Source organism: Serratia sp. SCBI (assembly GCF_000747565.1).
GTDB classification, from domain to species: domain Bacteria; phylum Pseudomonadota; class Gammaproteobacteria; order Enterobacterales; family Enterobacteriaceae; genus Serratia; species Serratia ureilytica.
Window position 1 is genome coordinate 1,019,990 of sequence record NZ_CP003424.1, and the last position, 56,772, is coordinate 1,076,761.

At 59.7% G+C, this 56,772-nt stretch carries 52 protein-coding genes and 2 pseudogenes (2 of these 54 only partly in view); 29 read left to right on the forward strand and 25 right to left on the reverse strand.

Going from position 1 to position 56,772, the window contains the following annotated elements:
• Positions 1-1,206: the 3' portion of a proline-specific permease ProY gene (proY, locus tag SERRSCBI_RS04700; RefSeq protein ID WP_033651183.1), read on the forward strand. It extends 201 nt beyond the left edge of the window; 1,206 of the gene's 1,407 nt are visible here — the last part of the coding sequence; its start codon lies off the left edge, out of view; its stop codon occupies positions 1,204-1,206.
• 46 nt (positions 1,207-1,252) lie between these two features.
• Here the strand turns inward: proY and SERRSCBI_RS04705 are convergent, their stop codons facing one another.
• From SERRSCBI_RS04705 to SERRSCBI_RS04720, 4 genes are all read right to left on the reverse strand, one after another.
• On the reverse strand, positions 1,253-1,540 hold the full coding sequence (locus SERRSCBI_RS04705) for a HigA family addiction module antitoxin (protein ID WP_025160069.1): 288 nt from the start codon (positions 1,538-1,540) through the stop codon (positions 1,253-1,255).
• Complete coding sequence (locus tag SERRSCBI_RS04710; RefSeq protein WP_033651073.1) at positions 1,540-1,818, reverse strand: type II toxin-antitoxin system RelE/ParE family toxin; 279 nt, start codon at positions 1,816-1,818, stop codon at positions 1,540-1,542. Before SERRSCBI_RS04710 ends, SERRSCBI_RS04705 begins: the two co-directional genes overlap by 1 nt.
• Positions 1,819-1,903: 85 nt before the next feature.
• On the reverse strand, positions 1,904-2,173 hold the full coding sequence (locus tag SERRSCBI_RS04715) for a hypothetical protein (RefSeq protein WP_042783779.1): 270 nt from the start codon (positions 2,171-2,173) through the stop codon (positions 1,904-1,906).
• Positions 2,174-2,305: 132 nt separating this feature from the next.
• Entirely contained in the window at positions 2,306-3,562 is a 1,257-nt protein-coding gene (locus tag SERRSCBI_RS04720) for a mechanosensitive ion channel family protein (RefSeq protein ID WP_033651075.1), read from the reverse strand.
• A 246-nt stretch (positions 3,563-3,808) separates the two neighbouring features.
• On the opposite strand from SERRSCBI_RS04720, the gene malZ reads away from it, so the two are divergent.
• Positions 3,809-5,632 carry a maltodextrin glucosidase gene (gene malZ / locus SERRSCBI_RS04725; protein WP_042783780.1) on the forward strand — a complete coding sequence of 608 codons (1,824 nt, stop codon included), beginning with the start codon at positions 3,809-3,811 and terminating at the stop codon, positions 5,630-5,632.
• 51 nt (positions 5,633-5,683) lie between these two features.
• Here the strand turns inward: malZ and ggt are convergent, their stop codons facing one another.
• The 3 genes from ggt to SERRSCBI_RS04740 form a co-directional block, all read right to left on the reverse strand.
• Positions 5,684-7,447, reverse strand: a complete 1,764-nt coding sequence (gene ggt / locus SERRSCBI_RS04730) for a gamma-glutamyltransferase (protein ID WP_042783781.1) — start codon at positions 7,445-7,447, stop codon at positions 5,684-5,686.
• Between the two features lie 235 nt (positions 7,448-7,682).
• Positions 7,683-8,285: a peroxiredoxin C gene (locus SERRSCBI_RS04735; protein ID WP_004940403.1), complete on the reverse strand. Its 603-nt coding sequence runs from the start codon at positions 8,283-8,285 to the stop codon at positions 7,683-7,685.
• Positions 8,286-8,514: 229 nt separating this feature from the next.
• Positions 8,515-9,096, reverse strand: a complete 582-nt coding sequence (locus SERRSCBI_RS04740; protein ID WP_033651078.1) for an ACP phosphodiesterase — start codon at positions 9,094-9,096, stop codon at positions 8,515-8,517.
• Positions 9,097-9,216: 120 nt separating this feature from the next.
• Here SERRSCBI_RS04740 and queA point away from each other — a divergent pair, with 120 nt between their 5' ends.
• The 5 genes from queA to secF all read left to right on the forward strand — a co-directional run bounded on the left by queA (position 9,217) and on the right by secF (position 14,701).
• Positions 9,217-10,287, forward strand: coding sequence for a tRNA preQ1(34) S-adenosylmethionine ribosyltransferase-isomerase QueA (gene queA, locus SERRSCBI_RS04745; RefSeq protein ID WP_033651079.1), 1,071 nt, complete (start codon positions 9,217-9,219; stop codon positions 10,285-10,287).
• A 72-nt stretch (positions 10,288-10,359) separates the two neighbouring features.
• A complete protein-coding gene (gene tgt, locus SERRSCBI_RS04750; protein WP_016928877.1) occupies positions 10,360-11,484 on the forward strand; it encodes a tRNA guanosine(34) transglycosylase Tgt in 1,125 nt (374 codons plus the stop codon).
• A 33-nt stretch (positions 11,485-11,517) separates the two neighbouring features.
• The gene (yajC, locus tag SERRSCBI_RS04755) at positions 11,518-11,850 is read left to right on the forward strand and encodes a preprotein translocase subunit YajC (protein ID WP_004940391.1); all 333 of its coding nucleotides are present in this window, start codon (positions 11,518-11,520) and stop codon (positions 11,848-11,850) included.
• 24 nt (positions 11,851-11,874) lie between these two features.
• Complete coding sequence (gene secD, locus SERRSCBI_RS04760) at positions 11,875-13,722, forward strand: protein translocase subunit SecD (RefSeq protein WP_071845087.1); 1,848 nt, start codon at positions 11,875-11,877, stop codon at positions 13,720-13,722.
• Positions 13,723-13,732: 10 nt separating this feature from the next.
• Positions 13,733-14,701 (forward strand): protein translocase subunit SecF, encoded by a 969-nt coding sequence (gene secF, locus SERRSCBI_RS04765; protein WP_019454209.1) that lies wholly within the window; start codon positions 13,733-13,735, stop codon positions 14,699-14,701.
• Between the two features lie 65 nt (positions 14,702-14,766).
• On the opposite strand, the gene SERRSCBI_RS04770 is transcribed toward secF, so the two are convergent.
• The gene (locus SERRSCBI_RS04770) at positions 14,767-15,327 is read right to left on the reverse strand and encodes a DUF3251 domain-containing protein (RefSeq protein WP_042783782.1); all 561 of its coding nucleotides are present in this window, start codon (positions 15,325-15,327) and stop codon (positions 14,767-14,769) included.
• Positions 15,328-15,503: 176 nt separating this feature from the next.
• Here SERRSCBI_RS04770 and nrdR point away from each other — a divergent pair, with 176 nt between their 5' ends.
• From nrdR to pgpA, 6 genes are all read left to right on the forward strand, one after another.
• Positions 15,504-15,953, forward strand: a complete 450-nt coding sequence (gene nrdR, locus SERRSCBI_RS04775; RefSeq protein ID WP_004940387.1) for a transcriptional regulator NrdR — start codon at positions 15,504-15,506, stop codon at positions 15,951-15,953.
• Between the two features lie 10 nt (positions 15,954-15,963).
• Positions 15,964-17,073 carry a bifunctional diaminohydroxyphosphoribosylaminopyrimidine deaminase/5-amino-6-(5-phosphoribosylamino)uracil reductase RibD gene (gene ribD, locus SERRSCBI_RS04780; protein WP_033642057.1) on the forward strand — a complete coding sequence of 370 codons (1,110 nt, stop codon included), beginning with the start codon at positions 15,964-15,966 and terminating at the stop codon, positions 17,071-17,073.
• 107 nt (positions 17,074-17,180) lie between these two features.
• Positions 17,181-17,651 (forward strand): 6,7-dimethyl-8-ribityllumazine synthase, encoded by a 471-nt coding sequence (gene ribE, locus SERRSCBI_RS04785; RefSeq protein WP_004940385.1) that lies wholly within the window; start codon positions 17,181-17,183, stop codon positions 17,649-17,651.
• A 20-nt stretch (positions 17,652-17,671) separates the two neighbouring features.
• Entirely contained in the window at positions 17,672-18,088 is a 417-nt protein-coding gene (gene nusB / locus SERRSCBI_RS04790) for a transcription antitermination factor NusB (protein WP_004940384.1), read from the forward strand.
• A gap of 53 nt (positions 18,089-18,141) precedes the next feature.
• Positions 18,142-19,134: a thiamine-phosphate kinase gene (thiL, locus tag SERRSCBI_RS04795; protein ID WP_042783783.1), complete on the forward strand. Its 993-nt coding sequence runs from the start codon at positions 18,142-18,144 to the stop codon at positions 19,132-19,134.
• Positions 19,127-19,621, forward strand: coding sequence for a phosphatidylglycerophosphatase A (gene pgpA, locus SERRSCBI_RS04800; protein WP_042783784.1), 495 nt, complete (start codon positions 19,127-19,129; stop codon positions 19,619-19,621). The genes thiL and pgpA overlap by 8 nt, the downstream gene beginning before the upstream one ends.
• Before the next feature lie 32 nt (positions 19,622-19,653).
• Here pgpA and SERRSCBI_RS04805 read toward each other — a convergent pair whose 3' ends face one another.
• The 4 genes from SERRSCBI_RS04805 to xseB form a co-directional block, all read right to left on the reverse strand.
• Positions 19,654-20,628, reverse strand: a complete 975-nt coding sequence (locus tag SERRSCBI_RS04805; protein ID WP_033642059.1) for an aldo/keto reductase — start codon at positions 20,626-20,628, stop codon at positions 19,654-19,656.
• A 108-nt stretch (positions 20,629-20,736) separates the two neighbouring features.
• Positions 20,737-22,602 carry a 1-deoxy-D-xylulose-5-phosphate synthase gene (gene dxs, locus SERRSCBI_RS04810; protein WP_033642060.1) on the reverse strand — a complete coding sequence of 622 codons (1,866 nt, stop codon included), beginning with the start codon at positions 22,600-22,602 and terminating at the stop codon, positions 20,737-20,739.
• 34 nt (positions 22,603-22,636) lie between these two features.
• Positions 22,637-23,557: a (2E,6E)-farnesyl diphosphate synthase gene (gene ispA, locus SERRSCBI_RS04815; protein ID WP_033651083.1), complete on the reverse strand. Its 921-nt coding sequence runs from the start codon at positions 23,555-23,557 to the stop codon at positions 22,637-22,639.
• Between the two features lie 5 nt (positions 23,558-23,562).
• On the reverse strand, positions 23,563-23,826 hold the full coding sequence (gene xseB, locus SERRSCBI_RS04820) for an exodeoxyribonuclease VII small subunit (protein ID WP_033642062.1): 264 nt from the start codon (positions 23,824-23,826) through the stop codon (positions 23,563-23,565).
• A gap of 160 nt (positions 23,827-23,986) precedes the next feature.
• Here xseB and thiI point away from each other — a divergent pair, with 160 nt between their 5' ends.
• Positions 23,987-25,435 carry a tRNA uracil 4-sulfurtransferase ThiI gene (gene thiI / locus SERRSCBI_RS04825; RefSeq protein WP_033642063.1) on the forward strand — a complete coding sequence of 483 codons (1,449 nt, stop codon included), beginning with the start codon at positions 23,987-23,989 and terminating at the stop codon, positions 25,433-25,435.
• 66 nt (positions 25,436-25,501) lie between these two features.
• Here thiI and yajL read toward each other — a convergent pair whose 3' ends face one another.
• Together yajL and panE are read right to left on the reverse strand one after the other, a co-directional pair.
• Entirely contained in the window at positions 25,502-26,092 is a 591-nt protein-coding gene (gene yajL, locus SERRSCBI_RS04830) for a protein deglycase YajL (protein ID WP_033642064.1), read from the reverse strand.
• Positions 26,055-26,966 (reverse strand): 2-dehydropantoate 2-reductase, encoded by a 912-nt coding sequence (gene panE / locus SERRSCBI_RS04835; RefSeq protein ID WP_033642065.1) that lies wholly within the window; start codon positions 26,964-26,966, stop codon positions 26,055-26,057. The genes yajL and panE overlap by 38 nt, the downstream gene beginning before the upstream one ends.
• Before the next feature lie 182 nt (positions 26,967-27,148).
• On the opposite strand from panE, the gene SERRSCBI_RS04840 reads away from it, so the two are divergent.
• Positions 27,149-27,640 carry a YajQ family cyclic di-GMP-binding protein gene (locus SERRSCBI_RS04840; protein WP_004940373.1) on the forward strand — a complete coding sequence of 164 codons (492 nt, stop codon included), beginning with the start codon at positions 27,149-27,151 and terminating at the stop codon, positions 27,638-27,640.
• A gap of 34 nt (positions 27,641-27,674) precedes the next feature.
• Here SERRSCBI_RS04840 and SERRSCBI_RS04845 read toward each other — a convergent pair whose 3' ends face one another.
• The 8 genes from SERRSCBI_RS04845 to SERRSCBI_RS04880 all read right to left on the reverse strand — a co-directional run bounded on the left by SERRSCBI_RS04845 (position 27,675) and on the right by SERRSCBI_RS04880 (position 36,580).
• Complete coding sequence (locus tag SERRSCBI_RS04845) at positions 27,675-29,039, reverse strand: MFS transporter (protein ID WP_042783785.1); 1,365 nt, start codon at positions 29,037-29,039, stop codon at positions 27,675-27,677.
• Between the two features lie 198 nt (positions 29,040-29,237).
• Positions 29,238-30,128 (reverse strand): heme o synthase, encoded by an 891-nt coding sequence (gene cyoE / locus SERRSCBI_RS04850; protein WP_025301761.1) that lies wholly within the window; start codon positions 30,126-30,128, stop codon positions 29,238-29,240.
• A 17-nt stretch (positions 30,129-30,145) separates the two neighbouring features.
• Positions 30,146-30,484 (reverse strand): cytochrome o ubiquinol oxidase subunit IV, encoded by a 339-nt coding sequence (locus tag SERRSCBI_RS04855; RefSeq protein WP_004940369.1) that lies wholly within the window; start codon positions 30,482-30,484, stop codon positions 30,146-30,148.
• The gene (locus SERRSCBI_RS04860; protein WP_004940367.1) at positions 30,484-31,098 is read right to left on the reverse strand and encodes a cytochrome o ubiquinol oxidase subunit III; all 615 of its coding nucleotides are present in this window, start codon (positions 31,096-31,098) and stop codon (positions 30,484-30,486) included. The genes SERRSCBI_RS04855 and SERRSCBI_RS04860 overlap by 1 nt, the downstream gene beginning before the upstream one ends.
• Positions 31,088-33,079, reverse strand: a complete 1,992-nt coding sequence (cyoB, locus tag SERRSCBI_RS04865; RefSeq protein ID WP_033642067.1) for a cytochrome o ubiquinol oxidase subunit I — start codon at positions 33,077-33,079, stop codon at positions 31,088-31,090. Before cyoB ends, SERRSCBI_RS04860 begins: the two co-directional genes overlap by 11 nt.
• 3 nt (positions 33,080-33,082) lie before the next feature.
• On the reverse strand, positions 33,083-34,033 hold the full coding sequence (gene cyoA / locus SERRSCBI_RS04870) for a cytochrome o ubiquinol oxidase subunit II (protein ID WP_033642069.1): 951 nt from the start codon (positions 34,031-34,033) through the stop codon (positions 33,083-33,085).
• A gap of 438 nt (positions 34,034-34,471) precedes the next feature.
• Positions 34,472-35,950: a muropeptide MFS transporter AmpG gene (ampG, locus tag SERRSCBI_RS04875; protein WP_042783786.1), complete on the reverse strand. Its 1,479-nt coding sequence runs from the start codon at positions 35,948-35,950 to the stop codon at positions 34,472-34,474.
• Between the two features lie 51 nt (positions 35,951-36,001).
• Positions 36,002-36,580, reverse strand: a complete 579-nt coding sequence (locus tag SERRSCBI_RS04880) for a lipoprotein (protein WP_042783787.1) — start codon at positions 36,578-36,580, stop codon at positions 36,002-36,004.
• Between the two features lie 314 nt (positions 36,581-36,894).
• Here SERRSCBI_RS04880 and bolA point away from each other — a divergent pair, with 314 nt between their 5' ends.
• The 9 genes and pseudogenes from bolA (at position 36,895) to SERRSCBI_RS04925 (ending at position 47,534) form a co-directional block, all read left to right on the forward strand.
• The gene (gene bolA / locus SERRSCBI_RS04885; RefSeq protein ID WP_004940361.1) at positions 36,895-37,209 is read left to right on the forward strand and encodes a transcriptional regulator BolA; all 315 of its coding nucleotides are present in this window, start codon (positions 36,895-36,897) and stop codon (positions 37,207-37,209) included.
• 367 nt (positions 37,210-37,576) lie between these two features.
• Complete coding sequence (gene tig, locus SERRSCBI_RS04890) at positions 37,577-38,881, forward strand: trigger factor (protein ID WP_031300019.1); 1,305 nt, start codon at positions 37,577-37,579, stop codon at positions 38,879-38,881.
• A 437-nt stretch (positions 38,882-39,318) separates the two neighbouring features.
• Positions 39,319-39,942: an ATP-dependent Clp endopeptidase proteolytic subunit ClpP gene (clpP, locus tag SERRSCBI_RS04895; protein ID WP_016928858.1), complete on the forward strand. Its 624-nt coding sequence runs from the start codon at positions 39,319-39,321 to the stop codon at positions 39,940-39,942.
• A gap of 143 nt (positions 39,943-40,085) precedes the next feature.
• Positions 40,086-41,357: an ATP-dependent protease ATP-binding subunit ClpX gene (gene clpX / locus SERRSCBI_RS04900; RefSeq protein WP_004940354.1), complete on the forward strand. Its 1,272-nt coding sequence runs from the start codon at positions 40,086-40,088 to the stop codon at positions 41,355-41,357.
• A 194-nt stretch (positions 41,358-41,551) separates the two neighbouring features.
• Positions 41,552-43,906, forward strand: coding sequence for an endopeptidase La (gene lon, locus SERRSCBI_RS04905; protein ID WP_019454189.1), 2,355 nt, complete (start codon positions 41,552-41,554; stop codon positions 43,904-43,906).
• A gap of 216 nt (positions 43,907-44,122) precedes the next feature.
• Positions 44,123-44,395: a nucleoid-associated protein HU-beta gene (gene hupB, locus SERRSCBI_RS04910; RefSeq protein WP_004940351.1), complete on the forward strand. Its 273-nt coding sequence runs from the start codon at positions 44,123-44,125 to the stop codon at positions 44,393-44,395.
• A 179-nt stretch (positions 44,396-44,574) separates the two neighbouring features.
• Positions 44,575-46,458, forward strand: a complete 1,884-nt coding sequence (gene ppiD, locus SERRSCBI_RS04915; protein WP_033642073.1) for a peptidylprolyl isomerase — start codon at positions 44,575-44,577, stop codon at positions 46,456-46,458.
• 138 nt (positions 46,459-46,596) lie between these two features.
• Positions 46,597-46,977, forward strand: coding sequence for a helix-hairpin-helix domain-containing protein (locus tag SERRSCBI_RS04920; RefSeq protein ID WP_033642074.1), 381 nt, complete (start codon positions 46,597-46,599; stop codon positions 46,975-46,977).
• Positions 46,978-47,131: 154 nt separating this feature from the next.
• Positions 47,132-47,534, forward strand: a pseudogene (locus SERRSCBI_RS04925) (acyl-CoA thioesterase).
• A gap of 47 nt (positions 47,535-47,581) precedes the next feature.
• Here the strand turns inward: SERRSCBI_RS04925 and queC are convergent.
• Together queC and SERRSCBI_RS04935 are read right to left on the reverse strand one after the other, a co-directional pair.
• The gene (gene queC / locus SERRSCBI_RS04930; protein ID WP_033644204.1) at positions 47,582-48,280 is read right to left on the reverse strand and encodes a 7-cyano-7-deazaguanine synthase QueC; all 699 of its coding nucleotides are present in this window, start codon (positions 48,278-48,280) and stop codon (positions 47,582-47,584) included.
• A 94-nt stretch (positions 48,281-48,374) separates the two neighbouring features.
• Positions 48,375-50,112: pseudogene (locus SERRSCBI_RS04935) on the reverse strand (SgrR family transcriptional regulator).
• 104 nt (positions 50,113-50,216) lie between these two features.
• Here SERRSCBI_RS04935 and cof point away from each other — a divergent pair.
• Positions 50,217-51,038, forward strand: coding sequence for an HMP-PP phosphatase (cof, locus tag SERRSCBI_RS04940; protein ID WP_033642079.1), 822 nt, complete (start codon positions 50,217-50,219; stop codon positions 51,036-51,038).
• 63 nt (positions 51,039-51,101) lie between these two features.
• On the opposite strand, the gene SERRSCBI_RS04945 is transcribed toward cof, so the two are convergent.
• Positions 51,102-52,142, reverse strand: coding sequence for a PLP-dependent cysteine synthase family protein (locus tag SERRSCBI_RS04945; protein WP_033642080.1), 1,041 nt, complete (start codon positions 52,140-52,142; stop codon positions 51,102-51,104).
• A gap of 122 nt (positions 52,143-52,264) precedes the next feature.
• Here SERRSCBI_RS04945 and SERRSCBI_RS04950 point away from each other — a divergent pair, with 122 nt between their 5' ends.
• The 4 genes from SERRSCBI_RS04950 to glnK all read left to right on the forward strand — a co-directional run.
• Positions 52,265-52,726, forward strand: coding sequence for an Lrp/AsnC family transcriptional regulator (locus SERRSCBI_RS04950; protein ID WP_004940330.1), 462 nt, complete (start codon positions 52,265-52,267; stop codon positions 52,724-52,726).
• Positions 52,727-52,818: 92 nt separating this feature from the next.
• A complete protein-coding gene (gene smdA / locus SERRSCBI_RS04955; protein WP_033642081.1) occupies positions 52,819-54,594 on the forward strand; it encodes a multidrug efflux ABC transporter permease/ATP-binding subunit SmdA in 1,776 nt (591 codons plus the stop codon).
• A complete protein-coding gene (smdB, locus tag SERRSCBI_RS04960; protein ID WP_033651091.1) occupies positions 54,587-56,365 on the forward strand; it encodes a multidrug efflux ABC transporter permease/ATP-binding subunit SmdB in 1,779 nt (592 codons plus the stop codon). The genes smdA and smdB overlap by 8 nt, the downstream gene beginning before the upstream one ends.
• 279 nt (positions 56,366-56,644) lie before the next feature.
• A protein-coding gene (gene glnK / locus SERRSCBI_RS04965; protein ID WP_004940327.1) for a P-II family nitrogen regulator crosses the window boundary here: on the forward strand, positions 56,645-56,772 show its 5' end (the start). The gene runs 211 nt beyond the window's last position; the window shows 128 of its 339 coding nt (coding positions 1-128); the start codon lies at positions 56,645-56,647; its stop codon lies beyond the right edge, outside the window.

The window sequence follows — 56,772 nt, forward strand, 5'->3', positions numbered from 1 at the left end:
GCACTGGGGGAGATGTCGGTCAACAACCCGCAGGCCAGCTCGTTTTCCCGCTACGCGCAGGACTACCTCGGCCCGATGGCGGGTTACATCACCGGCTGGACCTACTGCTTTGAGATCCTGATCGTCGCCATCGCCGACGTGACCGCCTTCGGCATTTATATGGGGGTCTGGTTCCCGGAAGTGCCGCATTGGATCTGGGTGCTGAGCGTGGTGCTGATCATCGGCGCCATCAACCTGATGAGCGTCAAGGTGTTCGGCGAGCTCGAGTTCTGGTTCTCGTTCTTCAAGGTCGCCACCATCATCATCATGATCGCGGCCGGCATCGGCATCATCATCTGGGGCATCGGCAACGGCGGGCAACCGACCGGCATTCATAACCTGTGGTCGAACGGCGGCTTCTTCAGCAACGGCTTTATCGGCATGATCCTGTCGCTGCAGCTGGTGATGTTCGCTTACGGCGGCATTGAAATCATCGGCATCACCGCCGGCGAAGCCAAGGATCCGAAAAAATCGATTCCGAAAGCCATCAACTCGGTACCGTGGCGCATTCTGGTGTTCTACGTCGGCACGCTGTTCGTCATCATGTCTATCTACCCGTGGAACCAGGTGGGCACCAACGGCAGCCCGTTCGTGCTGACTTTCCAGCATATGGGCATCACCGTGGCGGCGGGCATCCTCAACTTCGTGGTGATTACCGCTTCGCTGTCGGCGATCAACAGCGACGTGTTCGGCGTCGGCCGCATGCTGCACGGCATGGCCGAGCAGGGCCATGCGCCGAAGATGTTCAGCAAGGTGTCGAAACGCGGCATTCCCTGGGTGACGGTGGTGGTGATGATGCTGGCGCTGCTGCTGGCGGTATACCTCAACTACATCATGCCGGAGAGCGTGTTCCTGGTGATCGCCTCCCTGGCGACTTTCGCCACCGTGTGGGTGTGGATCATGATCCTGTTCTCGCAAATCGCCTTCCGCCGCAGCCTGAGCAAAGAGCAGGTGAAGCAGCTGGCGTTCCCGCTGCGCGGCGGGGTGTTCACCTCGGTGGTGGCGATCGTGTTCCTGGTGTTCATCATCGGTCTTATCGGCTACTTCCCGACCACGCGCGTCTCGCTGTACGCCGGCCTGGTCTGGGTGGTGTTGCTGCTGGCGGGGTACTGGTTCAAGGTCAACCGCCAGAAAAAACGCGCGCTGCTGGCGACGCAGCAAGACTAAATGGAAAAACACCGGCTGAGGCCGGTGTTTTTTTTAGGGGCAGGCGTCAAGCAAAGTCCAGCTTGCGCAGTTTGGAAACGTCGATGGACTGCCTGGCCTGCCACAGATCGTAAGCATCTTGCATTCCCATCCAGACCTGTTCGGAACTGCCTATTACGATGGACAGGCGGATGGCCATTTCCGGCGAGATATCGGATTTACCGCTGATCAGGCGTTGAACCGTAGACGGCGCGACGTCCAATGCTTTGGCCAGCGCGCGCGCGCTGAGATTCAGCGTTTCCATGGTTTCTTTGATCAACTCGCCAGGATGAGGAGGATTATGCATGCGGTTCATTAGTGATAGTCCTCATAATTCACGATATAAACATCACCCTCGACCAGTTCAAACGTGATGCGCCAGTTACCGGTCACGGTGACGGACCATTGCCCATTGCGAGCGCCCGTTAGCGGATGCAAGAAGAAGCCGGGTAAATCCACGTCATCAATCACTTTCGCTAAATCCAGCACGCTCAGCCGCAGCGCGATTTTTTTCGCCTGTTTGGCGTCGATACCTGCTGTTGAACCGGTTTCGAAAAACTTTTTGAGTCCCTTATGCTTGAAGCTTCTTATCATCCTGATGGCTCCATGAGTGTTGCGCTATACGCATCATAGTAGGGCGTTGCGTATCACGCAACAAATTGGGGCGTTTTTTAATCCACTATGTCTGGCGTTTGTCTTCCGCTTCATCATCCCCGGCGGCGCGGGCTTCGATGCGTATGCCGCCGTCGTTCAGGCGTTCCTCCTCTTCCTCGCCGGCGCAGCGCGCCAGCACTTCGCGAATGTCCTGCAGGTTGCTGCTGAGGGCGCTCAGCGAAGGTTGCAGATTGCGGGGCATGCGGCTTTCATCCAGCAAAGCGTTGTGCAGGCAGCCGATAAACAGCAGGGTGGCCATCAGGGTAAACAGCCGATGACGTATCCGTTTCAGCAAGGGCTTTCCCTCTCGGTGGTGAAGGTGAGGGCGCATTAACGCCGTTTTCGCCGGGGAAAAGAAGGGGATGGAGATATCTGCTGGCAATTGAAAGCGAATAATTACCAGCAGACACAGTTACGTCAGCCGACGTCAGGAAGCGTTCGCGCTTTGTCGCAGCATGCCGCGCATGTCGTTGCCGGTCGGCGTCTGATGCACGCGCAGACCGAACTCGTCGATCACCGCCAGGATATGGTCGAAAATATCCGCCTGAATGCTTTCGTACTCCGCCCAGACCGTGGTGTTGGTGAAGGCGTAGATTTCCAGCGGCAGGCCTTCCGGCGTCGGTGCCAGCTGGCGCACCATCAGGGTCATGTTCTGGTGAATGCGCGGGTGAGCGCGCAGGTAGGCTTCCAGATAGGCGCGCAGCGTGCCGAGGTTGGTCAGGCGGCGGCCGTTGAGCGGCGAGGCCAGATCGACGGCGATCTCCTGGTTGTGCTGGCTCAGCTCCTGGGTCTTAACGTTCAGGTAGCTGTGCAGCAGCGGGTTGCGCTGCAGGCGGCGCTGTTCCTCTTCCGACAGGAAGTGCACGCTGCCGGTGTCGATATTCAAACTGCGCTTGATGCGGCGCCCGCCGGATTCCGACATCGAACGCCAGTTTTTGAACGAGTCGGAGATCAGCGCGTAGGTCGGTATGGTGGTGACGGTGTTGTCCCAGTTACGCACTTTGACCGTGGTCAGGCCGATGTCAGTGACCGCGCCGTCGGCGCCGTATTTCGGCATTTCCAGCCAGTCGCCGATCTTCAGCATGTCGTTGGCGGAGAGCTGAATGCCGGCCACCAGCCCGAGGATCGGATCCTTGAACACCAACATCAGGACCGCCGTCATGGCGCCCAGGCCGCTGAGCAGCAACAGCGGCGATTTGCCCATCAGCAGCGAGACGATCATGATGCCGATCAGGATCGCCGCCACCAGTTTCAGGCCCTGGAAAATGCCGCGCAGCGGCAGCTGATTGGAAATCGGGCTTTGGCGCAGCAGCGCCAGCAGCGTATCCAGCAGCGAGAACAGCGACAGCAGGGTGAAGGCGAGTATCCACACCTGTGCGGCGGTAACGATCACCGCCTGAGTCTGGCTGCCGCTCTGCAGCCACAGCGTCGCCTGGATGCTGATGATCACCCCTTGCAGCAGCAGCGCCACGCGCTGGAACAGTTTGTATTGGGTGATGGCCTGTTGCCAGACGCGTTGCGACTGCTGGCCGCGGCGCTGAAGGGCGGCCAACACCACCCGGTGCAGCACCAGGTGGATCACCACCGAGATCAGGACGATCAACCCCAAGACCATCAACAGCGACATCACTCCGCCGAATTCCAACCCAAATTGTTCCAGCCAGCGCGTTATCTGTTGTTGCATTACCGCTCCTTAAAAAATGCGCAAAAAATATCCTGTATGCTCAAAACGCGTTAGCCTAAGGGGTAACGTGCAGGATTTGTGCCTGTTTACCTTTTTTTACATCGAGTTAGCGTTATTTTTCGGTCTCCGCCCCCCGGCTCATCCCTGGGTTTTGCGGTCAGAGAGGAGGGGGAGTTGCACTTAACGTGGCATTGTTCGCTTCTTGAAGAATGCCGTCGATTTCGTTTGGTACAGCAGGAGAACAGTATGCTTAACGCCTGGCATCAACCGGTTCCGCCTTTTGTGGTGAAGCAAGGGCAACGTTTGGATATCACGCTGTGGTTACAAGGGGATGAACTGCCGGAACGGGTGTTTTTGCGCGCCGAACCGGACAACGAAGAGTGGCTGCTGGTGATGAAAGCGCAGCGTCACGAGGGGATACGCCGCTACCAGGCCAGCCTGACGCTGAATGAGGGCGAGCCGACGCGGCGATACTGCTTCAAGCTGCTGTGGGCCGATCGCCAGCAGTGGTTCGGGCCGCAGGGCTGGTCGCCAACGCCGCCGGGCCAGCTGGCGCAATTCGCCGTCGACGAGCCCGACCATGGCCCCGAGTGGGTGGCGGATCAGCTGTTCTACCAGATTTTCCCCGATCGCTTCGCCAGCAGCGGCGGTGAGCACGGCATCCAGAGCGGCAGCTACCGCCATCACGCGGCCGGCGCCGAGGTGATCCGGCGCGACTGGCAGCATCCGCTGGAGGATAGCCACGCCGCTTCGACCTTTTACGGCGGCGATCTGGACGGCATTTGCGCCAAACTGCCGTATTTGCAGCAGCTGGGCGTGACGGCGCTGTACCTGAACCCGATTTTTACCGCGCCGAGCGTGCATAAGTACGATACCGAGGATTATTACCAGGTCGATCCGCACTTCGGCGGCAACGCGGCGCTGGCGCGTTTGCGAGTGAGCACTCACAAGGTAGGCATGAAACTGGTGCTGGACGGGGTGTTCAACCACACCGGCGACTCGCATCCGTGGTTCGACCGCCATCGCCAAGGGCAAAACGGCGCCTGCCACCATCCCGATTCGCCGTATCGCGGCTGGTTCAACTTCTACCCGGACGGCCGCGCGCTCGACTGGAAGGGTAACGCCAGCCTGCCGAAGCTCAACTTCGCCGAGCCGCAGGTGGCGGAAGCGATCTATCGCGGGGAAGGCAGCGTGGTGCGCCACTGGCTGCGTCCGCCGTACAGCATCGACGGTTGGCGGCTGGACGTGGTGCATATGCTGGGGGAGAACGGCGGCGCTGCCGGCAACCTGCGTCACCTGGCGGGCATCTATCAGGCGGTGAAGCAGGAGAATCCTCAGGCCTACGTAGTGGGCGAGCACTTTGGCGACGCGCGTCGCTGGCTGCACGCCGGCGTGGAGGATGCGGCGATGAACTACATGGGGTTCGCGCTGCCGGTGCGGGCGTTTTTGGCGGGGCTGGACGTGGCTTATCACCCGGTGCGGCTGGACGCCGCCGGATGCGCGCAGTGGATGGACGGCTACCGCGCCGGGTTGCCGCACGGCCGCCAGCTGATCCAGTTCAACCAGCTGGACAGCCACGATACCGCGCGTTTCCTCACGCTGTTGCAGGGGAACGCGGCGCGCATGCAGATGGCGGCGGTGTGGTTGCTGAGCTGGATCGGCGTGCCTTGCCTCTATTACGGCGATGAGATTGGCCTGGACGGCGGCAACGATCCGTTCTGCCGCAAGCCGTTCCCGTGGGACGTCGGCGACTGGGATCGGCCGCTGCTGGCGCTGTTCCAGCGCATGGCGGTGCTGCGTAAACAGAGCCTGGCGCTGCGTCGCGGCGGCTGTCAGGTGCTGTACGCCAGCGGAGAAACGCTGGTGTTCGTGCGCCTGTATCAGCAGGAGCAGGTGCTGGTGGCGCTGCAGCGCGACGGCAGCGGCCAGGCGCAGCTGCCGCACAACCCGCTGTTGGCCCGCGGCCCGTGGCGGCGTGTGGAAGGGCGGGGAGAGTTGAGCGAAACGGTCGGCGGGCTGCGCCTGCAGCTGGCGGAAGAATCGGCCACCGTGTGGCGCTGTGAAGGCTAAGGGAACTGCGGGGCCGAAGGGCCCCGCGATTAAGGTGAGTGGGCGTTTACATCAGTAACCGACCGCGGAGCCTGCCGGGCGACGCACGTCGTTGGCGCCGTACAGGTAACCTTCGCGCACTTTGCCGGAAACCGCCGAATCGTTGCCGGAGTTGGCCGGGCTGACGCCCGCCGCGCCCGGCAAACCGACCAGAATCAGTTCGGCGGCGCCCCACGGTGTTTGTTCGACCATCTTATAGCCCATGCCGCTCAGCAGTTTCAGCGTATCGGCGGAAACGCCGCGCTGTTCGTAGTACACCTCATCCGGCAGCCATTGGTGATGGATGCGCGGCGCGTCTACCGCTTCCTGCGGCGCCATGCCGTGGTCGATCACGTTCAACGCAGTCTGCAGGGTGATGGTGATGATGCGCGAACCGCCAGGCGAGCCCAGCACCATAAAGATCTTGTTGTCCTTGGTCACCAGCGTCGGGCTCATTGACGATAGTGGGCGCTTACCGGGGGCAATACTGTTGGCGGTGCCTTGCACCAGCCCGTACAGGTTTTTCTCGCCCACTTTGACCGTAAAATCGTCCATCTCATCGTTGAGGAAGAAGCCGGTGCCCGGTGCGATCACCACGGCGCCGAAGCGGCCGTTGACGGTATAGGTGGTGGAGACCGCGTTGCCGTCATGGTCGACGATCGAATAGTGGGTGGTTTCCGGCTTCTCATGCGGTTCCATGCCGGGCTGCACGTTTTCCGACGGCGTGGCCTTGTCCGCGACGATTTTCTTGCGGATCTGCTCGGCGTAGCTCTTGCTCACCAGCCGGTCGATCGGGTTCTTGATGAATTCCGGGTCGCCGAGGTAGGTGTTGCGGTCCATGTAGGCATGGCGCATCGCCTCGGTCATGGTATGAATGGCCGCCGCCGAGTTGAAGCCCATGCTTTTCAGGTCATAGCCTTCCACCACGTTGAGGATTTCGCACAGCGTCACGCCGCCGGAGCTGGGAGGCGGCGCCGACACGAACTTGTAGCCGCGATAGCTGCAGGTGATCGGTGGGGTTTCGGTGACTTTATAGTTGGCGAAGTCGGCCGCCGTCAAAATGCCGCCGCCCTGTTTGGCCGCCGCCTCTACCGCCTGCGGGATCTTGCCTTTGTAGAAGGCGTCGGTCCCCCCTTTGGCGATGGCTTCCAGCGTATTGGCCAGATCGGTTTGCACCAGTTTGTCCCCCGGCTGCAGCGGGCTGCCGTCCGGGCGCAGGAAGATTTTGGCCGACTCGGGATCCTGTTTGAAGCGCGCGATGGTGGTGTCGAGAATATCGGTGTCGGCGCGGGTCAGCACAAAGCCTTCGCGCGCCAGCCTGATCGCCGGCGCCAGCACCTGTTCGCGGCTCAGCTTGCCGTACTTCTCACGCGCGGTTTCCATCCCCAGCACGGTGCCCGGCACGCCCGCCGCCAGATAGCCGTACAGGCTGGCGTCTTTCTTCACTTTGCCGTCGGCACCCAGATACATGTTGGCGCTGGCCGCCGCCGGCGCGGTTTCGCGGAAGTTGATGAAGGTGTCGGTGCCATCCGCCAGGTGGACGGTCATAAAGCCGCCGCCGCCGATGTTGCCGCAGCAAGGGTTAACCACCGCCTGCGCGTAGCCGACCGCCACGGCGGCGTCGATGGCGTTGCCGCCCATCTTCAGGATATCCACGCCGACCTGTGAGGCCAGGTGTTGCGAGGTGACCACCATGCCGTTTTTGGCTTCCACCGCCGGGTTGGATGCCGCATACAGGCTGCCGCTGACCAGCAGCGCCGCCATGGTCAGGGGTTTGCTCCATTTCTGTAAAAACATAGTTATTCCTACCCTGTCAGTTTTTTATTGTGTTGTGTTTGCTTGGCTGTTGTTCACTTGCAAAGCGCGAGCCAGCGTTATTGATAGTAGCCGCAGATGGGCGCACGCGCGGCGAGCAGGGTGGGAAATGTGAGCGGAAACAGGGAAATAAAGCACTGAAGGCGGGCGTGTTGCCCCAAAAAGGGGCATAAAAAAACCGGCCGAGGAGGCCGGTTGATTCACTATCAGGCTGAAATTACAGCTTGGCAGCGTTTTCAGACAGGTATTTTGCCACGCCGTCTGGGGAGGCGCCCATACCTGCTTTGCCTTTTTCCCACTGAGCCGGGCACACTTCACCGTGCTCTTCGTGGAATTGCAGCGCGTCAACGGTACGGATCATTTCGTCGATGTTACGGCCGATTGGCAGGTCGTTAACAACCTGAGCACGCACGATGCCGTCTTTGTCGATCAGGAAGGAGCCGCGCAGCGCAACGCCGGCTTCCGGGTGTTCGATGCCGTAAGCTTTCTGGATTTCACGCTTAACGTCAGCAACCATTGCGTATTTCACTTCACCGATGCCGCCTTTGTCGACAGGGGTTTTACGCCATGCGTTGTGGACGAACTCTGAGTCGAAGGAAACGCCAACCACTTCAACGCCACGCTTCTGGAACTCTTCATAGCGGTGATCGAAAGCGATCAGCTCGGAAGGGCATACGAAGGTGAAGTCCATTGGCCAGAAGAACAGCACGGCCGGTTTGCCGTTCAGGTGCTTCTTCAGGTTGAAGTTTTCAACGATTTCGCCGCTACCCAGTACGGCAGCTGCAGTGAAGTCAGGGGCTTGACGAGTTACCAGGACCATAATTACTCCTGTAATAGGTGTTAAAGGGTGGATGTAAAAACAAGGGCCAGTATAGGGGCCGCGACGTGGTGAATAAAGGGTAAAAGACCAATCGATGAGATAGCTTTCACCTATCAAAGTCGTTGATATAATTTAGCGAGCTTTAAAAATAACCTTTTCCCACAAAAGGGCAAGCGGCAAAACGTAAATTCTTGCAAGGCGCTGCAATTTCAAACGCTTGGGCTTGACCTCACAGCGTTTTTTCCTTCGCCTGCTGCATCATTTGCGGATAAAACTGCCAGAATTGTGTTTCAAGCTGATGATAATGCCGCTCGACGTCGGCGAATGAGCCGGCCAGGGCATCGAGGCGCGGACGGCGGCTGGCCATGCCCTGCAATACCCGGGCGATGAACGGCAATTCGGCGTAGCGTTCCAGCCAGCGTTCCGGCCACAGATAGCCGTTCAGGTTCTGAAAACGCGGCGGCGTGAGCGGCAGGTAAGGTTCGATCTGGCTGCGGGCTTCCTGGGTAAACTGGTGCAGGTCGCGTGAAGGCTCCAACTGCTGCCAGTGGCGCGCCAGAAAATGGTCCCACACCACGTCGAGGGTAATTGGCGCCACGCGGCGGTAGGGGGCGCTGAAATAGTCGCGGCAGGCTTTCACCTGCGGCAGGCTGTCGGTCAGCACGTCGACGCGGCGGTGCATCATGATGCCGGCTACGACCTCGGGCTGATAGTCGGCGGCGGGGTTGCCGCGCACGAAATCGGCCAGCAGGTTGCCCAGCAGCGAGCTGTCCGCCAGCATGGCCAGGTGAAGATGAGCGAGAAAATTCATCCCTCAACTATACCCGAAGTCAGGCAAATCCTCCTTATTTCTTGCCGCTGACCGCCCCCGGCTTTAGACTAGGCCGCCTGTTTTTTACCAACCAGCCTTAAATTGAAGAAGTGAATACCCATGCGCGTCGCTGATTTTTCGTTTGAACTTCCCGAATCCCTGATTGCCCACTATCCCCAGGCCGAGCGCAGCGCATGCCGCCTGCTGCAGCTGGACGGGCCGAGCGGGGCGCTGACGCACGGCGTATTCACCGATCTGCTGGACAAGCTGGAAGCCGGCGACCTGCTGGTGTTCAACAATACCCGCGTGATCCCGGCGCGCATGTTCGGCCGCAAGGTCAGCGGCGGCAAGATTGAAGTGCTGGTGGAGCGCGTGCTGGACGACCATCGCGTGCTGGCGCACGTGCGCGCGTCGAAAGCGCCCAAGCCGGGCGCCGAGCTGCTGCTGGGGGATGACGAGAGCATCGCCGCCACCATGGTGGCGCGCCACGAGACGCTGTTCGAGCTGCGCTTCAACGACGAACGCGATGTCTTCACCCTTCTCAACGCGGCCGGCCATATGCCGCTGCCGCCTTATATCGCTCGCCCGGATGAGGACGCCGACCGCGAACTGTATCAGACGGTCTACAGCGAGAAGCCGGGCGCGGTCGCCGCGCCGACCGCCGGTCTGCACTTCGACGAACCGCTGCTGGCGGCGCTGCGCGCCAAGGGCGTTGAAATGGCGTTCGTAACGCTGCACGTCGGCGCCGGCACCTTCCAGCCGGTGCGCGTGGAAACCATCGAAGATCACGTGATGCACGCCGAATACGCCGAAGTGCCGCAGGAGGTCGTGGATGCGGTGCTGGCCTGTAAAGCGCGCGGCAAGCGCGTGGTGGCGGTGGGCACCACCTCGGTGCGTTCGCTGGAAAGCGCCGCGGCGGCCAGCAAAGAGGCGCTGATTGCGCCGTTCTTCGGCGACACCAGCATCTTTATCTATCCGGGTTACCACTATCAGGTGATCGACGCGCTGGTGACCAACTTCCACCTGCCGGAGTCCACCCTGATCATGCTGGTGTCGGCTTTCGCCGGCTACAAAAATACCATGAACGCCTATCAGCAGGCGGTGGCCGAGCAGTATCGCTTTTTCAGCTACGGCGATGCGATGTTCATCAGCCGTAATCCGCAGGCGGAAAACGAGTCCGTCGGCGGTTAATTTCCCGGGCTGCGCCCACGGCGCGGCCCCGTTTCAACGACATCAGACTGTTTCTCTGATGCTGGAGGCTTTGTGAAGTACGAACTACAAACTACCGATGGCCGCGCACGCCGCGGCCGCCTGATTTTTGACCGCGGCGTAGTGGAAACCCCGGCCTTTATGCCGGTCGGTACCTACGGCACGGTCAAGGGCATGACGCCGGAAGAAGTGAAAGAGACCGGCGCGCAGATCCTGCTGGGCAACACCTTCCACCTGTGGCTGCGCCCTGGCCAGGAGATCATGAAGCTGCACGGCGATCTGCACGATTTCATGCAGTGGCCGGGCCCGATCCTCACCGACTCCGGCGGTTTCCAGGTGTTCAGCCTGGGGGCGATGCGCAAGATCAAAGAGGAAGGCGTGTACTTCCGCAACCCGATCAACGGCGACAAGGTGTTCCTGAGCCCGGAAAAATCGATGGAAATCCAGTATGACCTGGGTTCCGACATCGTGATGATCTTCGATGAATGTACGCCGTACCCGGCCGACTGGGACTACGCCAAGCGTTCGATGGAAATGTCGCTGCGTTGGGCGCAGCGCAGCCGCCAGCGTTTCGACGAGCTGGAAAATAAAAATGCGCTGTTCGGCATCATTCAGGGCGGCGTTTACGAAGATTTACGTGATGTTTCAGTAAAAGGGCTGGTGGATATCGGCTTTGATGGGTACGCTGTGGGCGGCTTGGCTGTAGGCGAGCCGAAAGAGGATATGCATCGCATTCTTGAACACGTTTGCCCGCAAATTCCGGAAGATAAGCCACGCTATTTGATGGGCGTCGGCAAGCCGGAAGATTTGGTGGAAGGCGTGCGCCGCGGCATCGACATGTTCGACTGCGTCATGCCGACCCGCAACGCCCGCAACGGCCATTTGTTCGTGACTGACGGTGTGGTAAAAATCCGTAATGCCAAGCACAAGGATGATACTTCTCCGCTGGATAAAGACTGTGATTGCTACACGTGTCGCCATTACAGCCGCGCCTACTTGCACCATCTCGACCGTTGCAACGAAATATTGGGTGCTCGACTGAACACAATTCATAACCTGCGTCACTACCAGCGCCTGATGGCGGGTTTACGCCAGGCTATCGAAGAGGGTAAATTAGAGCAGTTTGTTGCGGATTTCTATGGTCGGATCGGCAAGCCGATTCCGCCTTTAAACGCTTGATCTAATAATTGATAACTTAATGAGGGAATTTCAATGAGCTTTTTCATTTCTGACGCCGTCGCATCCGCAGGGGCTCCGGCTCAGGGAAGCCCGTACTCTCTGATCATTATGCTGGTGGTGTTCGGCCTGATCTTCTACTTCATGATCCTGCGCCCACAGCAGAAGCGCGCGAAAGATCACAAGAAGCTGATGGACTCCATCGGTAAGGGCGACGAAGTGCTGACCACCGGCGGCCTGATCGGTCGCGTGACCAAAGTGGCCGACACCGGCATCATCGCCATCGCGCTGAACGACACCACGGAAGTGATGATCAAGCGTGACTTCGTGGCGGCCGTTCTGCCGAAAGGTACCATGAAGGCCCTGTAATCTTTTTTCCCGAAGGGAATTGCCGTGCTAAACCGTTATCCTTTGTGGAAGTATCTGATGTTGATCGTCGTGATCCTCGTCGGTCTGCTTTATGCGCTTCCCAACATCTACGGTGAGGATCCGGCCGTACAAATCACTGGCGCGCGCGGCGTCGCCGCCAGTGAAACTACGCTGGACCAGGTCCGTACCGTATTAGAAAAAGACAACATCGCGAGCAAGTCGATTGCGCTGGAAAATGGCGCCATCCTGGCTCGCTTTAAAGATCCTGACGTTCAGCTGCGCGCCCGCGAAGCGCTGGTGACCGAGCTGGGTGACAAATTCGTCGTGGCGCTGAACCTGGCGCCGGCCACGCCGACCTGGCTGGCCATGCTGGGCGCAGAGCCGATGAAACTCGGCCTGGACCTGCGCGGCGGCGTGCACTTCCTGATGGAAGTGGACATGGACACCGCGTTGAGCAAGCTGCAGGAACAAACCATGGATACCCTGCGCAGCGAGCTGCGCGAGAAGGGCATTCCTTACGCGTCTATCCGCAAGCTGGACAACAACGGCGTGGAAGTTCGCTTCCGCGACGATGCGGCCCGTGACCAGGCCATCAGCTACATCGGCCCGCGTCAGCGCGATCTGGTGCTGTCCGCCAATGGCGCCAACACCATGAAAGCCAGCCTGACGGACGCTCGTCTGAGCGAAGCGCGCGAATACGCCGTACAGCAGAACATCACTATCCTGCGTAACCGCGTCAACCAGCTCGGCGTCGCCGAACCGCTGGTGCAGCGCCAGGGATCCGATCGCATCGTGGTTGAGTTGCCGGGCATTCAGGACACCGCGCGCGCCAAAGAAATTCTGGGCGCCACCGCGACGCTGGAATTCCGTCTGGTGAACACCAATGCGGACGCCACCGCGGCGGCCAACGGCCGCGTGCCGGGCGATTCCGAGGTGAAATACACCCGCGACGGCCAGCCGATCGTGCTGTACAAGCGCGTGATCCTGACCGGTGACCACATCACCGACTCCACCTCGAGCACCGACGAATACAACCAGCCGCAGGTTAACATCTCGCTGGACAGCGCCGGCGGCACGTCGATGTCCAACTTCACCAAGGACAACATCGGCAAACCGATGGCGACCCTGTTCGTGGAGTACAAGGACAGCGGCAAGAAAGACGCCAACGGCCGTGCGGTGCTGGTGAAACAGGAAGAAGTGATCAACGTGGCGAACATTCAGTCGCGTCTGGGTAACAGCTTCCGCATCACCGGCATCGGCAACCCGAACGAAGCGCGTCAGCTTTCGCTGCTGCTGCGTGCGGGTGCGCTGATTGCGCCGATTCAGATCGTTGAAGAGCGCACCATCGGTCCAACCCTGGGTCAGCAGAACATCACCCAAGGTCTGGAAGCCTGTCTGTGGGGCCTGGTGGCGTCCATCGTCTTCATGGTGGTCTGGTACCGTAAGTTCGGCGTGATCGCCACCACGGCGCTGGTCGCTAACCTGGTGTTGATCGTCGGCGTGATGTCCCTGTTGCCGGGGGCGACGCTGACCATGCCGGGCATTGCCGGGATCGTGTTGACGCTGGCGGTGGCGGTCGACGCCAACGTACTGATTAACGAACGTATCAAGGAAGAGCTGAAGAACGGCCGATCCGTTCAGCAGGCGATCCATGAGGGCTATAAAGGCGCGTTCTCCAGTATCGTCGACGCCAACATCACCACCCTGATCACCGCGGTCATCCTGTACGCAGTCGGCACCGGTTCGATCAAGGGCTTTGCGATCACCACCGCTATCGGTGTGGCGACGTCCATGTTCACCGCGATTGTCGGTACCCGTGCCATCGTCAACCTGCTTTACGGCGGCAAACGCATTAACAAGCTGTCTATCTGAGGAGTGCGTTGTGGCACAGGATTATACTGTTGAGCAACTCAACTACGGCCGTAAAGTCTACGACTTTATGCGCTGGGACTACGTGGCTTTCGGCATCTCGTTGGTGCTGTTGGTCGCGTCGATCGCCACCATGTCGGTGCGCGGCTTTAACTGGGGTCTGGATTTCACCGGCGGTACGGTGATTGAAATCAACCTGGAGAAGCCGGCTAACCTCGACCTGATGCGCGACACGCTGGAGAAGGCCGGGTTCCAGGATCCGATTATCCAGAACTTCGGCAGCAGCCGCGACGTGATGGTGCGCATGCCACCGGCGACCGGCACCGCAGGCCAGGAACTGGGCAATAAGGTGATCGGCGTGATCAACGACTCGGTGGATAAAAACGCCACCGTGAAGCGCATTGAGTTCGTCGGCCCGAGCGTGGGCAGCGAGCTGGCGCAAACCGGCGGCATGGCGCTGCTGGTGGCGTTGATCTGTATCCTGATCTACGTCGGCTTCCGCTTCGAATGGCGCCTGGCGCTGGGGGCGGTTATCGCGCTGGCGCACGACGTGATCATCACGCTGGGCGTGCTGTCGCTGTTCCACATCGAGATTGACTTGACCATCGTCGCGTCCCTGATGTCGGTTATCGGTTACTCGCTGAACGACAGCATCGTGGTCTCCGACCGTATTCGTGAGAACTTCCGCAAGATCCGCCGCGGCACGCCTTACGAGATCATGAACGTGTCGTTGACCCAGACGCTGAGCCGTACGCTGATGACTTCCGGGACCACCCTGATGGTGGTGCTGATGCTGTACATCTTCGGTGGCGCGATGCTGCAAGGCTTCTCGCTGGCGATGCTGATCGGCGTGTCGATCGGTACCGTTTCCTCTATCTACGTCGCGTCCGCGCTGGCGTTGAAGCTGGGGATGAAACGCGAACACATGCTGCAGCAAAAAGTGGAAAAAGAGGGCGCGGATCAGCCTTCGATTCTGCCTTAACCGCCGCAGTATTCAGCGAAATGAGAAGGAGCGCCTATCGGCGCTCCTTTTTTTTGCCTCGGATTTCAGTGTTGCTGCACCACCGCCGGCTGGGCGGTGGCTACCAGGCTGTGCAGACGGATATAGCCCAGCTGTTCCGGCGTCAGGCCGCTGAAGCGCAGCTCGAAGTCCTGCCCGGGTTTCGGCAGCAGCGAGTCGGCGCTGGCGATCGGTTGCGACAGCGCCTCGGCGGTCAGCGGCCGGCCGGTGGCCGCGTCCAGTTGGCCCCATTCCACCACCGCTTTAAACGGCGGCAGCGTGGCCTGTGAGAGGATGCGCACATGCAGCTGCGCCTGGGCACCGTTGGCTTCGCTCTTGATGTGGCTCAGCGAAACGCTCAGTTCGCCGATGCCGCTTTGCAAACGGGCGGCGCTCCGCGCCGCCGGCAGCAGGTAGACGCCGTTGTCGGAGTGCTGATTGAGCTGGTTTTGCCGCTCCAGCGCGGTGGCCTGATCGGTCAATACGCTCACTTTTTGGTTCAGTGCGGCGACCTGATGGCGCAGCTGAGGCACGGCGGCGTTGTGCGCGCAGCCAGTGAGCAACACGGCGGCGGCGAGCAGGGTGATTTTGGGGTAACGGGTTGTCATGACGGCGATTTCCTATGCTGAATCTCCTGCTATCAAGCTTAGCCCGCATGGCGGTGAAAGTCATATCGGCGCCGCCTGCCCGCCGCTTATCGCAACAAATGGCTGACGCCCTTTGTTGTGGCTTCACTTCGGGTTAAACTGCATTTATCTATAAAAAACGTTTATCAGGACGTGTTATGCATTGCCCTTTCTGCGCCGCCGTTGATACCAAAGTCATTGATTCCCGCCTGGTGGGGGACGGTTCGCAAGTACGCCGTCGTCGCCAGTGTCTGGTATGCAATGAACGCTTCACCACCTTCGAGGTGGCCGAGCTGGTGATGCCGCGAGTGATTAAAAGCGATGAGGTGCGCGAGCCGTTCAACGAAGACAAACTGCGTCGCGGCATGCTGAAAGCGCTGGAGAAGCGCCCGGTCAGCTCGGACGACGTGGAAAACGCCCTTAACCATATCAAATCCCAACTGCGCGCCACCGGCGAACGCGAAGTGCCGACCAAGTTAGTCGGCAATCTGGTGATGGACGCGCTGAAAAAGCTGGATAAGGTCGCCTACATTCGCTTCGCGTCGGTGTACCGCAGCTTCGAAGACGTGCGCGAGTTCGGCGAAGAGATTGCCCGCCTGCAAGACTAAAGGATCTTTCATGCATCACGACGAATTTTACATGGCGCGCGCCTTCGAGCTGGCGCGGCTGGGGCGTTTCACCACCGCGCCCAATCCGAACGTCGGCTGCGTTATCGTGCGCGACGGCGAAATTGTCGGTGAAGGCTATCATCTGCGCGCTGGCGAGCCGCACGCGGAAGTGCACGCGCTGCGCATGGCGGGCGACAAGGCGCGCGGCGCCACCGCCTATGTGACGCTCGAGCCGTGCAGCCATCACGGCCGCACGCCGCCCTGCGCCGATGCGCTGGTGGCCGCCGGCGTGACGCGGGTGGTCGCGGCGATGCAAGATCCCAATCCTCAGGTGGCGGGGCGCGGCTTGTACAAGCTGCAGCAAGCCGGCGTCGAAGTACGTCATGGCCTGATGCTGGCCGAGGCCGAAGCGGTCAACCTGGGCTTCCTCAAACGCATGCGCACCGGTTTTCCCTATGTGCAACTGAAGCTGGGCGCGTCGCTGGACGGCCGCACGGCGATGGCCTCCGGCGAAAGCCAGTGGATCACCTCACCCGAAGCGCGTCAGGACGTGCAGCGACTGCGTGCGCAGAGCGCCGCCATTCTCAGCACCAGCGCCACCGTGCTGGCGGACGATCCGTCGCTGACGGTGCGTTGGGATGAGCTGGATGCCGAGACCCAGCGCCTCTATCCGCGCGAAAATCTGCGTCAGCCGCTGCGCATCCTGCTCGACAGCCAAAATCGCATTACCCCACAGCACCGCGTGGTGCAGCAGCCGGGCGCCACCTGGCTGGCGCGGCTGCAGGCGGATGAACAGGCCTGGCCGCAAGACGTTGAGCAGTTTATCTGCCCGGCGCACGGCGGCGGCGTCGATCTGGTGGTGATGATGATGCTGTTGGCCAAGCGCCAGGTGAATTCAATCTGGGTGGAGGCGGGGGCGACGCTGGCCGGCGCGCTGCTGCAGGCCGGCCTGGTGGATGAGCTCATTTTGTACATCGCGCCAAAACTGTTGGGCGATAATGGCCGCGGCCTGTGTCATTTGCCGGGCCTTGAGCGTCTGGCCGACGCACCGGAATTCGTCTTTAGCGACGTGCGCCAGGTTGGCCCCGATCTGCGTTTGCGCCTGCGGGCGAAACACTGAATCTCGCGCCCGCGCGCCGGTTTTACAAAAGCGCCGCGCAGGCGATGAAAGAATATGATAGAATCCGCCCCCCTGCGGGGTATTGAACCCATTTTTAAGGAAAGCCCATGAAAGTTATCGAAGGTGTTGTTGCTACTCCAAATGCCCGTGTGGCGATCGCAATTGCACGTTTTAACAATTTCATCAACGACAGCCTGCTGGAAGGCGCCATCGACGCGCTGAAACGCATTGGTCAGGTTGCTGACGACAACATCACCGTTGTCTGGGTCCCGGGCGCTTACGAGCTGCCGCTGACGGCGAGCGTATTGGCCAAAACCGGCAAATACGACGCGGTTATTGCGCTGGGCACCGTTATCCGTGGGGGCACCGCGCACTTCGAATATGTGGCGGGCGAAGCCAGCTCCGGCATCGGCAACGTTGCGATGAATGCCGAAATCCCGGTTGCCTTTGGCGTGCTGACCACCGAAAGCATCGAACAAGCGATCGAACGCGCCGGCACCAAAGCGGGCAACAAGGGCGCTGAAGCCGCGTTGACCGCACTTGAAATGATTAATGTTATCAAAGCTATTAAAGCCTGAATTTAGTTAAGGGGAATTCCGTGAAACCTGCTGCTCGTCGCCGCGCTCGTGAGTGCGCTGTTCAAGCGCTTTACTCTTGGCAGTTGTCTAAAAACGACCTTGCCGATGTTGAACACCAGTTCCTGACGGAGCAGGATGTCAAAGATGTTGACGTCGCCTATTTTCGCGAGTTGCTGTCCGGCGCGGCAGTGAATGCAGGTATGCTGGACGAACTGATGGCGCCTTACCTGTCGCGTCAGCTCGAAGAGCTGGGCCAGGTGGAACGCGCGGTGCTGCGCGTCGCGCTGTTTGAACTGAAAATGCGCGAGGATGTCCCTTACAAGGTGGCGATCAACGAAGCGATCGAGCTGGCGAAAACCTTCGGCGCGGAAGACAGCCACAAGTTTGTGAACGGGGTGCTGGATAAAGTGGCGCCAACCCTTCGCAAGAAAAAGTAAAAAACATTAAGGCCGGCATTCCCGGCCTTAATTTCTTCTAGTGGAATATCGATATGGCATGCGGCGAATTTGACCTCATTGCCCGCTATTTTGACCGGTTTAAGCGCGTGCGCCGGGATGTACAGTTGGGCATTGGAGATGACTGCGCACTGCTGGCAGTGCCGGAAAAACAGCTGGTGGCCGTCAGTACCGATACGTTGGTCGCGGGCATTCACTTCCTGCCGGACATCGATCCGGCCGATCTCGGGTATAAAGCGCTGGCGGTCAATCTGAGCGATCTGGCGGCGATGGGCGCCGATCCGGCGTGGCTCTCGCTGGCCCTGACGCTGCCGGAGGTGAACGAACCCTGGCTGAAGGCGTTCAGCGACAGCCTGTTCGATCAACTCAATTATTACGGCATGCAGCTGATCGGCGGCGATACCACGCGCGGCCCGCTGAGCATGACCTTGACCATTCAGGGGCTGATCCCGGCCGGCCGGGCGTTGAGCCGCAGCGGCGCGCGCATCGGCGACTGGATCTATGTGACCGGCACGCTGGGCGACAGCGCCGCCGGTTTGGCGATCCTGCAGGATCGCCTGGCGGTGACGGATAGCGCGGCGCGCGATTATCTGGTCGCTCGCCATCTGCGTCCGCAGCCGCGGGTGCTGCAGGGGCAGGCGCTGCGCGATCTGGCCAGCTCGGCAATCGATCTTTCCGACGGCCTGATTTCCGATCTGAAGCACATCCTGAAGGCCAGCGACTGCGGCGCGCGCATCGTGCTGGACGAGCTGCCGATGTCGCAGGCGCTGAGCAGCCATGCCGATGCCGAACAGGCGCTGCGTTGGACGCTGGCGGGCGGCGAAGACTACGAGCTGTGCTTCACCGTGCCGGAGATCAACCGCGGCGCGCTGGACGTGGCGCTGAGCCACCTCGGGGCCGATTACACCTGTATCGGCCAGATTGGCCCGCTGTCTGAAGGCATTCGCTATTACCGCAACGACGAGGCGGTGGTGCTGGACTGGGCCGGGTTCGATCATTTCAACGCGGAGCCGGGCACCCATGGATGAAGCCAAGCGTCGGCTGCGGATGAGCAATCCGTGGCACCTGCTGGCCACCGGTTTTGGCAGCGGTTTGTCGCCGGTGATGCCGGGCACCATGGGATCGCTGGCGGCGATCCCGTTCTGGCTGCTGCTGATCCAACTGCCGTGGCAGCTCTACTCGCTGACGGTGATGTTCAGCATTTGCATCGGCGTCTATATTTGCCACCGCACGGCAAAAGACATGAAGGTGCACGATCACGGCAGCATCGTCTGGGATGAGTTCGTCGGCATGTGGATCACGCTGATGGCGCTGCCGGTCAACGATTGGCGCTGGGTCGCCGCCGGTTTCGTCATCTTCCGCATTCTGGATATGTGGAAGCCGTGGCCGATCCGCTGGTTCGACCGCAATGTGCATGGCGGCATGGGCATCATGGTCGACGATATCATCGCCGGCGTGCTGTCTGCGGGCGTCATCTACCTGATTGGGCACCACTGGCCGATCGGGCTGTTCTGACAGCCGGGCGCGGTTCTTCGCGCCCGCTTCTCTTATTCAAACCCCGTCACCCGATGCGGCACGTAAGCCGTTTCCAACTCCGCCACCTCTTGCGGCGACAAACTCAAGTCGACCGCGGCAATGGCGTCGTCCAACTGCTCGCTGCGTGATGCGCCAACGATCGGCGCGCTGACCGCCGGCTTGTTCAGCAGCCAAGCCAGCGCGATCTGCGCGCGTGGCACGCCGCGTTCCTCCGCCAGGCTGGCGACGCGCTCGGCGATAATGGCGTCGATGCCTTCGGTTTCATCGTACAGGCTCTTGCCGAACTGGTCCGAGACCAGGCGGGCGGTGGTTTCGCCCCAGGGGCGGGTCAGGCGGCCGCGCGCCAGCGGGCTCCACGGCAGTACGGCGATGCCTTCGGCGGCGCACAGCGGGTGCATCTCGCGCTCTTCTTCGCGCTGGATCAGGTTGTATTGATCCTGCATGCTGACGAAGCGCGTCCAGCCGTGCAGATCGGCGGTATACAGCGCCTTGGCGAACTGCCAGGCGTACATGGAAGAGGCGCCGATATAACGCGCCTTACCGGCTTTCACCACGTCGTGTAGCGCTTCCAGCGTCTCTTCCAGCGGCGTTTCGTAATCCCAGCGATGGATTTGCAGCAAATCGACATAGTCGGTGCCGAGACGGCGCAGGCTGTCGTCGATGGACTGCATGATCTTGGCGCGCGACAAACCGCGCTCCAGGTTGCTCAGCGGGAAATAGACCTTGGTGGCGATCACCACCTCCTCGCGGCGTGCATAGTCGCGCAGCGCCCGGCCGAGGATCTCCTCGCTGCTGCCGTCGGAATAGCTGTTGGCGGTGTCGAAAAAGTTGATGCCGGCTTCCAGCGCCTGTTTCAACAGTGGGCGGCTGCTTTCTTCCGGCAGCGTCCAGGCGTGATTGCCGCGGCTCGGTTCGCCGTAGGTCATGCAACCCAGGCAGATGCGCGAGACGTTCAGATCGGTGTTGCCCAGTTTGAGATATTTCATGCTTGCCTCCCATTCACAGCTCAGACAGTAACTGTAGCGCGGATCCCGGAGGGCGGAAATGAAAACGCCCCCGAAGGCGGAGGCGTTTTATCAGGCGCGAGTGGCGAATTACTGCGCCAGCCAGGTTTCGATTTGACGCTGAATGCCGGCGGCGTCCAGTCCCAGATCGGCGCGCAGTTCTTCCTGGGTGCCCTGTGAGACGAAGCTGTCCGGCAGGCCGAGGTTCAGCACCGGCACCGGACGGCGTTTGGCCATCAGCAGTTCGTTGACGCCGCTGCCGGCGCCGCCCATGATGGCGTTCTCTTCCAGCGTGACCAGCGTTTCATGGCTGGCGGCCAGTTCGAGCACCAGCTGCTCGTCCAGCGGTTTGACGAAGCGCATGTCGACCAGCGTGGCGTTGAGCGCTTCCGCCGCCGCAGCGGCCTCCGGCAGCAGGGTGCCGAAGTTGAGAATGGCGATCTTTTCCCCCTGGCGGCGCACCACGCCTTTGCCGATCGGCAGCAGGCTGAGCGGCTCCAGCGCAGCGCCGGTGCCGGTGCCGCGCGGATAGCGCACGGCGCTCGGGCCGTCGTTGTAGTGATAGCCGGTATACAGCATCTGGCGGCATTCGTTTTCGTCGCTTGGCGTCATGATCACCATGGTCGGGATGCAGCGCATGAACGACAGATCGAACGCCCCCTGGTGGGTCTGGCCGTCGGCGCCGACGATGCCGCCGCGATCGATGGCGAACATCACCGGCAGGTTTTGGATCGCCACGTCATGGATCAGCTGATCGTAGGCGCGTTGCAGGAAGGTGGAATAGATCGCCACCACCGGCTTGTAGCCGCCGATCGCCAGCCCGGCGGCGAAGGTGACCGCGTGTTGCTCGGCGATCGCCACATCGAAATATTGCTGCGGATAGTCGCGCGAGAACTGCACCATGCCGGAACCTTCGCGCATCGCCGGCGTGATCGCCATCAGTGAGCTGTCTTTGGCGGCGGTTTCACACAGCCAGTCGCCGAAGATTTTCGAATAGGTCGGCAGACCGCCGGCGCTTTTCGGCAGCGTGCCGCTGGCGGGATCGAACTTCGGCACCGCGTGGAAGCTGATCGGATCCTTCTCCGCCGGCGCGTAACCGCGGCCTTTCTTGGTCATGATGTGCAACAGCTGCGGGCCTTTCAGATCGCGCATGTTTTTCAACGTGGCGACCAGGCCCTGTACGTCGTGCCCGTCTACCGGGCCGATGTAGTTGAAGCCCAGCTCTTCGAACAGCGTACCCGGCACCACCATGCCTTTCAGGTGCTCTTCGGTGCGTTTCACCAGCTCCTTGATCGGCGGCACGCCGGCCAGCACTTTCTTGCCGCCTTCGCGCAGGGTGGAGTAAAGCTTGCCGGACAGCAGCTGTGCCAGATGGTTGTTCAGCGCGCCGACGTTTTCCGAGATCGACATCTCGTTGTCGTTCAGCACCACCAGCATGTCCGGATTGATGTCGCCGGCGTGGTTCATCGCTTCGAACGCCATGCCGGCGGTGATGGCGCCATCGCCGATCACGCACACCGTGCGGCGGCCTTTGCCTTCACGCTCTGCCGCCACCGCCATGCCGAGGCCGGCGCTGATCGAGGTTGACGAATGGCCGACCGACAGCACGTCGTATTCGCTTTCGGCGCGCCACGGGAAGGGGTGCAACCCGTTCTTTTGCCGGATAGTGGCGATCCGGTCGCGGCGGCCGGTCAGGATTTTGTGCGGGTAGGCCTGGTGGCCGACGTCCCACACCAGATGATCGAACGGCGTGTTGTAGACGAAATGCAACGCCACCGTCAGTTCGACGGTACCCAGCCCGGAGGCAAAGTGGCCGCTGGAGCGACTGACGCTGTTCAGCAGATATTGCCGCAGCTCATCGCACAGCTTCGGCAAGCTCTCTTTGGGCAGTGAGCGGAGTTCCTCGGGGTTTTCCGCTAGCGCCAGGGTTGGGTATTTGGCTATATCAAGACTCATTCGATACTCATATCAGAGGAGTTAACGTCACACGTTAATTGTCGCGTTCAATAATGAAGCTGGCTAACGCTCGCAATGGCGCTGTGTTATAAGATTGCGCTGCCAAAGTGTCTAATGCAGCTAATGCTTCCTGATAGAGATCCCACGCTTTTGCTTTCGCGCTGTCAAGCCCGAGTAACGCCGGGTAGGTACTCTTTCCGTGTTGTTGGTCCGCTCCCTGGCGCTTGCCGATCTTTTCAGTCTCGCCGACAACGTCCAAAATGTCATCCTGCACCTGGAACGCCAGGCCGACCGCAGCGGCGTAACGATCCAACTGCGGCAGCGCCGCTCGTCCTGCTTCGCCGGCGCTCAGCGCGCCCAGACGCACCGCGGCACGGATCAACGCACCGGTTTTGTGGCGGTGGATCTGCTCCAGCGCCTGCAGATCGACACGCTTGCCTTCGGCTTCCAGATCCAGCGATTGGCCGCCGCACATGCCGGCGACGCCGCTGGCTGCCGCCAGTTCGGAGACCATTGCCAGCCGATCGCGCAGCGCCACGTCGGGCATTTCGGCATCGGCCAGGATCGAAAACGCCAGCGTTTGCAGCGCATCGCCGGCCAGGATCGCGTTGGCTTCGCCGAATTTAATGTGGCAGGTCGGCTGGCCGCGGCGCAGATCGTCGTCGTCCATCGCCGGCAGATCGTCGTGGATCAGCGAGTAGGCGTGAATGCATTCCACCGCCGCCGCCGGCGCGTCCAGGTTGGTCAGCGATACGCCGAACATCTGGCCGGTGGTGTACACCAGGAACGGGCGCAGGCGCTTGCCGCCCAGTAAGGCGCCATGACGCATCGCCGCCACCATGTTGCCGTCGTTGAACGGCAGCGGGGCGATGAAATCCAGCAGCGCGCGATCGGCGCGCCGGCGGAAAATCTGCAGTTGATCGGCAAAAGCGGCCGATGGGACGATCTCAGACATGTCGGTTACTCGGTATCCGGTGTGAAAGGCGCCAACGCCGCGTCGTCGGCGCTGTCGTTAAGGAGGATCTGCACACGCTGTTCCGCCTGTTGCAGTTTCTGCTGGCCTTGACGCGCCAGCTGCACGCCGCGTTCGAATTCGTTCAGCGCGTCTTCCAGCGGCAGTTCGCCCGACTCCAGACGCGTCACGATGCTTTCCAACTCGCCGAGGGCGCTTTCAAAGCTGGCTGTTTGCTCTGTACTGGCTGATTGTGCTGGTTTTTTCGGCATAATTTTCTTTTTACGTCATCATGTGAACCGTGGCGCCAGAGCCTATCCTAGCGGATCTTGATTAGCAAATCATGGCGCTCATGTGTGGTTTTGTGCGCAGAGCACGGCGATATGGTGATATACTCCGCGCCGTAATTCTTATCTGACAACAAAGACCGCCATGAAGTTTATCATTAAATTGTTCCCGGAAATCACCATCAAGAGCCAATCTGTGCGCTTGCGCTTTATCAAGATTCTCTCGACCAATATTCGCAACGTCCTGAAGCAGTATGATGAAACGCTGGCGGTCGTCCGTCACTGGGATCATATCGAAGTTCGCGCCAAAGATGAAAACCAGCGGCCGGTCATCGCCGACGCGCTGACGCGGATCCCCGGCATCCACCATATTCTGGAAGTGGAGGATCGCGCTTATACCGATATCCACCACATCTTCGAGCAGACGCTGGAAGCCTACCGCGCCCAGCTGGAAGGCAAAACCTTCTGCGTGCGCGTCAAGCGCCGCGGCAAGCAGGCGTTCAACTCGCAGGACGTGGAGCGCTACGTCGGCGGCGGTCTGAACCAGCATATCGACAGCGCGCGCGTTAACCTGACCCGCCCGCAGGTCACGGTAAACCTTGAGATCGAAGACGACAAGCTGATGCTGGTTAAACGCCGCCTCGAAGGCATCGGCGGTTACCCGGTCGGCACTCAGGAAGATGTGATGTCGCTGATTTCCGGCGGTTTCGACTCGGGCGTGTCCAGCTATATGCTGATGCGTCGCGGCTGCCGCGTGCATTTCTGCTTCTTTAACCTGGGCGGCGCCGCGCATGAGATTGGCGTGAAGCAGGTGGCGCACTATCTGTGGAACCGTTTCGCCAGTTCGCACAAGGTGCGCTTCGTCGCCATCGACTTCGAACCGGTGGTGGGCGAGATCCTGGAGAAAGTCGACGACGGCCAGATGGGCGTGGTGCTCAAGCGCATGATGGTGCGCGCCGCTTCGCAAGTGGCCGAACGCTACGGCGTGCAGGCGCTGGTAACCGGTGAGGCGCTGGGGCAGGTGTCCAGCCAGACGCTGACCAACCTGCGCTTGATCGACAATGCGTCCGATACGCTGATCCTGCGTCCGCTGATCTCGCACGATAAAGAGCACATCATCAAACTGGCGCGTGAAATCGGCACCGAGGACTTCGCCAAAACCATGCCGGAATACTGCGGCGTGATTTCGAAGAGCCCGACGGTAAAAGCCGTCAAGGCCAAGATTGAAGAGGAAGAAAGCCACTTCGATTTCAGCATTCTCGATCGGGTGGTGAGCGAGGCGAAGAACGTCGATATTCGCTCCATCGCCGAGCAGGCGCAGGAGCAGGTGACCGAAGTGGAAACCGTCGCGGCCTTCGGCGCCGACGAGGTGATCCTGGATATCCGTTCCAACGACGAGCAGGAAGAGAAGCCGTTGCAGCTGGAACAGGTTGAAGTGAAAGCGCTGCCGTTCTATAAGCTGAGCACCCAGTTCGGCGATCTGGATCAGAGCAAAACCTATCTGCTGTACTGCGAGCGCGGCGTAATGAGCCGCCTGCAGGCGCTGTACCTGCTGGAGCAGGGCTTCAGCAACGTGAAGGTTTATCGCCCGTAACGCGGGCAGCGGCGTAAATGAGAGGGGCTGAACCGGTGTTCAGCCCTTTTTTTATCGGCAAGCCGCTCAGTCGCGGAAATCGTACATCCCAGGGATCAGCACCAGCTGCGCGGCGATCTCCGCCGCTTTGGCCTTGCCGAGCAGCAGGTCTATCAGCTTCAGTGCAAACTCCATCGCGGTGCCCGGCCCCTGGCTGGTGAGCAGGTTGACGCGCGCGTCGTACACCACGCGGCGCTCCATCCATTTATCCGCCGGTATCCGATCTTTCAAACCCGGGAAACCGGTCATGTTGCCGATCGGGAACAGATCGTGGTGCTGCAACACCAGCGCCGGGGCCGCGCAGATGGCGGCAACGATGTGGCCCTGCAGATGCATCTGCCGCACTTTTTCCACCAGCAGCGGACTGTCGCGGAAGCATTCCGCCCCCTGCAGGCCGCCGGGCAGCACGATGGCGTCGAAAGGCTCATCGACGATCGCCACCAGCGGCGCGTCGGCCAGCAGCTTGACGCCGCGTGAACAAACGATAGTCAGCTCGCCGTCGCCGGCGACGCTGGCGGTAGTGACTTTAACGCCCGCCCGCACCAGCAGATCGATGGTGGTGACGGCTTCGGTTTCTTCGCTACCAGGTGCCAGGCAGACCAGCGCCGATACGCTCATATTCATTTTCCTTTCGTTTAATCAATTCAAACAGCCGCGCATTCTCCGGCAGCGTGAGGCCGTGGCTGCGCGCGCGGCGCAGCAGGTAGCCGGTGATGTAGTCGATCTCGGTATGCCGCTGGCTGCGGATATCCTGCAGCATCGACGAAACGTTGTCGGCGGTGCTGTGGATCACGTCCATCACGTATTGCATCAGGCCTTCGCAGGAGGTGTGGTAACCCTCCATGGCCATCACGCTGGCGACTTCACGACACAGCGCTTCGATCTGCTCCGGGTAGCGCTGCAGATCGCCGTTGCGGCAGCCGTACAGCGCCGTCAGCGGGTTGATCACGCAGTTGACCGCCAGCTTGCGCCAGTTGGCCGAGGCGATGTTGTTGTGCCAGGCGACGTCGGGCAGCGCCTGATGCAGCACTTCCGCCAGGTGGCTGAGGTGCTGGGCGGCCGGTGAGGTGGGGCCGATGTGGGTGATGCCGGTGGCGACGTGGATAATGGTGCTGCCTTCGTGGCGCGCGGCGTGGGTGGTGGTGCCCTGCAAGATGGGCTGGCCATTCGGCGGCAGCTCCTCCTGAGTGCCCATGCCGTTGTGCAGCAGCAAGATGGCGCAGCGGGGGCTCAGCTTCGGCAACAGCGCGCTGACCGCGCTGGATACCTGCCAGGCTTTCAGCGTCACCAGCAGCAGCTCGCTTTGCGCGAGGTGCTCCGGATCGTTGGTGGGCAAATTGCGATTAAACGAGACGCCTTCCGGCTCTATCACGTTCACGGCGCAAAAAGGCTGCGGCACTCTTAGCCATCCCTGTACATCGTGGCCCTGCTGATACAGCCGGGAGAGCCACAGTTGTCCGAGCGCGCCGCAACCAAGAATGGTTATTTTCATTCAGTCTCCTTGGAAACACGGGAATACCGCTCAATTACCGTGATCTAACTATAGGCTTTATGGCAGCCTGAAGCGCTATCCCTGCGTGCGTTCAGCAGATTTTGTCTGAGGCGGCAAAGCGGTTATCATGCTCGGCATCAAAATCGCCTAAGCTATTAGGCACTCATTCAGGAGGAAGAAGTATGCCATCTTTCGACATCGTTTCCGAAATTGATATGCAGGAAGTGCGTAACGCCGTTGAGAACGCCACCCGCGATCTCGGCACCCGCTGGGATTTTCGCAACGTGCCGGCCAGCTTTGAGCTAAACGAGAAGAATCAAAGCATCAAGGTTGCCACCGAGTCTGATTTTCAGGTGCAGCAGCTGCTCGACATTCTGCGCGAAAAGCTGAGCAAGCGCAGCATCGACGGCGCCGCGCTGGAGATCCCGGAAGAGTTTACCCACAGCGGTAAAACCTACAGCGTGGAAGCCAAGCTGAAGCAGGGGATTGAAACCAGCGTGGCGAAGAAAATCGTCAAGCTGATCAAAGACAGCAAGCTGAAGGTGCAGGCGCAGATCCAGGGCGAAGAAGTGCGGGTGACCGGCAAGTCACGCGACGACTTGCAGAGCGTGATGGCGCTGGTGCGCGGCGGCGATCTGGGCCAGCCGTTCCAGTTCAAGAACTTCCGCGATTAATCTCGACGGGGCCGGCATTGCCGGCCCTGATTTTTTACAGCGAATTGACCAGCGCTTCCAACTGACCGCGATTGGTCTGCTTGGTATCCACCTTGACGTAGGCGCTGCGCTCTTCCGGCACGACGATCGCCTCGGCCACGCCGGGCTGCGCCTTCAGGCGGCTTTCCAGCGCTGAATCCTTCACCGCCAGTTCCGACAGCGTAATGCGCAGGCTGCTGACATACGGCGGTTCTTTCATGGTGCTGCTGACCAGGAACCAGACGGCGGCCAATACTGCGCCGGCGATAAACACCAAGCCTGCCCCCTGCAAACCGTACAGCCAGCCGCCGAGGCTGCCGCCGATCGCCACGCCGATAAACTGGCTGGTGGAGTACACCCCCATCGCGGTGCCCTTATAGCCGGCCGGCGATTCTTTGCTGATCAGCGAAGGCAGGATGGCTTCCATCACGTTGAAGGCCATAAAGAACAGCTGCACGCCGGCGATGATGCCCCATAGATGAGCGCCGGAGAGCCACAGCAGCACTTCGGCGCAGAACAGCACCGCCACGCAGCCCATAAACACCTGCTTCATGCGGCGATATTTCTCGGCATAGATAATGAACGGCACCACGGCGGCGAACGACACCAGCATGGTCACCAGGTAGACGATCCAGTGTTCGCTGGCCGCCAGCCCGGCTTTTTCCATCGCCAGCGGCAGCGCCACGAAGCTCGACATCAGCAGAATGTGCAGACACATGATGCCGAAGTTGAGTTTCAACAGGCGCGAGTTGTTCAGCACTTTGCGGAAGCTGCCGCGCACGATGCTGGACTCGCGGTTCAGCAGATGGGTGTCGGCGGAAGGCACCACCGCCAGGGTGATGACGATGCCGGCCAGCGCCAGCACGGCGATCATCCAGAACAGCGCGTGCAAGCCCAAGGCGTGAGTGATGATAGGGCCCAGAACCATGGCGATGGCGAAGGTGATGCCGAAGCTGACGCCGATAAACGCCATCGCTTTGGTGCGGTTCTGCTCGCGGGTCAGATCGGAGAGCAGCGCCATTACCGCGGCGGCGATGGCGCCGGAGCCTTGCAACGCGCGGCCGAGGATCACGCCCCAGATAGAGTCAGTGACGGCGGCGATCACGCTGCCGAGGGCAAAGATCAGCAGGCCGCCGACGATCAGCGGCTTGCGGCCGATGCGATCGGACACCAGGCCGAACGGGATCTGAAACACCGCCTGCGCCAGGCCGTAAATGCCGATGGCGATGCCGATCAGCGCTTCGCTGGCGCCGTTGAGCGCCATGCCGTAGGTGGTCAACACCGGCAAGACCATAAACATGCCGAGCATGCGCAGGGAAAATACGGTGCCCAATCCCCAGGTGGCGCGGCGCTCCTGCGGGGTCATTGAATTATCGTTCACATCAAACCTCGGTAAAAACCATGCCATCAGACGTTGAGACAGCGCCTGATGGCATGATTTCTGTAAAGCTGCGTCATTTTAGTGTGCGGGGCAGGGGGGGTAAATCGAATGTTGTTTAACAGATATTACAGTTTGGCCGCTTTTCGGCGTGACAAATAAAATGGGCCGCATACGCGGCCCATTGACAGATGATTTGGCTTACCAAACGTAGGTCACCAGCGCTTCAGGCGCCGCCGTGGCGCTGAAGTCGATCGACATCATCACGCTCAGCGAGGTGATGGCGACGATGGAGAATACGAACAGTTTACGCGCCCAGACGCTGTCGTTTTCGGTTTTGTAACCGCGCAGCGCCATGCCCAGCCACCATACGCTCACCGCCGCAGCGACGATCAGGTATTTGTAGCCGGCGTAGCCCACCAGGGTCAGCATCAGCGTGGCGATCATAAACGCCAGGATGTAGACCGTGATGTGGTTCTTGGCGACGGAAATGCCTTTCACCACCGGCAGCACCGGAATGTTGGCCGCCTGGTAATCTTTAAAGCGGAAGATAGCGATCGCATAAGAATGCGGCATCTGCCACAGGCTAAAGATAGCCAGCAGGATCAACGCGCCGGCGTCGAACTCGTTGGTGACCGCGCAGTAACCGATAACCGGCGGCGCGGCACCCGACAAGCTGCCGATCAGCGTGCCGTAGACCGAGTGGCGCTTCATGTACAGGCTGTAAACGCCGACATAAACCACGAAGCCCATCACCGCCAGCCACATGGCCAGCGGGTTGGCCGCGATATACAGCAACGCGAAGCCCACAATACCCAACGCGGTCGCATAAACCAGGGTGACACTCGGCGCGATCAGGCCTTTTACCAGCACCCGATTCTTCGTTCTCTCCATCTTCTTGTCGATGTCGCGGTCGATGTAGTTGTTAAACACACAGCCCGACGCGACCACCAACGAGACACCCACCAGGGTGGCGAGAAACAGGGGATAGTCGATGCTCCCTTTGGAAGCGAGCAGGAATCCCCCAACGACAGAAATTAAATTGCCGAAAATAATTCCTGGTTTAGTGACTTGCAGGTATTGCTTAATCATCACGTGCAGCTCAGCTCTTAATCGACCATCATATTGATGTTGAGGTTGTACATAATCCAGAGTGAACCTACAACAACGATACCGATGATCATAGCGGTGAACAGCAATGCCACCAGGTTCCAGCGCTCTTCCGATGAGGTGTTCATGTGCAGGAAGTAAACCAGGTGAACAATCACCTGGATAACCGCCATACCGACAACAACCGCCAGGATGGTGGAATGAGAGGCAGTGCCGTTCATTACCATCGCAAATGGAATTACCGTCAGGATGATCGACAGGATAAAGCCGATCAGGTATGACTTCACGCTGCCGTGGCTTGCGCCGCCGTGAGAGGTTTCATGGGATGAATGGCTCATTACATAACCCCCAGCAGGTAGACAACGGTAAATACGCAGATCCAGACCACGTCCAGGAAGTGCCAGAACAGGCTCAGGCACATCAGGCGGGTTTTGTTGGTCGCGGTCAGGCCGAACTTGCTCACCTGAATCATCAGCACGATGATCCAAATCAGGCCGGAAGTCACGTGCAGACCGTGGGTGCCGACCAGCGCGAAGAAGCTGGACAGGAACGCGCTGCGATCCGGACCGAAGCCTTCGGCGATCAGGTGATGGAATTCATAGATTTCCATCGCCACGAAGCCCAGACCGAACAGGAAGGTCAGGAACAGCCAGGTGTTTACACCGCCAACTTTACCCTTGTTCATGGCGATCATCGCCATGCCGTAGGTGATGGAGCTGAATAACAGCAGGAAAGTTTCGACCAAGACAAACTTCAGGTCGAAGATGTCTTTGCCAGAGGGACCGCCGGCGGTCCCGTTCACCAGGACTGCATAAGTCGCGAACAAGCTCGCAAACAAAATACAGTCGCTCATCAGGTAGATCCAGAATCCGAAGACCTTGGTCTCACCCGCATCGTGGTGCCCATGCTCTGCATGGGCTGCGTTATGATTGGTCAGAGTTTCAGTTGACATGGTTCACGCCTGCTTTACGGATTTGTTCGTAGTGTTGGTTCTCAATGCGCTCGATTTCATCAACCTGCACATAGTAGTCAACATCGTGATCGAAGCTCTTGCCGATCCAGACGACGATCATACCGATGAAACCGGCCAGAGCCATCCACCAGATTTCCCAAATCATTGCGAAACCGAATACCAGGCTGAAGAAGGCGATGATAACGCCGGCGCCGGTGTTCTTAGGCATATGAATCGGTTCGTACTTAGCCGGTTTCTTATAGGCTTCGCCTTTTTCTTTCATGTCCCAGAACTCATCACGGTCATGAATCTGCGGCACTACGGCAAAGTTATAGAACGGCGGTGGAGAAGACGTTGACCACTCCAGAGTACGAGCGCCCCATGGGTCACCGGTCAGATCGCGGTTCTGTTCGCGGTCACGGATACTGACGAAGATCTGGGTCAGCTGGCACAGGATGCCGCAGGCGATCAGCGCCGCACCGCCGGCTGCAACCAGCAGCAGAGGGTGGAACTCAGGGTTGATGTTCTGGCTGATACGACGGGTCATGCCCATAAAGCCCAATGCGTACAGCGGCATGAAGGCGGTGAAGAAGCCGATGATCCAGAACCAGAACGCGCGGATGCCCCATTTTTCGTTCAGCGTGAAGCCGAAGGATTTCGGGAACCAGTAGGTCAGGCCCGCGAAGCAACCGAACACCACGCCGCCGATGATGACGTTGTGGAAGTGCGCGATCAGGAACAGGCTGTTGTGCAGCACGAAGTTCGCGCCCGGCACAGCCAGCAGAACGCCGGTCATACCACCCACGGAGAAGGTGATGATGAAGCCAACGGTCCACAGCATTGCGGAGTTGAGCTTGATGCGGCCCTGATACATGGTGAACAGCCAGTTGAAGATTTTCACCCCGGTCGGGATGGAAATGATCATGGTGGCGATACCGAAGAAGGCGTTAACGTTCGCGCCGGACCCCATGGTGAAGAAGTGGTGCAGCCATACGATGAACGACAGAACGGTGATCGCGATGGTTGCCCATACCAGTGAGGTATAGCCGAACAGGCGTTTTCTGGAGAAGGTCGCGGTGACTTCGGAGAACACGCCGAACACCGGCAGAACCAGAATGTACACCTCTGGGTGACCCCAGGCCCAAATCAGGTTGATGTACATCATCATGTTGCCGCCCATATCATTGGTGAAGAAATGGGTGCCCAGATAGCGATCCAGGGTCAGCAGCGCGATGGTGACGGTCAGAATTGGGAAAGAAACGATGATCAGGACGTTGGTACACAGCGCCGCCCAGGTGAACACCGGCATCTTCATCATAGGCATGCCAGGGGCACGCATCTTCAGAATGGTGGCGAAGAAGTTCACGCCGGTCAGCAGGGTACCCAGACCGGAAATCTGCAGACTCCAGATCCAGTAATCGACCCCGACGCCAGGACTGTACTCTTTACCCGACAGCGGCGGATACGCCAGCCAACCGGTCTGAGCGAATTCACCGACCCCCAGGGAGATGTTGATCAGCACAACGCCCACCACGAAGAACCAGAAGCTCAGGGAGTTCAGGAACGGGAAGGCGACGTCGCGCGCGCCGATTTGCAGCGGCACCACGACGTTCATCAGGCCGACCACGAAAGGCATCGCCATGAAGAAGATCATGATGACGCCGTGCGCGGTGAAGATCTGGTCGTAGTGGTGCGGCGGCAGGAATCCGGCTTCGCCGGCGGACGCCAACGCCTGCTGGCTACGCATCATGATGGCGTCGGCGAAGCCGCGCAGCAGCATGACCATCGCCACGACGATATACATGATACCAATTTTTTTATGGTCGACCGAAGTCAGCCATTCGCTCCACAGCCACTTCCATTTGCCGAAATAGGTCAGCAGCGCCAGCACTGCCAGGCCCCCGACGATAATTGCGGCTACGGTGACCATGATGATCGGTTCGTGGTACGGAACCGCATCAAGTGTTAATTTTCCCAACATCAGTTATTCCTCGGCTCCGGCGTGAGCAGCATGTTCACCCATGTCCATACCTTGGCTCATGTCCATGCCTTCGTGCGCGCCAGCGCCCTTGTGCATATCCATGTCGCCCATGAATTTGGCAATTGTTTCTTTGAACAAATTCGGTTTGACAGCGGCAAAGTACTCGACCGGGTTGTTTTCACTCGGCTCTGCCAGTTTGTTAAAGTCGTCGGTGGTGTTCAGGTTTTTAGGCGATGCCTTCACCTTGGCCACCCACTGATCGAAGTCGCCTTCGGTCGGGGTAACGATCGCGGTGAATTTCATACCGGAGAAGCCTGCGCCGCTGTAGCTGCTGGAGATGCCCTTGTAGGCACCGGCTTCGTTGCCGATCAGGTGCAGTTTGGTCTGCATGCCGGCCATCGCATAAATCTGTCCACCCAACTGCGGGATAAAGAACGAGTTCATTACCGAGTTAGAGGTGATCTTGAATTCGACTGGAACATCTTTCGGGAAAGCCAGCTCATTAACGGTCGCAATGCCTTGTTCCGGATAGATGAACAGCCATTTCCAGTCGAGCGACACCACTTCGATCGTCATCGGCTTCTTGTCGGTGACAATCGGCTTGAACGGGTCGAGTTCGTGGGTAGTCTTCCAGGTAATGGTGCCAAGGATGGCGATGATAATGATAGGAATGGTCCAGACGACCGCTTCGATCTTGTTGGAGTGGGCCCAATTCGGACTGTACTTGGCGTCTTTGTTGGAAGCGCGATACTTCCAGGCAAAGGCGAACGCCATGAAGATAACTGGCACCACCACGATCAACATCAACGCGATTGCAGTGATAATCAGTGTCCGTTGCTCAACACCAATTGCTCCTTTGGGATTCATCAAAACCATATCGCAGCCACTGAGCAATACAGTGCCTGCAATTAATGACAGCATCCCAATACTTTTATTGTATTTCTTAAGTCTCATCTAACGACCTCAATAACAAAGGCTCAATTGTCGTTTCATGTGTGCGGGCATTTTACGGGAAGGTTGCAGTACTGTAAACATGCTTAAGGGAGTGTCAGCGGCTTGTTGACACTTTCTGTTAAGGGGGTCACAGATGTAACCCTGCGTGACAATTTACCAATGACAACAACGCGTTGGCACGCTGAATCGTGACGAGCAGTCCGTATGTTAAGGAAAACTAAAGGTATGATGAATCTGGCGAAGAAATGCGCGGCGGGGAAATACGCAGAAAAGGTTTATTTAATGTAAAATAATTGTGTCTTAAAGGTGAATTTAATTTTATTTCCGAGCGCCGCAGTCGGATAAAAAATAATTTTCTCGCTGATTATCTTTTTTTAACGAAATAAATACACCCCCGGATCGCTTTTTTTCGGCCGGCAAAATCGCCGGCCGGTCGGGTTACGCCAAACGAGCGCGGTGCAGCGCCAGATAATCCAGCATGCTGCCCATCGCGACGCCGAGCAGGCTCAATGCGGCGCCGATCTGCAGCAGCCGGTCGGCCAACAGCGGCGCCTGCGTCCAGTCGAGCGCATTGGCGATCAGCAGCAGCAACCACAGCCCCAGCAGCGAGCAGCCCAGCGTCAGCAGGCGCAGCGCCCAGCGGTAAGCCTGGGTAAACGCGGTGCGCGGCATAAAGTCGCCATGCTGCTGGGTGTGTTCCAGCGTCTGGCGGCAGACGCCGAGCAACAGCAAGCCCGGCAGCGCGGCGGCGATCGAAAACAGATAGAACAGCGGCCAGCCATGGGCTTCGACGAACCAGCCGGCGATCGGCCCGACATAAACGCGGCCCACGGCGGACAGCGCCGACAGCAGCGCGAACTGGGTGGCGGAGAACGAACGGTTGCATAGCGTCATCAGCAGCGCGACGAAGGCCGCGGTGCCCATGCCGCCGCACAGGTTTTCAAGGAAGATGGCGCTGCCCATGGTGAGCAGGTTCTTGTCGGTCACCGCCAGGATCCAATAGCCGAGATTGGAGACCGCCTGCAGGACGCCGAACAGCATCAGGGCGCGGAACAGGGTGAGACGCTGCATCAGCACGCCGCCGAACAGAGCGCCGACGATGGTGGCGAACAGCCCGAGGGTTTTGTTCACCAGCCCCACTTCGCCGGCGTCGAATCCCACGCCGCGGATCAGGAAGGTGGTGCTCAGGCTGCCGGCGAAGGCGTCGCCCATTTTGTACATCACGATCAGCAGCAGGATCAGCCAGGCGTTGTTGCGGCCGAAGAAATCGCGCAGCGGCGCGACGACCGCCTGTTCCATGGTGCGCGGCGCCGGGATGCTTTCATCCGGTTCCGGCGCCATCAGCGTGGCAGTCACGCCGATCAGCATCAATCCGGCCATCAGCCAGTAGGTGGCTTGCCAGCCGAAATAGCGATCCGCCAGCCACAGCGCCAGGCCGCCGGAAACCAGCATCGCCAGCCGATAACCCAGCACCGATATCGCCGCGCCCGCGCCGCGTTCTTCGGCTTTCAGCAGGTCGGTTTTATAGGCGTCGAACACGATATCTTGCGAGGCGGAGCAGAACGCCACCAGCACCGCCAACGCCGCCAGCCACCACAGGTGCTGCGCGGGTTGCATAAAGCCCATCGCCACGATCGCCGCCACCAGCAGCAGCTGGCTGATCAGCAGCCAACCGCGCCGCCGCCCGAGGAACGGCGGGGTATAGCGATCCATGAAGGGCGACCAGAGGAATTTGAAGACGTAGGCCTGGCCCACCAGCGAGAAGATGCCGATGGTTTTCAGATCGATGTTTTCGACGGTCATCCAGGCTTGCAGCGTGCCGGAGGTCAGTGCCAGCGGCAGACCCGACGCGAAGCCCAGCAGCAGCAGAATGGCGGAGTTACGCTGGGTGAAGATGTTCAGATAGTGTTTCGACATGAGTTCCCTGTCTGCGCCGCCCGATCCGCCGGGCGGTGCCAGGCGCGCCGATTAGCGCGCGTTTTGCTTGATAAAGTCGTTGACGCTGGTGTCCTGCGCCATGTCGGCGATCACGTCGCCCAGCACGGAGTTGACGGCGTCGGTGATCTTGTCGTTGGTCGCCGTGAAGGCGCCCTGCACGTTATAGGTCGAGCGGTAGTTTTTCACCTGCTTGTTGCCGTTCTTCGCCTGGGCGATGATCGAGATGTCGGCTTTGGTGGTGATGTTGTAGCGCAGGTTGCCTTCGGATACGTCCGCGTACAGATTATTGACGACCACCTGCAGCGCGACCGGGCCGTCGGCGCCAATCATGTAACCGCGGGCGCCCATTTGTTTCTCCAGCACTTCCTGCAGCAGGAAACGCAGATCGCGCGACGGCGTCAGCGTGACCAGTTGGCCGTCGCGGTTTACCTTGGCCAGCGCCTGATCGGTGCGCTGATCCGCGCCGTTGATGCTGATGGTGATGCCCTGCAGGGTCGGATCCTGCTGCGGCAGAACGATTTTCGGCGTGACGTTCAGGGTGTTGCTGCTGGTCGCGCAGCCGGCCAGCAGCAGGGCGGCCAGCAAAGGAAGACAAAGTTTCTTTAACATGTTTTCTGTCTCATTCTCGATGGATTTAGCAATAATCAGAGCGGGATAGCCGACAACGAATTGCCGACATCATAGCATCGCCGCCGTGCGGTGGAAGCGCGGAAGGCGCCTGAGTGACAAATTTTTACCTGCCGTTGATAAAAACACGCTTTTTTGGCCCGCTCAATCGGATAATCCCCCAAGCGGCGGGGATGACGCTCATCCTCTGACCGCAGAAAAGAGAAATTTGTCCAGGCGATGGTCTAAACGGGGGAAAACCGGCTAATATTGAACTAGATGGGCACGGTCCTCTGCCGGTGTTGTAAGGAGATCCTATGATTCGCGAGCAAATAGAAGCAAAGTTAAGGGCGGCGTTTGAGCCCGCGTATCTGGAAGTCGTTGATGAAAGCTATCGTCATAACGTTCCGGCGGGTTCAGAAAGTCATTTCAAAGTGGTATTGGTCAGCGATCGCTTCGTCGGCGAACGGTTTTTGACGCGTCACCGCTCCATCTACGGGGTATTGTCGGAAGAGTTGGCCGATGGCGTACACGCGCTGGCGCTGCACACCTATACGCTCAAAGAGTGGGAAGGGTTGCAGGATACCGTGCCGGCCTCGCCGCCGTGCCGCGGCGCCGGGACGCTGGCCTGAGGGGGAAATTTTCAGGTATCAGTGGAACTTTGCCCTCGAATTAGGGTATTACTACTGACGAATTTTGAAACGGCCTGCGGGCCGTTTCTGTTTTTGACGACGACACGGCCGATGCGCAATATGGCCAACGTTCGGTCTGTTTTGGCGGCCTTTTGGCGATCGAATCGACAAAAGTGTGATTTTTAGCGCGCCTGCGCCGCCTAGCTTTCCTCGACTCGCCATGCATGCGCCGCTATAATGTCGCGTCTTATTTTTCCGGAATGGTTTCGGGACGCTTCTGTCATCAGGGAACTCGGTTCTTATTTGTAGCCGTCCTGGTTCTTGGAACGGAGTTGACCGAGCACTGTGATTTTTTTGAGGTAACAAGATGCAAGTTTCAGTAGAAACCACTCAAGGCCTTGGGCGCCGTCTCTCTATTACTGTACCGGCTGATACTATCAAGCAGGCGGTGAAGAAAGAGCTGATCAACGCAGCGAAAAGCGTGCGTATCGACGGCTTCCGCAAAGGCAAAGTGCCGATGAACATCGTGGAACAGCGTTACGGCGCCTCTGTTCGTCAGGACGTGCTGGGCGAAGCGATGCAGCGCAGCTTCGTTGACGCGATCATCAAAGAAAAGATTAATCCGGCCGGCGCACCAAACTACGTGCCGGGCGAGTACAAAGAAGGTGAAGACTTCACTTTCGCCGTTGAATTCGAAGTGTATCCAGAAGTTGAGCTGAAAGGCCTGGAAAACATCGAAGTTGAAAAACCAGTAGTGGAAGTGAACGACGAAGACGTCGACGCGATGCTGGACACTCTGCGCAAGCAGCAGGCGACCTGGAAAGAAACCGATCGCGCGGCGGAAGCTGAAGATCGCGTGACCGTTGACTTCACCGGTTCTATCGACGGTGAAGAGTTCGAAGGCGGCAAAGCGTCCGACTTCGTGCTGGCAATGGGCCAGGGCCGCATGATCCCAGGCTTCGAAGAAGGTCTGGTCGGTCACAAAGCGGGCGAAGAGTTCTCCATCGACGTGAACTTCCCGGAAGACTACCACGCGGAAAACCTGAAGGGCAAAGCGGCCAAATTCGCTATCGTGCTGAAGAAAGTTGAAGAGCGCGAGCTGCCGGAACTGACCGAAGAGTTCATCAAGCGTTTCGGCGTGGCGGACGGTTCCGTTGCCGGTCTGCGCACCGAAGTTCGCAAGAACATGGAGCGCGAGCTGAAAGGCGCCGTGCGTAACCGCATCAAGTCTCAGGCGATCGAAGGCCTGGTGAGCGCGAACGAAATCGACGTGCCTGCTGCGCTGATCGACGGTGAAATCGACGTGCTGCGTCGTCAGGCTGCACAGCGTTTCGGCGGCAACGAGAAGCAAGCGCTGGAACTGCCACGCGAGCTGTTCGAAGAGCAAGCCAAACGCCGCGTAGTGGTTGGCCTGCTGCTGGGCGAAGTGATCAGCACCAACGACCTGAAAGCTGACGAAGACCGCGTGAAGACGCTGATCGAAGAAATGGCCTCCGCCTACGAAGATCCGAGCGAAGTCATTGAGTTCTACAGCAAAAACAAAGAGCTGATGAACAACATGCGCAACGTGGCTCTGGAAGAGCAAGCGGTTGAAGCCCTGCTGGCAAAAGCGAAAGTGACTGAAAAAGCCACTACCTTCAGCGAGCTGATGAACCAAACTCAACAGGCGTAATGCCTGCGTGCCGGGCGCGATGAACGGCGCCCCGGTTTCGCCTGGCGAACCGGCGCACGATGAAAAAGCCCGCAACCTCAGGTTGCGGGCTTTTCTTTTTGCCACGTTGCTGATTAATCTCAGGTTAAGCGGGGCAATATGCACTATATTTACCCTGTTGCCTGGGGAACTGGCTGGCATGATAACGGTCAGAATAACGGCATCGTTTCCGGCGCGCGGAGAAAATCGGCCTCTGGGCTTGAAATCGCGCCGGGCTCCCCCAATCTGTAAAGAATAATTCTGGGGCTGTTTGCCAAAGTGCGCGGGATGAAATAACCGTCGGGTACGTGTGGCGCGGGTCGAATGCTTGAGCATAGTCATCATGGCCGTTCTCAAGTAGAATCGGCGTATTAGGGTGACACCCTGGCCGCCAAGGCAATTTCTATTAGGAGACGGTAATGTCATACAGTGGCGAACGAGATCAATTTGCACCGAACATGGCGCTGGTGCCGATGGTGGTAGAGCAGACTTCACGCGGGGAGCGTTCTTACGATATCTATTCCCGCCTGCTGAAAGAGCGCATCATTTTCCTGACCGGCCAGGTGGAAGATCACATGGCCAACCTGATCGTGGCGCAAATGCTGTTCCTCGAAGCGGAAAGCCCGGAAAAAGACATTTTCCTCTACATCAACTCGCCGGGCGGGGTGATCACCGCGGGCATGTCGATTTACGACACCATGAAGTTCATCAAGCCGGACGTCAGCACCATCTGTATGGGGCAGGCGTGCTCGATGGGCTCCTTCCTGCTGACCGCGGGCGCCAAAGGCAAACGTTTCTGCCTGCCGAACTCGCGCGTGATGATTCACCAGCCGCTGGGCGGCTACCAGGGCCAGGCGACGGACATCGAAATCCACGCGCGTGAAATCCTCAAGGTGAAAGCGCGCATGAATGAACTGATGGCCGAGCATACCGGCCAGCCGCTGGAGCAGATCGAGCGCGATACCGAGCGCGATCGCTTTATGACCGCGGAAGAAGCCGTGGAATACGGCCTGGTTGACGGCATTCTGACACACCGCAGCTAGAACCACGCGGCGCCGATGGACTATAGTAATCAGAGTGGGCAGGGGCTCGCTCTGTTGTAGCCCCCCGGCGTTCCCGATATGAGTTTGGGCGCACTGCCGCCGTGATTTTCCTGCGGGACAAGACTAAAGAAGAGGTTTGACTGATGACAGATAAGCGCAAAGACGGTTCAGGAAAGCTGCTGTACTGCTCTTTTTGCGGCAAAAGCCAGCATGAAGTGCGTAAGCTGATTGCCGGGCCGTCAGTGTATATCTGCGATGAATGTGTCGATCTGTGTAACGACATTATTCGCGAAGAGATTAAAGAAGTTGCCCCGCATCGTGAGCGCAGTGCGCTGCCGACGCCGCACGAAATCCGCCACCACCTGGATGACTATGTCATCGGTCAGGAGCAGGCGAAGAAAGTGCTGGCGGTTGCGGTGTACAACCACTACAAACGCCTGCGCAACGGCGATACCAGCAACGGTATCGAGTTGGGCAAGAGCAACATCTTGCTGATTGGCCCGACCGGCAGCGGCAAGACTCTGCTGGCGGAAACGCTGGCGCGCTTCCTGGACGTGCCGTTCACCATGGCCGACGCCACCACGCTGACCGAAGCCGGTTACGTGGGCGAGGACGTGGAAAATATTATCCAGAAGCTGTTGCAAAAATGTGACTATGACGTGCAGAAAGCGCAGCGCGGCATCGTTTATATCGATGAAATCGATAAGATTTCCCGCAAGTCCGACAACCCGTCTATCACGCGTGACGTTTCGGGTGAAGGCGTGCAGCAGGCGCTGCTGAAGCTGATTGAAGGCACCATCGCCGCGGTTCCGCCGCAGGGCGGGCGCAAGCATCCGCAGCAGGAGTTCCTGCAGGTCGATACCTCCAAGATCCTGTTTATCTGCGGCGGCGCATTTGCCGGCCTGGATAAGGTGATCGGTCAGCGCGTCAACACCGGCTCCGGCATCGGCTTCGGCGCGACCGTCAAGGGCGAGTCCGAGAAGGCCACCGAAGGCGAACTGTTGCTGCAGGCCGAACCGGAAGACCTGATCAAGTTCGGTCTGATCCCTGAGTTCATCGGCCGTCTGCCGGTGGTGGCGACCCTGAGCGAGCTGAGCGAAGACGCGCTGATTCAGATCCTGAAAGAGCCGAAGAACGCTCTGACCAAGCAGTATCAGGCGCTGTTCAACCTGGAAGGTGTGGAGCTGGAGTTCCGTGACGAAGCGCTGAACGCCATCGCCAAGAAAGCCATGGCGCGCAAAACCGGCGCCCGCGGCCTGCGTTCCATCGTGGAAGGCGCGCTGCTCGATACCATGTACGATCTGCCGTCGATGGACAGCGTGGACAAAGTGGTGATCGACGAGTCGGTGATCGCCGGTCAATCCAAACCGCTGCTGATTTACGGCAAGCCGGAAGCCCAGGCGTCTGGCGAATAATTAGCCAGTTAAACCAGCGCGTTATCAGCAAAATGGGGGATTTCATCCCCCATTTCTTTTTCCTGCATTCTTGCCGTTGAATGTAAGAGATTCATCCCCATATACTCATTAACCAGATTTTATGAAACGTTAGATGCTTGCGTCTCATGAGATTCCCCCTCAACCTGGCGGAAATTAAACTAAGAGAGAGCTCTATGAACCCTGAGCGTTCCGAACGCATTGAAATCCCCGTTTTGCCATTGCGCGACGTGGTGGTTTATCCGCACATGGTGATCCCGTTATTTGTTGGCCGGGAAAAATCGATTCGGTGCCTCGAAGCCGCAATGGATCACGATAAGAAGATCATGCTGGTGGCACAGAAAGAGGCCTCAACGGATGAACCTGGCATTAACGACTTGTTCTCGGTTGGCACCGTAGCGTCGATCCTGCAGATGCTGAAGCTGCCGGACGGCACGGTAAAAGTGCTGGTCGAGGGGCTGCAGCGCGCACGCATCACTACGCTGTCCGACAGCGGTGAGCATTTTGCCGCGCAGGCGGAATACCTTGAATCGCCGGCTATCGACGAGCGCGAGCAAGAAGTGCTGGTGCGCACCGCGATCAATCAGTTTGAAGGCTATATCAAACTGAACAAAAAAATCCCGCCGGAGGTGCTGACGTCACTGAACAGCATCGACGACGCCGCGCGCCTGGCGGACACCATCGCCGCCCACATGCCGCTGAAACTCAGCGACAAACAGTCGGTGCTCGAGATGTCCGACATCACCGAGCGTCTGGAATACCTGATGGCGATGATGGAGTCGGAGATCGACCTGCTGCAGGTTGAGAAACGCATCCGCAACCGCGTCAAGAAGCAGATGGAGAAGAGCCAGCGCGAGTACTATCTGAATGAGCAGATGAAGGCGATTCAGAAAGAACTGGGTGAGATGGACGACGCGCCGGACGAGCACGAAGCGCTGAAGCGCAAGATCGATGCGGCGAAAATGCCGAAAGAGGCGCGCGAGAAAACCGAAGCGGAACTGCAAAAGCTGAAGATGATGTCGCCGATGTCGGCGGAAGCGACCGTGGTGCGCGGCTACATCGACTGGATGCTGCAGGTGCCGTGGAACGCGCGCAGCAAGGTGAAAAAAGACCTGGTCAAGGCGCAGGAAGTGCTCGATACCGATCACTACGGCCTGGAGCGCGTCAAGGATCGCATCCTCGAGTACCTCGCGGTGCAGAGCCGCGTCAGCAAAATCAAAGGGCCTATCCTGTGTCTGGTTGGGCCGCCGGGCGTGGGTAAAACCTCGCTGGGGCAGTCGATCGCCAAAGCGACCGGGCGCCAGTACGTGCGCATGGCGTTGGGCGGCGTGCGTGACGAAGCGGAAATCCGCGGTCACCGCCGTACCTACATCGGATCGATGCCGGGCAAACTGATCCAGAAAATGGCCAAGGTTGGGGTGAAGAACCCGCTGTTCCTGCTGGATGAGATCGACAAGATGTCTTCCGACATGCGCGGCGATCCGGCTTCCGCTCTGCTGGAGGTGCTGGATCCGGAACAGAACGTGGCGTTCAACGACCACTACCTGGAAGTGGATTACGATCTGTCCGACGTGATGTTCGTCGCCACTTCCAACTCGATGAACATCCCTGCGCCGCTGCTGGACCGTATGGAAGTGATCCGTCTGTCGGGTTATACCGAGGACGAAAAGCTCAACATCGCCAAACAGCACCTGCTGCCGAAGCAGCTTGAGCGCAACGCGCTGAAAAAAGGCGAGCTGACGGTCGACGACAGCGCCATCATCGGCATCATTCGCTTCTACACCCGCGAAGCCGGGGTGCGCAGCCTGGAGCGTGAAATCTCCAAACTGTGCCGTAAAGCGGTGAAAACGCTGCTGATGGACAAGAAGCGCAAGCACATCGAGATCAACGGCGACAACCTGAAGGACTACCTGGGCGTGCAGCGCGTCGATTACGGCCGTGCGGATACCGAAAACCGCGTGGGCGAAGTCACCGGGCTGGCGTGGACGGAAGTGGGCGGCGATCTGCTGACCATCGAAACCGCCTGCGTGCCGGGCAAAGGCAAGCTGACTTACACCGGCTCTCTGGGTGAAGTGATGCAGGAATCGATTCAGGCGGCGCTGACCGTGGTGCGCGCGCGCGCGGAGAAATTGGGCATCAACGCCGATTTCTACGAGAAGCGCGACATCCACGTGCACGTGCCGGAAGGGGCGACGCCGAAAGACGGCCCAAGCGCCGGTATCGCGATGTGCACCGCGCTGGTCTCCTGCCTGACCGGCAACCCGGTACGCGCCGATGTGGCGATGACCGGCGAGATCACGCTGCGCGGCCAGGTATTGCCGATCGGTGGCCTGAAAGAGAAGCTGCTGGCGGCGCATCGCGGCGGCATCAAAACCGTGCTGATCCCTTACGAGAACAAGCGCGATCTTGAAGAGATCCCGGACAATGTAATCGCCGATCTGGAGATTCATCCGGTGCAGCGAATCGATGAAGTTTTGAACATTGCGTTGCAAAACCCGGCCTTCGGCGCACTGCCGGTAGCGGCAAAATAGTGACGAATCGCAAAAACCATTGATAAAACTTATACTGGCAAGCCATTTCGGACTTGCCAGTATTTTTTTGTACCGCTAAGTTAGATCTCTGTCGGCCCACGTTTTGCCACGCAGTCGGTGGCTTGCCAAGGTTCGATGGGATTGATATAACAGCTGCGCTGTCGCAACCGTAGGGATTTTTCGGTGCGACGATAGAATTCTAGAGGGGATGATAGAGTGAATAAGTCACAACTGATCGACAAGATTGCCGCAGGTGCTGATATTTCCAAAGCGGCAGCTGGACGTGCTTTAGACGCAGTAATCGCTTCCGTTACCGACTCTCTGAAAGCTGGGGATGACGTGGCTCTGGTTGGTTTCGGTTCCTTCACCGTGCGTGAACGTTCGGCTCGTACCGGCCGTAACCCGCAAACCGGTAAAGAAATCAAGATCGCGGCAGCCAAAGTGCCGGCCTTCCGTGCAGGGAAAGCGCTGAAAGACGCTGTAAACTGATTTGGCGTCTAACCGTTTAGCGTAACAGGGTTTTGTAATAAACAATCACCTGACGCAGCGGTGCTGGTAAGGTAAGATACAAGGCGCATCGGACTGATGCGCTTTTTTTTATTTTTGTCGCAGGGAACGCGCCTGCACAAGGGTTGTTAATCCACATCACAGCGGAGTGTTGTCACACTATGATGGACAATTTACGCGCGGCTGCCAATCACGTCGTGCTCAAAATCATCCTGGCCCTGATCATCCTGTCATTCGTCCTGACCGGGGTGGGTAACTACCTGATCGGCGGCTCCGGCGATTATGCTGCGAAAGTAAATGGTCAGACGATCGAACGCGCTCAGCTGGAACAGGCTTTCCAAAGCGAGCGTAGCCGCATGCAGCAGCAGCTGGGTGACCAGTTCTCTGCGCTGGCCGGCAACGAAGGCTACATGCAGCAGATGCGCCGTCAGGTGTTGTCCCAGTTGATCGACAACATGCTGCTCGACCAATACGCCAAGAAGCTGGGCCTGGCGGTCAGCGACGATCAGATCAAGGACGCCATCCGCAAGGCGCCTTATTTCCAAACCAACGGCCAGTTCGATAACGCCAAGTACCTCGACCTGATCGGCCGTATGGGCTACACCGCCGACAACTTCGCGCAGTCGATGCGTCAGCAGCTGGTCAATCAGCAGCTGATCCAGGCCTTCGGCGAATCCGGCTTCGTGCTGCCGTCCGAATCGCAAGCCATGGCGGCGTTGGTGCTGCAGGAGCGCGACGTGCGTCTGGCGACTATCGATCTGAAGGCGCTGCAGGCGAAACAGAGCGCCGGCGACGACGAACTGAAGGCGTATTACGATCAGAACAAGAACAGCTTCATCGCCCCGGAGCAGGTGAAGGTGAGCTATATCCCGCTGGACGCCGCGTCCATGCAGGATAAGGTGAAAGTGAGCGAAGAGGACATCAGCGCTTACTACGACCAGCACAAGAGCAGCTACGGCCAGCCGGAGCGTAAAAACTACAGCGTGATCCAGCTGAAAACCGAGGCGGAAGCCAATGCGGCGCTGGATGAGCTGAAGAAGGGCGCCGATTTCGCCACACTGGCGAAAGAAAAATCCACCGACATCATCTCACGCCGTACCGGCGGTGAACTGGGTTGGCTGGAGCCGGAAACCACCGCCGACGAGCTGAAGCAGGCTAACCTGACTGAAAAAGGGCAGCTGTCCGGCGTGGTGAAATCTTCCGTCGGCTACCTGATCGTGCGTTTGAACGACATCGAACCAGAGAAACTGAAGCCGCTGAGCGAAGTGCATGACGCTATCGCCAAGCAGGTGAAGCAGGAGAAAGCGGTAGATGCGTATTACGCGCTGCAGCAGAAGGTGAGCGAAGCGGCGACCAGCGACAACGAATCCCTGGCCTCGGCTGAAGAAGCGGCGGGCGTGAAAGCGGCGCAAACCGACTGGTTCACCCGTGACAACATCCCTGCGGCGCTGAACTTCAAGCCGGTGGTGCAGGCGATCTTCGACGGTTCGCTGATCGGCGAGAACGGCGCGCCGGGCAGTAACTCCGACGTGATCACCGTAGACGGCGACCGCGCCTTCGTGGTGCGCGTGAGCGGTCACAAGCCGGAAGGCATCGAGCCGTTCGACCAGGTAAAAGACCGCGTGGCGGATCTGGTGAAGCGCAACAAGGCGGTGCAGGAAGCGAAACTACAGGGCGAGAAGCTGCTGGTTGAGCTGAAGCAGGGCAAGGGCGACGAGGCGATGAAAGCCGCCGGCCTGAGCTTTGGCGCCGTGCAGAAGATGGCGCGCGCGCCGGAAGACAGCCAGCTGGTGGAGAGCGTGTTCGCGTTGCCGCACCCGCAGGACGGCAAACCGGTGTACGGCATGTCGCAGGATCGCCAGGACAACGTGGTGCTGATCGCACTCGATGCGGTGAAGCCAGGCACGCTGCCGGAAGACGAAATGAAAACCTTCGTCGGCAAGATGGAAGAGGGCGCGACCGGCGTTTCCTTCGATTCGCTGCTGGCGAGCCTGCGTAAAGAAGCCAAAATTAAAATGGGCGCCGCTGAGCAACAGCCGCAGTAATCGCCGCATTTTTCTGCAACGCAGTGCAACAAACAAAGGCCGCTTTCGCGGCCTTTTCCACATCTGATATCCGCCGATTGCTGAATATCTGCCGCCGCGGCAAGGTAGCCGTGCTGTCACACACAAGGAGGATACAGCATGCAACATACAGAGAAAAAAACGTTATCAGGTTACCGTCATCACGTTAAAGCCGCGCTGGCCGCGCTGTTGTTATGCCTGGCGGTGCCGGCCGCCGCGGCGGATAAAGCCGATGCGCCGGCGCCGATGCTCTCAACCCCGACGAGCAATGGCGGGCAACAGGCGATGACCAAGGCGGCCGAAGAGACGGCGGTCAGCATCAATCAGGCCACCGCCGAACAGCTCGCAGCGGCTTTGAGCGGTGTCGGTCTGAAGAAGGCGGAAGGCATTGTGCGCTATCGCGAACAGAACGGGCCATTCACCCAGGTTGAGCAACTGCAGGAGGTGCCGGGCATCGGGCCGGCGCTGTTCGAGAAGAACCGCACTCGGCTGAAAATGTGATCCCGGTCGCGGCTGCGCGGCAAAATGCCGCTGAGGCAATGGCGACTCTGCTACATTTTACAGGTCTTACCAGTTTGGCGCGTTGACCAAACGGGCGAGGGAGCCCACGCGGCTCCCTCTTTCTGTAATCACCAGGCAGGAGCGATCGTTCCCTATGCAAACCTTTATCAAAGTTCGCGGTTATCACCTTGATGTTTACCAGCACGTTAACAACGCCCGCTATCTGGAGTTTCTGGAAGAGGCGCGTTGGGAGTGGTTGGAGAACGAAGCCGGGTTCCGCTGGATGACGGAAAACAACATCGCTTTCATCGTGGTGAACATCAACATCAATTACCGCAGCCCGGCGGTATTGGGGGATAAACTGCGCATCGACAGCCAGATGGTGCAGCTCAACGGCAAAAAGCGGGGTGCTGAGCCAGAAGGTGACGCAGGATCCGGCGGGGACGCCGGTGGCCGACGCGCTGCTGACTTTCGTGTGCGTCGATCTGAAAACGCAGCGGGCGCTGCCGATTGAAGGGGAATTGCGCGAGCACCTGGAAGCGCTCACGCCCAAATAACATTCGCAGTCAGCTCACCGGCGGCGGAGGCTGCCGCCGTCGCTGCCTCAGGCCAGACCGGCCTTCTGTTTCAACGCCGCCATCACTTCCGCCTGGTTGGCGCGATATTGCGTCAGGCCATTGGCGCGCAGGTTGCAGGCGGCGCATTCGCCGCAGCCGTCACCCTTGATGCCGTTGTAGCAGGTCAGCGTATCCTGACGCACCCGATCCAGCTGCTGGTAATAGTCCGCCAGCGCCCAGGTTTCGGCCTTGTTCAGCCACATCAACGGCGTTTCGAAGCGGATATCGCGGGCGATGCCCAACACCACCGCCTGGTTCAGCGCTTTGACGAACTCGTCGCGGCAATCCGGGTAGCCGGAGAAGTCGGTTTCACACACGCCGGTGATCACCGCCTCCGCTTCCACCTGGTAGGCGTAGATCGCCGCCAGCGTCAGGAACAGGATGTTGCGGCCCGGCACGAAGGTGCTCGGCAGCGCGTTTTTCTGGTTGGGATCGTAGGCGGGAACCGGAATATTGTCGCGAGTCAGGCTGCTGATGGCCAGCTCATTGAGCAACGTCACGTCCAGCACCTTGTGCGCCTTGGCGCCGAGGGCCTCCGACAGCTCCTGAGCCACTTCAATTTCGGCGCGATGGCGCTGGCCGTAATCGAACGTGACGCAGTGAACTTCGTCATACTGTTGCAATGCCTGGATCAAGCAGGTCGTGGAGTCTTGTCCACCGCTGAAAACGACAACCGCGCGCTTCATAAAATCACCTTTTTGGGCTTTGGCCATTCCCGATACACATTCGGGCGGCAGGATAAAAATTGCGTTGCGGCGACAATAGTAGCAGAAAGGGCCGTCAGGCGCAGGGCGGTTCGGCTCCGGTCGGTGCGTCATCCACCGGCGGCGGCAGCCACGCCTGGCAAAAAATCGAACCAGCCATGGGCGGTCAGCGTCACGCCATGCATGCGCGGCGGCGCGCTGATCTGATACTGGTAGTGGAACAGCGGCGTGATGATGGCGGCGGCCATCAGCTGTTGATAATAGGCCTGCAGCCGTTCGAAGCGCAGTGGCTGCGCCTGCAGCTGCTGGATCTCCCGCAGCGTCTCCTGCTGCTGCTGCCAGCGGCTTGCCGTCAGGATGCCGCGCCACAGCGAATCCTGCCGCAGCCAGCTCTCCAGCGTCGCCTCCGGCGCCTCGCCGATCAGGTTGTCCGCCAGCAGCAGGTCGGCCTGGGCGATTTGCGCCTCGCTTTGCCAGCGCTTGCCGGCGTAGTAACGCACTTCCAGCTCGCAGCCGTGCTGCGCGAGCAGCCGCTGTAGCGCGACCGTCACCGTTTCCAGTTCGACCGGCGGCCGATACAGCAATGTTAGCCGAGCGGGCAGCGGGACATCTTCTTCAATCCGTTGGCTGGGGATGCGCCAGCCGGGCAGCATTTCATGGCTGGGGGTGATCACGCTGTTGGGGATCGGCAGATGGCTGAGCAGGCCGGACTGCTGGATCAGCATCAGCAGCTTTTGCCCCTGGGCTTCGCTCAGCACGCCGTGGCGCAGGTTCAGCGCCAGATAACACCAGCCCAGGCTCATGCTGCGCTGCACCGGCCGGGCCTGCGCCAAATCGTCTTGCTGACCGATGGTGATGCGCACCGGATGCCGGCAGCTGGCATCGGCGCCGGCGGTGGGCAGATCGGGCGTGATCCAGTATTCGATGGTGTCCAGATACGGATGCTGCAGATGGTAACCGGCATGCTGTTCCAGCCTCACCAACTGCGGTTCATTCAACGCCAGTTTAAATGGGCCGGCGCCGATGGCCGGCAGTTCGGGGTGCGTCATCAGACAAGGCAGCTCCGCCAGCCGGTGTGCCAGCCAATAGTCCGGCAGGTGCAGGTCGAACTGAATGCACAGCGGATGCGGCAGGCTGACGTTCGCGACGCTGCTCAGGCTGGGTTGGCTGCGCGGATGGCCCAGCAGTTTTTCCAGCGTATGCAGCAGTTGCTGGCCGGTCAACGGTTCGCCGTTGTGCCAGCGCAGCTGGCTACGCAAAAAGAATCGCCAGCGCAGGCCGCCATCGCTTATCTGCCAGTGGTGCGCCAGATCGGGCTGCGGTTCCGGGTTACCGGTCATCAGGCGCGTCAGCCCGGCGTGCAGGGTCGACACCAGATGTTGCTCGGCGCGGCCGGTCAGCGTGAGCGGATCGAGCGCCTCCAGCGTACGGTAATAGGGAATGCGCAGCGTCGGGCTGCCGGCTTGCCATTGCCCGCCGAGGTGCGGGCTGAGCAGATCCTGCAGGTGTTGCGGATCGAGCTGCGCCATCTCCAGCGCCCCCTGATGATTGCCCTGTTGCAACAGCTGCTGCAACAGCTGCGCGCGCAGCTCATCCGGTGTTTTCAGGCAGTGCAGGCTGGCGCGTTTGCCGCGGCCGGGCTGCGAATGCCAGCTCAGCCAGCCCTGATCCTGCAGCTGCTGCACCAGCGTGCGGGCATGGCGTTCGCTGCAGTAGAACATTGCCGCCAGCTCGCCGATGGTCACGGCGACCGGCGCGTTGCCGAGCTGTTGATACAGGCGTTGATATTGGCTGAGACGGTGAACCAGGCGCATGAGCAGAAATCCGGAACAGTTTTCCCAAATTGTTCACTATTACTTCCGCAAATACCATCCCATACTGCACTGATTGTAATCGCGTTCACATTCATGAGGTCTTTATGTATCGCCTGGCGGCTTTCGATATGGACGGCACGCTGTTGATGCCGGATCACCGGGTTGGCCCGGAAACGCTGGCGGTGCTGAACCAGCTGGTGGAGCGGGAGATGGTGGTGACGTTCGCCACCGGGCGGCACTACCTTGATGCGCAACCGATCATGGCGCAGCTGGGGCTGCAGGGCTATCTGATCACCGGCAACGGCACGCGGGTGTATGACTACCGTGGCCAACAGCTGCACGCCGCCGATCTGCCGGCGGAGATCGCCGAAGAGGTGCTGCATCATCATTGGCGCACCCGCGCCAGCATGCACGTGTTCCGCGACGAAGGTTGGCTGACCGAGTTCCCCGCGCCGGAAGAGATGCTGCAGGCGCACCACCTGAGCGGCTTTCGTTTCCAACTGGCTGACGTGCGCCGCTTACCGGCGTTCGGCAACAGCAAGGTGTGCTTTGTTGCACCGCATGAGGAGTTGCTGGAATTGCAGGTGCAGCTACGGGCGCAGCTGGGCGGCGAGGCCGATCTGTGTTTCTCCGCTTACGATTGCCTGGAGGTGCTGCCGCTCGGTTGCAACAAGGGCGCGGCGCTGGACCGGCTGAGCCGTCACCTGGGATTGACGATGGCCGACTGCATGGCGTTCGGCGATGCGATGAACGACAAAGAGATGCTGGGCGCGGTGGGACACGGCGTGGTGATGGGGAACGCCCTGCCGCAGCTGAAATCCCTGCTGCCGCAGCTGCCGGTTATCGGCCACTGCCAACAACAGGCGGTGGCTCATTATTTACAACATTGGCTGCGTTCACCTTGCCTCACCTATTCCCCCGAATAATGAGGTTCTCCTTACAGCCGGCCGGGTATGACTACCCGGCTTTTTTTTACGTTGCGCCCGGCGTTACAAATCCGCCAGCTGCGCCAGATACGGTTGCAGATCGCCAATGTTGTTGCTGACCCACTCCGGGTTGTAATAGGTATCGAGGTAGCGCTCGCCGCTGTCGCACAGCAGGGTGACGATCGCCCCTTGCTCGCCGTTTTCCCGCATCTGCTTCGCCAATTGCAGCGCGCCCCAGACGTTGGTGCCGGTGGAGGCGCCGACCTTGCGGCCGAGCACGGCCTCCAGCCAGTGAATGGTGGCGACGCTGGCGGCGTCCGGCACCCGCAACATGTTATCGACCACCGAAGGGATGAACGACGGCTCGGCGCGTGGGCGGCCGATGCCTTCGATACGGCTGCCGCAGCTGCCGATCAGGGTGCGATCGCCGTGGTGGAAGCAGTCATAGAACACCGAGTTTTCCGGATCGACCACCGTCAACCGGGTATCGTGCCCCTGATAACGGATATAGCGCCCCAGCGTGGCGGAGGTGCCGCCGGTGCCGGCGCTCATCACGATGTGTTTCGGCACCGGGAAGGGTTCGCGCGCCATCTGGCGGAAGATGCTGTCGGCGATATTGTTGTTGCCGCGCCAGTCAGTGGCGCGCTCGGCATAGGTGAACTGATCCATATAGTGGCCGTTCAGCTCTTTCGCCAGCTGTTCGGAAGCGGCGTAGATCTGGGCGGCGTGATCGACGAAGTGACAGCGGCCACCGTAAAAGGCGATCTGCTCTACCTTACGGCGTGCGGTGCAGGACGGCATCACCGCGATGAACGGCAGACCGATCAGCCGCGCGAAGTAGGCTTCGGACACCGCCGTGCTGCCGGACGAGGCCTCGATGATGGTGGTGTTCTCGGTGATCCAGCCGTTGCACAGGCCGTAAAGGAACAGCGAGCGCGCCAGACGGTGTTTCAGGCTGCCGGTCGGGTGGGTGCTCTCATCTTTCAGGTACAGGCAGATGCCGGGAAACGCCGGCAGGTTCAGGCGAATCAGGTGCGTATCGGCGGAGCGTTGAAAATCCGCTTCTATTTCACCGATAGCATATTTTACCCAAGAGTTTGTCATGATTTGGCCTCAGAATAGGGGGCTGATTTATGGCGTAGCATAGCCTGTCGGCAGGAAAAAAGGATTGCCATTTTCCCTGTTTAATCGCCTAATGGGAGAAAATTTTTCTCCAGGTGGCCGCTATGTTAGATAAAACAGACCGTAAGCTGCTGTGCATGCTGCAGCAAGATTGCACCCAGTCGCTGCAGGCGCTGGCCGATGCGGTTAATTTGACCTCTACGCCGTGCTGGAAGCGCCTGAAACGTCTGGAAGACGAAGGATATATCCGCGGCCGGGTGGCCTTGTTGGATAACGAAAAGCTTGGCCTGGGGCTGACGGCGTTCGTGCTGATCAAGACCCAGCAGCACAGCAGCGAGTGGTATCAGGCGTTTGTGCAGCTGACCAGCCAGATGCCCGAGGTGCTGGCGTTCTACCGTATGGCGGGAGAGTACGACTACCTGATGCAGGTCGAAGTGGCGGACATGAAAAGCTACGACGGTTTTTACAAGCGCCTGGTGAACGGCGTGCCGGGCCTTATCGACGTCACCTCGAGCTTTGCCATGGAAAAAATCAAGTACACCACCGCGCTGCCGGTGCCGGAGTGAAAAGTTCACCGGACGGGCGGCTCAACGGTGGTATCCTGCTCCGTTGAAGCGGAAAAAGAGACAAACCTCATAAAACCCTGGAATCAAACTGCGTGAGATTATTTGCACAAATCGGCTGGTACTTCCGCCGGGAGTGGCGCCGCTACCTGGGCGCGGTGGTATTGCTGATCGTCATCGCCATCCTGCAACTGCTGCCGCCTAAACTGGTCGGCATCATCGTGGACGGCGTCACCGAAAAACAGATGTCTACCGGCGTGCTGTTGGCCTGGCTTGGGCTGATGATCGGCACTGCGATCGTCGTTTACCTGCTGCGCTATGTGTGGCGGGTGCTGCTGTTCGGCGCTTCCTACCAGCTGGCGGTCGAGCTGCGCGAAAACTTTTACCGTCAGCTCAGTCGGCAGAACCCGGCGTTCTACCTGCGCCACCGCACCGGCGATCTGATGGCGCGCGCCACCAACGACGTGGATCGCGTGGTGTTCGCCGCCGGTGAAGGCGTGCTGACGCTGGTGGATTCGCTGGTGATGGGGTTGGTGGTGCTGGTGGTGATGAGCACCCAAATCAGCTGGCAGCTGACGGTGTTGGCGTTAATCCCGATGCCGCTGATGGCGATCGCCATCAAATATTACGGCGATCAGCTGCACCAGCGCTTTAAATCGGCGCAGGCGGCGTTTTCCAGCCTCAACGATCAGGCGCAGGAAAGCATGACCAGCATCCGCATGATCAAGGCCTTCGGGCTGGAAGATCACCAATCCAACCGCTTCGCCGACGTCGCGGCGCAGACCGGCGCCAAGAACATGCACGTGGCGCGGGTGGATGCGCGCTTCGATCCGACCATTTATATCGCCATCGGCGCCTCTAACCTGCTGGCCATCGGCGGCGGCAGCTGGATGGTGGTGAACGGTTCGCTGACGCTCGGGCAACTGACCAGCTTTGTGATGTACCTCGGCCTGATGATCTGGCCGATGCTGGCGCTGGCCTGGATGTTCAACATCGTCGAGCGCGGCAGCGCGGCCTACAGCCGTATCCGCAGCCTGCTCGACGAGGCGCCGGCGGTGCAGGACGGCCCGCAGGCGTTGCCGGCCGGGCGCGGCGTGCTGGAGGTGGATATCCGCGCGTTCCACTACCCGGAAAACCCGCACCCGGCGCTGCATGACGTGGCGCTGACGTTGAAGCCGGGGCAGATGCTGGGGCTGTGCGGGCCGACCGGGGCCGGTAAGTCGACATTACTGTCGCTGATCCAGCGTCAGTTCGACGTCGACCAAGGGCAGATCCGCTATCACGGCCTGCCGCTTCCGCAGGTCAGGCTCGACGACTGGCGTTCGCGGCTGTCGGTAGTGAGCCAGACGCCGTTCCTGTTCTCCGATACCGTGGCGAACAACATCGCGCTGGGCCAGCCGGGGGCGACGCAGGCGCAGATTGAACAGGCGGCGCGGCTGGCCAGCGTCCATGAGGACATTCTGCGGCTGCCGCAGGGCTATGACACCGAAGTGGGCGAACGCGGCGTGATGCTGTCGGGCGGCCAGAAACAGCGCATCTCCATCGCGCGCGCGTTGCTGCTGGATGCGGAGATCCTGATCCTCGACGATGCGTTGTCGGCGGTGGACGGCCGTACCGAGCACCAGATCCTGCACAACCTGCGCAGCTGGGGGCAAGATCGCACGGTGATCATCAGCGCGCACCGGCTGTCGGCATTGACCGAAGCCAGCGAAATCCTGGTGATGCAGCACGGCGGCGTGGCGCAGCGCGGCGATCCGGCGGCGCTGGCGGCGCAGCCGGGCTGGTATCGCGATATGTACCGTTATCAGCAGCTGGAAGCGGCGCTGGACGAAGCGCCGGAAAACGGTGAGGAGGCGTTGGCCGATGAATAAAGTGCAAAAGCTGTGGCCGACGCTGAAGCGGCTACTGGCCTACGGCTCGCCGTACCGCAAACCGCTGGGGGTGGCGGTGCTGATGCTGTGGGTGGCGGCGGCGGCGGAAGTCGCCGGGCCGATCCTGGTCAGCTATTTTATCGATAATTACGTCGCCAAAGGGCAACTGCCGCTGATGATTGTCGGCGGGCTGGCGGCGGCCTACATTCTGCTGGAGCTGCTGGCGGCGGCGCTGCACTACTTCCAGGCGCTGCTGTTCAACCAGGCGGCGGTAGGCGTGGTGCAGCGGCTGCGTACCGACGTGATGGACGCCGCGCTGCGCCAGCCGCTCAGCGCCTTCGACACGCAACCGGTCGGGCAATTGATCTCGCGCGTCACCAACGACACCGAAGTGATCAAGGACCTGTACGTGATGGTGGTCTCCACGGTGCTGAAAAGCGCCGCGCTGATCGGCGCCATGCTGGTGGCGATGTTCAGCCTCGACTGGCGCATGGCGTTAGTGGCTATCTGCATCTTCCCGGCGGTGTTCGTGGTGATGGGCATCTATCAATATTACAGCACGCCGATTGTGCGCCGGGTGCGCAGTTATCTGGCGGACATCAACGACGGTTTCAACGAAGTGATCAACGGCATGGGCGTGATCCAGCAATTCCGCCAGCAGGTGCGGTTCGGCGAGCGCATGAGCGCCGCCAGCCAGTCGCACTATCTCGCGCGCATGCAGACGCTGCGGCTCGACGGGTTTCTGCTGCGGCCGCTGCTCAGTCTGTTTTCGGCGCTGGTGCTGTGCGGTTTGCTGATGTTGTTCGGCTTCAGCGGCGAAGGCGTGATTGGCGTCGGCGTGCTCTATGCCTTCATCAACTACCTGGGGCGTTTGAACGAACCGCTGATCGAGTTGACGTCACAACAGTCGATCCTGCAGCAGGCGGTGGTGGCCGGCGAACGTATTTTCGAACTGATGGATCGCAGCCAGCAAAGCTACGGCGCAGACGATCGTCCGTTGGCCAGCGGCAGCATCGACATCACCGATCTGAGCTTCGCCTACCGTGCGGATAAAAAGGTGCTGCAGCATATTTCGCTGGCGGTGCCCTCACGCGGCTTCGTGGCGCTGGTCGGCCACACCGGCAGCGGCAAGAGCACGCTGGCTAACCTGCTGATGGGCTATTACCCGGTCAGCGAAGGGGAAGTGCGTCTCGACGGCCGTCCGCTCTCCAGCCTGTCGCACCGCACGCTGCGCCAGGGCGTGGCGATGGTGCAACAGGATCCGGTGGTGATCGCCGATTCGGTGCTGGCCAACGTGACGCTGGGGCGCAACATCGATGAAGAAGCCGTCTGGCGGGCGCTGGAAACGGTGCAGCTGGCGAGTCTGGTGCGCGGCTTCCCACAGGGTATCCATACCCGGCTGGGGGAGCAGGGCAATAACCTGTCGGTCGGGCAGAAACAGCTGCTGGCGATGGCGCGGGTATTGGTGCAGGCGCCGCAGATCCTGATCCTCGACGAGGCGACCGCCAACATCGACTCGGGCACCGAGCAGGCTATCCAGCGGGCGCTGCGCGTGATCCGCGAGCACACCACGCTGGTGGTGATCGCTCACCGCCTCTCGACGATCGTCGATGCCGATTCCATTCTGGTGCTGCATCGCGGCCAGGCGGTGGAGCAGGGCAACCATCAACAGCTGCTGGCGCAGCAGGGGCGCTACTACCAGATGTATCAGCTGCAGCTGGCGGGCGAGCAGTTGGCGGAAGCGGTGCGCGACGAGAGCCAACCCGCCTGATCCCACGGGCCGCGATCGCGGCCCTTATTTTTCCCCAACGCACCACAAGCAGGCAACTCCGCCAGGCTACGCCCCCTTTCTGCACTTTTTCGACGCGACGCGCACCAAATCAGTGCGCATTATTTAACCCATTCAAGGTATCGGTACTGCACCGCGCCGCGGCGGCGCCCGCGTGCCCGCTAATCCGCTGAATCGCCATGCAAAATAAAATTTGGCACAGCCCTTGCTACATATGAGGCGTACCGGGGTGAGTTTGGGCTTAATTCGTGGAGAGGCAATATGAAGCTGGTGACCGTGGTAATCAAACCGTTCAAGCTGGAGGACGTGCGCGAGGCCTTGTCCTCCGTGGGCATTCAGGGGTTGACCGTAACCGAAGTGAAGGGCTTTGGCCGCCAGAAAGGGCACGC

What these genes read in the sequence shown, in the direction of transcription:
- SERRSCBI_RS04705 (WP_025160069.1), bottom strand. Translation starts at nt 1,540, where the DNA reads ATGAACCGCATGCATAATCCTCCTCATCCTGGCGAGTTGATCAAAGAA.
- SERRSCBI_RS04710 (WP_033651073.1), bottom strand. Translation starts at nt 1,818, where the DNA reads ATGATAAGAAGCTTCAAGCATAAGGGACTCAAAAAGTTTTTCGAAACC.
- SERRSCBI_RS04720 (WP_033651075.1), bottom strand. Translation starts at nt 3,562, where the DNA reads ATGCAACAACAGATAACGCGCTGGCTGGAACAATTTGGGTTGGAATTC.
- malZ (WP_042783780.1), top strand. Translation starts at nt 3,809, where the DNA reads ATGCTTAACGCCTGGCATCAACCGGTTCCGCCTTTTGTGGTGAAGCAA.
- ggt (WP_042783781.1), bottom strand. Translation starts at nt 7,447, where the DNA reads ATGTTTTTACAGAAATGGAGCAAACCCCTGACCATGGCGGCGCTGCTG.
- SERRSCBI_RS04735 (WP_004940403.1), bottom strand. Translation starts at nt 8,285, where the DNA reads ATGGTCCTGGTAACTCGTCAAGCCCCTGACTTCACTGCAGCTGCCGTA.
- SERRSCBI_RS04740 (WP_033651078.1), bottom strand. Translation starts at nt 9,096, where the DNA reads ATGAATTTTCTCGCTCATCTTCACCTGGCCATGCTGGCGGACAGCTCG.
- queA (WP_033651079.1), top strand. Translation starts at nt 9,217, where the DNA reads ATGCGCGTCGCTGATTTTTCGTTTGAACTTCCCGAATCCCTGATTGCC.
- yajC (WP_004940391.1), top strand. Translation starts at nt 11,518, where the DNA reads ATGAGCTTTTTCATTTCTGACGCCGTCGCATCCGCAGGGGCTCCGGCT.
- SERRSCBI_RS04770 (WP_042783782.1), bottom strand. Translation starts at nt 15,327, where the DNA reads ATGACAACCCGTTACCCCAAAATCACCCTGCTCGCCGCCGCCGTGTTG.
- nrdR (WP_004940387.1), top strand. Translation starts at nt 15,504, where the DNA reads ATGCATTGCCCTTTCTGCGCCGCCGTTGATACCAAAGTCATTGATTCC.
- ribD (WP_033642057.1), top strand. Translation starts at nt 15,964, where the DNA reads ATGCATCACGACGAATTTTACATGGCGCGCGCCTTCGAGCTGGCGCGG.
- ribE (WP_004940385.1), top strand. Translation starts at nt 17,181, where the DNA reads ATGAAAGTTATCGAAGGTGTTGTTGCTACTCCAAATGCCCGTGTGGCG.
- thiL (WP_042783783.1), top strand. Translation starts at nt 18,142, where the DNA reads ATGGCATGCGGCGAATTTGACCTCATTGCCCGCTATTTTGACCGGTTT.
- pgpA (WP_042783784.1), top strand. Translation starts at nt 19,127, where the DNA reads ATGGATGAAGCCAAGCGTCGGCTGCGGATGAGCAATCCGTGGCACCTG.
- SERRSCBI_RS04805 (WP_033642059.1), bottom strand. Translation starts at nt 20,628, where the DNA reads ATGAAATATCTCAAACTGGGCAACACCGATCTGAACGTCTCGCGCATC.
- dxs (WP_033642060.1), bottom strand. Translation starts at nt 22,602, where the DNA reads ATGAGTCTTGATATAGCCAAATACCCAACCCTGGCGCTAGCGGAAAAC.
- ispA (WP_033651083.1), bottom strand. Translation starts at nt 23,557, where the DNA reads ATGTCTGAGATCGTCCCATCGGCCGCTTTTGCCGATCAACTGCAGATT.
- xseB (WP_033642062.1), bottom strand. Translation starts at nt 23,826, where the DNA reads ATGCCGAAAAAACCAGCACAATCAGCCAGTACAGAGCAAACAGCCAGC.
- thiI (WP_033642063.1), top strand. Translation starts at nt 23,987, where the DNA reads ATGAAGTTTATCATTAAATTGTTCCCGGAAATCACCATCAAGAGCCAA.
- yajL (WP_033642064.1), bottom strand. Translation starts at nt 26,092, where the DNA reads ATGAGCGTATCGGCGCTGGTCTGCCTGGCACCTGGTAGCGAAGAAACC.
- panE (WP_033642065.1), bottom strand. Translation starts at nt 26,966, where the DNA reads ATGAAAATAACCATTCTTGGTTGCGGCGCGCTCGGACAACTGTGGCTC.
- SERRSCBI_RS04840 (WP_004940373.1), top strand. Translation starts at nt 27,149, where the DNA reads ATGCCATCTTTCGACATCGTTTCCGAAATTGATATGCAGGAAGTGCGT.
- cyoE (WP_025301761.1), bottom strand. Translation starts at nt 30,128, where the DNA reads ATGATTAAGCAATACCTGCAAGTCACTAAACCAGGAATTATTTTCGGC.
- SERRSCBI_RS04855 (WP_004940369.1), bottom strand. Translation starts at nt 30,484, where the DNA reads ATGAGCCATTCATCCCATGAAACCTCTCACGGCGGCGCAAGCCACGGC.
- SERRSCBI_RS04860 (WP_004940367.1), bottom strand. Translation starts at nt 31,098, where the DNA reads ATGTCAACTGAAACTCTGACCAATCATAACGCAGCCCATGCAGAGCAT.
- cyoB (WP_033642067.1), bottom strand. Translation starts at nt 33,079, where the DNA reads ATGTTGGGAAAATTAACACTTGATGCGGTTCCGTACCACGAACCGATC.
- cyoA (WP_033642069.1), bottom strand. Translation starts at nt 34,033, where the DNA reads ATGAGACTTAAGAAATACAATAAAAGTATTGGGATGCTGTCATTAATT.
- ampG (WP_042783786.1), bottom strand. Translation starts at nt 35,950, where the DNA reads ATGTCGAAACACTATCTGAACATCTTCACCCAGCGTAACTCCGCCATT.
- SERRSCBI_RS04880 (WP_042783787.1), bottom strand. Translation starts at nt 36,580, where the DNA reads ATGTTAAAGAAACTTTGTCTTCCTTTGCTGGCCGCCCTGCTGCTGGCC.
- bolA (WP_004940361.1), top strand. Translation starts at nt 36,895, where the DNA reads ATGATTCGCGAGCAAATAGAAGCAAAGTTAAGGGCGGCGTTTGAGCCC.
- tig (WP_031300019.1), top strand. Translation starts at nt 37,577, where the DNA reads ATGCAAGTTTCAGTAGAAACCACTCAAGGCCTTGGGCGCCGTCTCTCT.
- clpP (WP_016928858.1), top strand. Translation starts at nt 39,319, where the DNA reads ATGTCATACAGTGGCGAACGAGATCAATTTGCACCGAACATGGCGCTG.
- clpX (WP_004940354.1), top strand. Translation starts at nt 40,086, where the DNA reads ATGACAGATAAGCGCAAAGACGGTTCAGGAAAGCTGCTGTACTGCTCT.
- lon (WP_019454189.1), top strand. Translation starts at nt 41,552, where the DNA reads ATGAACCCTGAGCGTTCCGAACGCATTGAAATCCCCGTTTTGCCATTG.
- ppiD (WP_033642073.1), top strand. Translation starts at nt 44,575, where the DNA reads ATGATGGACAATTTACGCGCGGCTGCCAATCACGTCGTGCTCAAAATC.
- SERRSCBI_RS04920 (WP_033642074.1), top strand. Translation starts at nt 46,597, where the DNA reads ATGCAACATACAGAGAAAAAAACGTTATCAGGTTACCGTCATCACGTT.
- queC (WP_033644204.1), bottom strand. Translation starts at nt 48,280, where the DNA reads ATGAAGCGCGCGGTTGTCGTTTTCAGCGGTGGACAAGACTCCACGACC.
- cof (WP_033642079.1), top strand. Translation starts at nt 50,217, where the DNA reads ATGTATCGCCTGGCGGCTTTCGATATGGACGGCACGCTGTTGATGCCG.
- SERRSCBI_RS04945 (WP_033642080.1), bottom strand. Translation starts at nt 52,142, where the DNA reads ATGACAAACTCTTGGGTAAAATATGCTATCGGTGAAATAGAAGCGGAT.
- SERRSCBI_RS04950 (WP_004940330.1), top strand. Translation starts at nt 52,265, where the DNA reads ATGTTAGATAAAACAGACCGTAAGCTGCTGTGCATGCTGCAGCAAGAT.
- smdB (WP_033651091.1), top strand. Translation starts at nt 54,587, where the DNA reads ATGAATAAAGTGCAAAAGCTGTGGCCGACGCTGAAGCGGCTACTGGCC.